The organism is Paraburkholderia aspalathi, from assembly GCF_900116445.1.
Taxonomy (GTDB): domain Bacteria; phylum Pseudomonadota; class Gammaproteobacteria; order Burkholderiales; family Burkholderiaceae; genus Paraburkholderia; species Paraburkholderia aspalathi.
This window is the reverse complement of record NZ_FPBH01000007.1, coordinates 57672-115342: the sequence shown is the minus strand read 5'-3', so window position 1 is coordinate 115342 and position 57671 is coordinate 57672. Positions and strand designations below refer to the sequence as shown.

General features: G+C 61.0%; 50 protein-coding genes (2 of these 50 cut by a window edge). 25 read left to right on the top strand and 25 right to left on the bottom strand.

The annotated features are described in order from the left end of the window. The 4 genes from otnI to BM438_RS13595 all read left to right on the top strand — a co-directional run. Positions 1-786: the 3' portion of a 2-oxo-tetronate isomerase gene (otnI, locus tag BM438_RS13610; RefSeq protein WP_093634764.1), read on the top strand. It extends 3 nt beyond the left edge of the window; 786 of the gene's 789 nt are visible here — the last part of the coding sequence; the start codon falls outside the window, past its left edge; the stop codon is at positions 784-786. A 41-nt stretch (positions 787-827) separates the two neighbouring features. Next, positions 828-1808: a D-erythronate dehydrogenase gene (gene denD, locus BM438_RS13605; protein ID WP_093634763.1), complete on the top strand. Its 981-nt coding sequence runs from the start codon at positions 828-830 to the stop codon at positions 1806-1808. A 465-nt stretch (positions 1809-2273) separates the two neighbouring features. Then, on the top strand, positions 2274-3476 hold the full coding sequence (gene pcaF, locus BM438_RS13600) for a 3-oxoadipyl-CoA thiolase (protein ID WP_093634762.1): 1203 nt from the start codon (positions 2274-2276) through the stop codon (positions 3474-3476). Positions 3477-4031: 555 nt separating this feature from the next. After that, positions 4032-4604, top strand: a complete 573-nt coding sequence (locus tag BM438_RS13595; protein ID WP_093634761.1) for a hypothetical protein — start codon at positions 4032-4034, stop codon at positions 4602-4604. A 113-nt stretch (positions 4605-4717) separates the two neighbouring features. Here the strand turns inward: BM438_RS13595 and BM438_RS13590 are convergent, their stop codons facing one another. Both BM438_RS13590 and BM438_RS13585 read right to left on the bottom strand, forming a co-directional pair. Beyond that, on the bottom strand, positions 4718-5098 hold the full coding sequence (locus BM438_RS13590) for a DUF2917 domain-containing protein (protein WP_093634760.1): 381 nt from the start codon (positions 5096-5098) through the stop codon (positions 4718-4720). Positions 5099-5346: 248 nt separating this feature from the next. Next, a complete protein-coding gene (locus BM438_RS13585; protein WP_093634759.1) occupies positions 5347-6351 on the bottom strand; it encodes a DUF535 family protein in 1005 nt (334 codons plus the stop codon). Positions 6352-6629: 278 nt separating this feature from the next. On the opposite strand from BM438_RS13585, the gene BM438_RS13580 reads away from it, so the two are divergent. The 3 genes from BM438_RS13580 (at position 6630) to BM438_RS13570 (ending at position 9749) form a co-directional block, all read left to right on the top strand. Then, positions 6630-7334, top strand: a complete 705-nt coding sequence (locus BM438_RS13580) for a response regulator (protein ID WP_093634758.1) — start codon at positions 6630-6632, stop codon at positions 7332-7334. Between the two features lie 175 nt (positions 7335-7509). Continuing rightward, positions 7510-8295, top strand: coding sequence for an alpha/beta hydrolase (locus tag BM438_RS13575; protein ID WP_167378386.1), 786 nt, complete (start codon positions 7510-7512; stop codon positions 8293-8295). A 323-nt stretch (positions 8296-8618) separates the two neighbouring features. Continuing rightward, entirely contained in the window at positions 8619-9749 is a 1131-nt protein-coding gene (locus BM438_RS13570; RefSeq protein WP_093634756.1) for an ATP-binding protein, read from the top strand. A 29-nt stretch (positions 9750-9778) separates the two neighbouring features. On the opposite strand, the gene BM438_RS13565 is transcribed toward BM438_RS13570, so the two are convergent. After that, positions 9779-12097, bottom strand: coding sequence for a patatin-like phospholipase family protein (locus BM438_RS13565; RefSeq protein WP_234486854.1), 2319 nt, complete (start codon positions 12095-12097; stop codon positions 9779-9781). Positions 12098-12292: 195 nt separating this feature from the next. Continuing rightward, positions 12293-13759 (bottom strand): metallophosphoesterase family protein, encoded by a 1467-nt coding sequence (locus BM438_RS13560; protein ID WP_093634754.1) that lies wholly within the window; start codon positions 13757-13759, stop codon positions 12293-12295. A 354-nt stretch (positions 13760-14113) separates the two neighbouring features. On the opposite strand from BM438_RS13560, the gene BM438_RS45875 reads away from it, so the two are divergent. After that, entirely contained in the window at positions 14114-15076 is a 963-nt protein-coding gene (locus BM438_RS45875) for a hypothetical protein (protein WP_093634753.1), read from the top strand. Beyond that, positions 15073-15468, top strand: a complete 396-nt coding sequence (locus BM438_RS45870; protein WP_244179362.1) for a hypothetical protein — start codon at positions 15073-15075, stop codon at positions 15466-15468. The genes BM438_RS45875 and BM438_RS45870 overlap by 4 nt, the downstream gene beginning before the upstream one ends. Before the next feature lie 89 nt (positions 15469-15557). On the opposite strand, the gene BM438_RS13545 is transcribed toward BM438_RS45870, so the two are convergent. The 5 genes from BM438_RS13545 to uxuA all read right to left on the bottom strand — a co-directional run bounded on the left by BM438_RS13545 (position 15558) and on the right by uxuA (position 22126). Then, positions 15558-15950, bottom strand: a complete 393-nt coding sequence (locus tag BM438_RS13545; protein ID WP_234486853.1) for a 2-oxoglutarate dehydrogenase — start codon at positions 15948-15950, stop codon at positions 15558-15560. Between the two features lie 61 nt (positions 15951-16011). After that, positions 16012-17859: a S10 family serine carboxypeptidase-like protein gene (locus tag BM438_RS13540; RefSeq protein WP_093634752.1), complete on the bottom strand. Its 1848-nt coding sequence runs from the start codon at positions 17857-17859 to the stop codon at positions 16012-16014. Between the two features lie 469 nt (positions 17860-18328). Then, a complete protein-coding gene (locus BM438_RS13535; protein ID WP_093634751.1) occupies positions 18329-19546 on the bottom strand; it encodes a sensor histidine kinase in 1218 nt (405 codons plus the stop codon). A 138-nt stretch (positions 19547-19684) separates the two neighbouring features. Beyond that, complete coding sequence (locus BM438_RS13530; RefSeq protein WP_093634750.1) at positions 19685-21001, bottom strand: MFS transporter; 1317 nt, start codon at positions 20999-21001, stop codon at positions 19685-19687. Between the two features lie 84 nt (positions 21002-21085). Further along, on the bottom strand, positions 21086-22126 hold the full coding sequence (uxuA, locus tag BM438_RS13525; RefSeq protein ID WP_208620655.1) for a mannonate dehydratase: 1041 nt from the start codon (positions 22124-22126) through the stop codon (positions 21086-21088). Between the two features lie 275 nt (positions 22127-22401). Between uxuA and BM438_RS13520 the strand changes: the two genes are divergently transcribed. Both BM438_RS13520 and BM438_RS13515 read left to right on the top strand, forming a co-directional pair. After that, positions 22402-23133 (top strand): FadR/GntR family transcriptional regulator, encoded by a 732-nt coding sequence (locus BM438_RS13520; RefSeq protein WP_093634749.1) that lies wholly within the window; start codon positions 22402-22404, stop codon positions 23131-23133. 408 nt (positions 23134-23541) lie between these two features. Then, positions 23542-24702, top strand: coding sequence for a porin (locus BM438_RS13515; protein ID WP_093634748.1), 1161 nt, complete (start codon positions 23542-23544; stop codon positions 24700-24702). Positions 24703-24834: 132 nt separating this feature from the next. Here the strand turns inward: BM438_RS13515 and BM438_RS13510 are convergent, their stop codons facing one another. Beyond that, positions 24835-25728 (bottom strand): LysR family transcriptional regulator, encoded by an 894-nt coding sequence (locus BM438_RS13510; RefSeq protein ID WP_093634747.1) that lies wholly within the window; start codon positions 25726-25728, stop codon positions 24835-24837. Positions 25729-25834: 106 nt separating this feature from the next. Between BM438_RS13510 and BM438_RS13505 the strand changes: the two genes are divergently transcribed. Both BM438_RS13505 and BM438_RS13500 read left to right on the top strand, forming a co-directional pair. After that, positions 25835-26710, top strand: a complete 876-nt coding sequence (locus BM438_RS13505; protein WP_093634746.1) for an aldo/keto reductase family oxidoreductase — start codon at positions 25835-25837, stop codon at positions 26708-26710. 115 nt (positions 26711-26825) lie between these two features. Beyond that, positions 26826-27980, top strand: a complete 1155-nt coding sequence (locus tag BM438_RS13500; protein WP_093634745.1) for an acyltransferase family protein — start codon at positions 26826-26828, stop codon at positions 27978-27980. Positions 27981-28110: 130 nt separating this feature from the next. Here the strand turns inward: BM438_RS13500 and BM438_RS13495 are convergent, their stop codons facing one another. After that, complete coding sequence (locus BM438_RS13495) at positions 28111-29025, bottom strand: LysR family transcriptional regulator (protein WP_093634744.1); 915 nt, start codon at positions 29023-29025, stop codon at positions 28111-28113. A gap of 70 nt (positions 29026-29095) precedes the next feature. Between BM438_RS13495 and BM438_RS13490 the strand changes: the two genes are divergently transcribed. Further along, a complete protein-coding gene (locus BM438_RS13490) occupies positions 29096-29872 on the top strand; it encodes an NAD(P)H-dependent oxidoreductase (protein ID WP_093634743.1) in 777 nt (258 codons plus the stop codon). Between the two features lie 220 nt (positions 29873-30092). Next, positions 30093-30935 (top strand): alpha/beta hydrolase, encoded by an 843-nt coding sequence (locus tag BM438_RS13485; RefSeq protein WP_093634742.1) that lies wholly within the window; start codon positions 30093-30095, stop codon positions 30933-30935. Between the two features lie 23 nt (positions 30936-30958). Here the strand turns inward: BM438_RS13485 and BM438_RS13480 are convergent, their stop codons facing one another. The 5 genes from BM438_RS13480 to BM438_RS13460 form a co-directional block, all read right to left on the bottom strand. After that, positions 30959-31906 (bottom strand): alpha/beta hydrolase, encoded by a 948-nt coding sequence (locus BM438_RS13480; RefSeq protein WP_093634741.1) that lies wholly within the window; start codon positions 31904-31906, stop codon positions 30959-30961. Between the two features lie 2 nt (positions 31907-31908). Continuing rightward, complete coding sequence (locus tag BM438_RS13475) at positions 31909-32421, bottom strand: thioesterase family protein (RefSeq protein ID WP_093634740.1); 513 nt, start codon at positions 32419-32421, stop codon at positions 31909-31911. A gap of 97 nt (positions 32422-32518) precedes the next feature. Then, positions 32519-33484 (bottom strand): L-carnitine dehydrogenase, encoded by a 966-nt coding sequence (locus tag BM438_RS13470; RefSeq protein WP_093634739.1) that lies wholly within the window; start codon positions 33482-33484, stop codon positions 32519-32521. Between the two features lie 76 nt (positions 33485-33560). Further along, complete coding sequence (gene cdhC / locus BM438_RS13465; protein WP_093634738.1) at positions 33561-34490, bottom strand: 3-dehydrocarnitine:acetyl-CoA trimethylamine transferase CdhC; 930 nt, start codon at positions 34488-34490, stop codon at positions 33561-33563. Positions 34491-34561: 71 nt separating this feature from the next. Further along, positions 34562-35515 (bottom strand): choline ABC transporter substrate-binding protein, encoded by a 954-nt coding sequence (locus tag BM438_RS13460; protein WP_093634737.1) that lies wholly within the window; start codon positions 35513-35515, stop codon positions 34562-34564. Positions 35516-35865: 350 nt separating this feature from the next. Here BM438_RS13460 and BM438_RS13455 point away from each other — a divergent pair, with 350 nt between their 5' ends. Beyond that, complete coding sequence (locus tag BM438_RS13455; protein ID WP_244179361.1) at positions 35866-36882, top strand: GlxA family transcriptional regulator; 1017 nt, start codon at positions 35866-35868, stop codon at positions 36880-36882. Between the two features lie 216 nt (positions 36883-37098). After that, the gene (locus BM438_RS13450; protein ID WP_093634736.1) at positions 37099-37425 is read left to right on the top strand and encodes a DUF4148 domain-containing protein; all 327 of its coding nucleotides are present in this window, start codon (positions 37099-37101) and stop codon (positions 37423-37425) included. Positions 37426-37571: 146 nt separating this feature from the next. On the opposite strand, the gene BM438_RS13445 is transcribed toward BM438_RS13450, so the two are convergent. Continuing rightward, a complete protein-coding gene (locus BM438_RS13445; RefSeq protein WP_093634735.1) occupies positions 37572-38480 on the bottom strand; it encodes a LysR family transcriptional regulator in 909 nt (302 codons plus the stop codon). Positions 38481-38582: 102 nt separating this feature from the next. Here BM438_RS13445 and mdlC point away from each other — a divergent pair, with 102 nt between their 5' ends. The 4 genes from mdlC to BM438_RS13425 all read left to right on the top strand — a co-directional run bounded on the left by mdlC (position 38583) and on the right by BM438_RS13425 (position 44683). Continuing rightward, a complete protein-coding gene (mdlC, locus tag BM438_RS13440) occupies positions 38583-40202 on the top strand; it encodes a benzoylformate decarboxylase (RefSeq protein WP_093634734.1) in 1620 nt (539 codons plus the stop codon). A 54-nt stretch (positions 40203-40256) separates the two neighbouring features. Next, positions 40257-41708, top strand: coding sequence for an aldehyde dehydrogenase (locus BM438_RS13435; RefSeq protein ID WP_093634733.1), 1452 nt, complete (start codon positions 40257-40259; stop codon positions 41706-41708). A gap of 356 nt (positions 41709-42064) precedes the next feature. Next, on the top strand, positions 42065-43336 hold the full coding sequence (locus BM438_RS13430; protein ID WP_244179368.1) for an MFS transporter: 1272 nt from the start codon (positions 42065-42067) through the stop codon (positions 43334-43336). 210 nt (positions 43337-43546) lie between these two features. Beyond that, on the top strand, positions 43547-44683 hold the full coding sequence (locus BM438_RS13425; RefSeq protein WP_093634731.1) for a porin: 1137 nt from the start codon (positions 43547-43549) through the stop codon (positions 44681-44683). 47 nt (positions 44684-44730) lie between these two features. Here the strand turns inward: BM438_RS13425 and gabD are convergent, their stop codons facing one another. Next, positions 44731-46191 carry an NADP-dependent succinate-semialdehyde dehydrogenase gene (gene gabD / locus BM438_RS13420; protein ID WP_093634730.1) on the bottom strand — a complete coding sequence of 487 codons (1461 nt, stop codon included), beginning with the start codon at positions 46189-46191 and terminating at the stop codon, positions 44731-44733. Positions 46192-47064: 873 nt separating this feature from the next. Then, positions 47065-48348, bottom strand: a complete 1284-nt coding sequence (locus BM438_RS13410; protein WP_093634728.1) for a 4-aminobutyrate--2-oxoglutarate transaminase — start codon at positions 48346-48348, stop codon at positions 47065-47067. Positions 48349-48486: 138 nt separating this feature from the next. On the opposite strand from BM438_RS13410, the gene pdxR reads away from it, so the two are divergent. After that, positions 48487-50004 carry a MocR-like pyridoxine biosynthesis transcription factor PdxR gene (gene pdxR / locus BM438_RS13405; protein ID WP_093634727.1) on the top strand — a complete coding sequence of 506 codons (1518 nt, stop codon included), beginning with the start codon at positions 48487-48489 and terminating at the stop codon, positions 50002-50004. 31 nt (positions 50005-50035) lie between these two features. Here pdxR and BM438_RS13400 read toward each other — a convergent pair whose 3' ends face one another. The 6 genes from BM438_RS13400 to phnC all read right to left on the bottom strand — a co-directional run bounded on the left by BM438_RS13400 (position 50036) and on the right by phnC (position 55025). After that, the gene (locus BM438_RS13400) at positions 50036-50608 is read right to left on the bottom strand and encodes a PIN domain-containing protein (RefSeq protein WP_093634726.1); all 573 of its coding nucleotides are present in this window, start codon (positions 50606-50608) and stop codon (positions 50036-50038) included. Positions 50609-50611: 3 nt separating this feature from the next. After that, a complete protein-coding gene (locus BM438_RS13395; protein WP_093634911.1) occupies positions 50612-51070 on the bottom strand; it encodes a helix-turn-helix domain-containing protein in 459 nt (152 codons plus the stop codon). An 88-nt stretch (positions 51071-51158) separates the two neighbouring features. After that, on the bottom strand, positions 51159-51995 hold the full coding sequence (locus BM438_RS13390; protein ID WP_093634725.1) for a DMT family transporter: 837 nt from the start codon (positions 51993-51995) through the stop codon (positions 51159-51161). Positions 51996-52272: 277 nt separating this feature from the next. Then, the gene (phnE, locus tag BM438_RS13385) at positions 52273-53112 is read right to left on the bottom strand and encodes a phosphonate ABC transporter, permease protein PhnE (RefSeq protein ID WP_093634724.1); all 840 of its coding nucleotides are present in this window, start codon (positions 53110-53112) and stop codon (positions 52273-52275) included. Then, positions 53109-54086 (bottom strand): phosphonate ABC transporter substrate-binding protein, encoded by a 978-nt coding sequence (phnD, locus tag BM438_RS13380; protein ID WP_093634723.1) that lies wholly within the window; start codon positions 54084-54086, stop codon positions 53109-53111. Before phnD ends, phnE begins: the two co-directional genes overlap by 4 nt. 42 nt (positions 54087-54128) lie before the next feature. Next, entirely contained in the window at positions 54129-55025 is an 897-nt protein-coding gene (phnC, locus tag BM438_RS13375; protein WP_093634910.1) for a phosphonate ABC transporter ATP-binding protein, read from the bottom strand. 292 nt (positions 55026-55317) lie between these two features. Here phnC and BM438_RS13370 point away from each other — a divergent pair, with 292 nt between their 5' ends. The 3 genes from BM438_RS13370 to BM438_RS13360 all read left to right on the top strand — a co-directional run. Further along, positions 55318-56352 carry a M14 family zinc carboxypeptidase gene (locus BM438_RS13370; RefSeq protein WP_054043398.1) on the top strand — a complete coding sequence of 345 codons (1035 nt, stop codon included), beginning with the start codon at positions 55318-55320 and terminating at the stop codon, positions 56350-56352. Further along, a complete protein-coding gene (locus BM438_RS13365) occupies positions 56349-57125 on the top strand; it encodes an alpha/beta fold hydrolase (protein ID WP_093634722.1) in 777 nt (258 codons plus the stop codon). Before BM438_RS13370 ends, BM438_RS13365 begins: the two co-directional genes overlap by 4 nt. A gap of 145 nt (positions 57126-57270) precedes the next feature. Further along, on the top strand, positions 57271-57671 hold the 5' end (the start) of the coding sequence (locus BM438_RS13360) for an NAD-glutamate dehydrogenase (protein ID WP_093634721.1). 4441 nt of this gene lie beyond the right edge of the window; 401 of the gene's 4842 nt are visible here — the first part of the coding sequence; the start codon lies at positions 57271-57273; its stop codon lies off the right edge, out of view.

Genomic DNA, 57671 nt, shown 5'->3' with positions numbered 1-57671 from the left:
CCTCGCTTTGCTGCGAATTTGACCATGATGTACAACGAGCACGCCTTCCTCGACCGTTTCGCCGCCGCGGCTAAAGACGGCTTCAAGGCTATTGAGTTTCTGTTCCCCTACGATTTCCGTGCCGGGGAAATCAAGGCGCGGCTCGAAGCGAACGGCCTGACTCAGGCGCTCTTCAATGCGCCGCCCGGCGACTGGGCCGCGGGCGAACGCGGCATTGCTTCGCTGCCCGGGCGCGAAGACGAATTTCGCCGCAGCATCGAGGCCGCGCTCGATTACACGCGCGTGCTCGGCAATCGCAAACTGCATGTGATGGCCGGTTTGATCGGCGCAGATCAACCGCGGGCGAAGCATCGCGAGGTGTATCTGAAGAATCTCGCTTATGCCGCGAAGGCCGCGCAAGGGGACGGCATTACTGTCGTGATCGAGCCGATCAATACGCGCGATATACCGGGCTTCTTTCTGAACCGCCAGGATGATGCGCAGGCGATTTGCGCGGAAGTGGGTGCACCGAATCTCAAGGTGCAGTTCGATTGTTATCACTGCCAGATCGTCGAGGGCGACCTCGCGGTCAAGCTCAAACGCGATATGGCAGGTATCGGCCACATTCAGGTCGCCGGCGTGCCGGAACGTCATGAACCCAATATCGGCGAACTGAATTATCCCTACCTGTTCGATCTGATCGACACGCTAGGCTACGACGGCTACATCGGTTGCGAGTACCGCCCGCGGGCCGGCACGTCGGCTGGGCTCGATTGGCTTAAGCCGTATCTGAATGCCGCGCGCTAGCAAGCGACAGAGCAGCCGATCATGCAAGGACAAAGCACATCATGAAAGTACTGATTACCGGCGGTGCGGGTTTTCTCGGCCAGCGTCTCGCGCGCGAATTGTTGGCGCGCGGTTCACTGAAGGATGAGCACGGCAAGCCGCAAGCGATCACCGAACTGGTGCTGCTTGACGTGGTGCACGGAAGCGATTTCGGCGATGCGCGTGTACGCACGGAAGTGGGCGATATCGCCGAGCGCAGCGTGCTCGAGCGCGTGATCGACGACAGGACGTCGGCCATCTTCCATCTTGCCGCGATCGTGAGTGGGCAGGCCGAGGCGGATTTCGATCTCGGCATGCGCATCAATCTGGACGCGTCCCGTCTGCTGCTGGAAACGTGCCGGCAGCGTCGGCATGCGCCGCGTGTGGTGTTTACGAGTTCTGTGGCCGTGTACGGCGGCGATCTGCCCGCAGTCGTGCAGGACGACACCGCGCTGAATCCGCAATCGTCGTACGGTGCGCAGAAGGCGATCGCAGAGTTGTTGCTCAACGACTACACGCGGCGGGGTTTCGTCGACGGGCGGGTATTGCGCCTGCCCACGATTAGCGTGCGCCCGGGCAAGCCGAATGCGGCGGCCTCGTCGTTCGCGAGCGGCATCATTCGCGAGCCGCTGAACGGCGAAGCGGCGGTGTGCCCGGTAGCGGGCACGACGCGTTTGTGGCTGCTGTCGCCGCGCAAGGCCATAGAAAGCCTGATCGCCGGACTCGAAATCGATGCAGCTGCGCTCGGCAACCAGCGTGTGCTGAATCTGCCGGGGATTTCGGTGAGCGTCGACGAGATGGTGGCGGCGCTGCGCGAAGTAGCGGGAGAAGAGGCCGCGAAGCGGATCGTGTGGCAGCCGGATGCGCGGGTGGAGAAGATCGTCGGCAGCTGGCCGGGGCAGTGGGATCCCTCACGTGCCGAACGGCTCGGCTTGACCGGCGACCACAGCTTTGCCGATGTGATTCGCGGCTATATCGCCGACGAGGGTATTCAGATCCGCTGATAACGCGCGTGTTGAAGCTGCCATTTCAATCATGGCATCCCGGACAGCAGAACCGTCCAAAGCCTCATGCCGGCAGGCGTAAGAACACGCTTGCCGGCATGAGCGCGTCAATCTTCAGACCTTTTGACGGGTCACGGCTAAACGCCACCGGCCTGCAGATATTCCCTGGTCCGAGGCCGGCTTTGCTTGACATGGTTTCGGGCGCACGCCTATTATCGAGCCTAAGTTGTTCGATATATGACCTTGTGTTCGTATATAGAACAAATGGGCTGAGATCCTGAGCCCGTCGTTCATCATCCTGCGCTAAGCTGATCAGTCGCGACGGCTGCCATGTGACCGTTCCCGTTGCGTCAGCCGGGTCGATACCGCACGGTATCCAGCGCGCGTCACGCGCAAGCGGCCGGCGTCACGAACCGATATCCGCTAGCGGCGCAGCGCATGCAGCACATCAACTGGAGACATCACATGACCGAAGCATTCCTGTGCGACGCGATTCGCACCCCCATTGGCCGCTATGCGGGTTCGCTGTCGTCGGTTCGCGCCGACGATCTGGGCGCGGTGCCGCTCAAAGCGCTGATGGAGCGCAACATGGACGTCGACTGGAACGCGATTGACGACGTGATCTACGGCTGCGCGAACCAGGCCGGTGAAGACAACCGCAACGTCGCGCGCATGTCGTTGTTGCTGGCCGGTTTGCCGCAAGGCGTGCCGGGCTCCACGGTGAACCGCCTGTGCGGCTCGGGCATGGACGCCGTCGGCATTGCCGCACGCGCGATCAAGTCGGGCGAGGCTGCGTTGATGCTGGCCGGCGGCGTCGAAAGCATGAGCCGTGCGCCGTTCGTGATGGGCAAGGCCACCAGCGCGTTTTCGCGCCAGGCCGATATCTTCGACACGACGATCGGCTGGCGTTTCGTGAATCCGCTGATGAAGCAGATGTACGGCGTCGATTCGATGCCCGAGACCGGCGAAAACGTCGCGACTGATTACAAGATCAGCCGTGCCGATCAGGACGCGTTTGCGCTGCGCAGTCAGCAAAAAGCAGCACGCGCACAACGCGACGGCACGCTCGCGCAGGAAATCGTCGGCGTGACCATCGCGCAGAAGAAGGGTGATCCGATCACGGTGTTGCAAGACGAACACCCGCGCGAAACCAGCCTCGAAACGCTCGCCAAGCTCAAGGGCGTGGTGCGTCCGGACGGCACGGTCACGGCAGGCAACGCGTCGGGCGTGAACGACGGCGCGGCGGCTTTGCTGCTCGCGAATGAAGAGACCGCCAGGCGCTTCGGCCTCACGCCGCGTGCACGCGTGCTCGGTATCGCAACGGCAGGCGTCGCGCCGCGCGTGATGGGCATCGGCCCGGCGCCGGCCACGCAGAAGTTGCTGGCGCGTCTGAACATGACCATCGATCAATTCGACGTGATCGAACTGAACGAAGCGTTCGCGTCGCAAGGCCTCGCGGTGCTGCGCGCACTCGGCGTGGCCGACGACGACGCCCGTGTGAATCCGAACGGCGGCGCGATCGCGCTCGGCCACCCGCTCGGCATGAGCGGCGCGCGTCTGGTGACCACCGCGATGTATCAACTGCACCGCACGCAAGGCCGTTTTGCGCTGTGCACGATGTGTATCGGTGTCGGTCAAGGCATCGCGATCGCGATCGAACGTGTGTAACGGTTTGGCGTTTGCGCGGGGAAGTGCCGCAGCATCTTGCGTGTCGACGCTTCGCGTATAGCAGTCCCGTAGCCGCATAACGAACAGCCCCTTCGCTCAGGCGACGGGGCTGTTTTATTTTGCGCGGCGCGTGAATTCACAGGCTATTGAATTGATGTTTAATCGGTGTTAATGCAATTTCCTATTGCGTTGCAGCGAATGTCGTCGATAAAAGAATAATGAAACCATTGGGTCATCATGCTGTATGTATTTAATGCTTTATGCATGGCGAGTATTGTCGCCATATATAGATGATCTGGCAGGTTAAAGCAATGCTGTCAACTCGCTAGGTGCCGCTACGACGGCACGTTGTGGCATTTTGCAGCATGCCGCACGCTGATTTTAAAATCAGCAATATAAACGGCCGTAGCTTCTTGTAAGGCATGTACAATCGTTGCGCCGTACCCTTTTAGTAATTGTCACCCCGAAACTGTATGCATTCGTGGCGTTAATCGGCATCCTGCGGTTTCAGATCGCCGTCACGCCAGATCGAACAATTTCTCGAGGAGAGAGTAAATGAAGGCAGCGACGATTGGAGCAGCGTTGATGGTAGCGGCTTTCGCCGCGGCACAACCGGCATGGGCGCAAGATGCGATGGCCAGTGCCGCGCAGGGAATCGTCAGCGCAGTGCAACCGGTGCACGTGAAGGCGCAGATCGTCGGTATCGATCCGGGCACCCGCACGCTCACGCTCAAAGGGCCGGGCGGCAATGTGGTGGTCGTGCTGGTGAGCCAGGAAGTCGCGGGCTTCGATCAACTGAAGATCGGTGATCGGGTGGACGTGCTCTACAAGAATGCGTTGCTGGTGAAGGCAGACAAGGTCACCGGTCCGGACAAGGGCATTCGTGCGCGCGTCGATACCCAGGTGTATGCCCCGGCCTCGGGTGGATTTGCATCAGCGCGTCAGGTCGAAGTGCTCGCCACCGTGCAGAAGATCGATCACAAGAAGCGCCTCGTTACGCTGCGCGGCGCGTATCAGACACAAACGCTCCAAGTCGGACCGGACGTCGACCTGAAGGGCGTCAAGGTCGGCGATACGATTCACGCGGTATTCGTTTCGGCAGCGGCCGTGCAGGTGACGCCGCAATAGGTGGCACCACATCAGGTGGCGCAGTCAATGCCACGTCAGCAAACACCCCTCATTGCAGGGGTGTTTGCTTTTCTACGGCACGAAAGTACGAAGTTCGAATCGCGAGGGGCGTGCTATCGAGCCGCCGGTGGCCCGAGGCCCAACCATGCGAGCCGCCCCAGCCATCGCCTGATGAAACCGCGTTGGGCGGGCAGCGCGCAACTCAACGACACGCGCGCGGTGCGTTCGCTATCCGTGCTGAGCCACACGCGTTCGCCGCGTTGCAGCCGGAACTCGTTGCCGGGTTCGAGCCAATGATCGTAAGGCGAGCTGACGCGCGTGAGCCATAGGCGCGCGCCTTGAACACTGAGCGTGCTGTCGGCATCGACACGCCACGTCAGCGTCGCGCCTCGCACTACGGAAAAATGTACGACTACCTTCGGCAGACGCTCGTCCGGTTGATATCCAGACAGACTTGAGTCGTCGTCCATGCACTGCGGGCTTGCCTGATCCATCTTGCTCTCCGTCATCGAGCCGGCGGGCGGAGGCACCTACAAAACAAAAGGCCCCTTCCGTTACCGGCGGGGCCTTTGGGTCCTGTTTGCAGATTCAGACTGCTAACGCGCACATGCTCCCAAACGCCTGCCGATGATGGCATGCATTGTTCGGTTTTTAATCGCGACTGCGATGGAGGTGTGCGTCAACATGCGAATGAGTGTGCCGTTTTGCCGCACGTCTTGTCAATAAAAAAATCGCAATGGATTCAAGCGACAACGCGAGGCAGGCAGAGCCGGCTCGCTTTGCTTGCTGAGACGCTGACGCGGATTTGCGCGGCGAGTGCGCTTCGTAATGCGTAGCGCTTGCGACGGATGGCGCTGCCGGTATTGTCGCCCTGACGTTCAGCCAGATAACGTGCCGGCGGTGCGAGAACGAACCAGCCATTCCAGCGCGCGAGCGCCCCGCACTCGATCGACAGCCGATCGTAGTCCGCGGCCACGCGACGCTTTCTCAGGCAATAGCGCCAGTTTGCGTAGATGTGCGCCTGCTTCGAGACGATGAAGGTGCCGCCTGCATCGAGCGCCGCGGCGACACATTGCGCGAGGTAAATCACCAGCACTTTCGGTCGCAATCCATACCAACGCTTGGTGAGCGCGCGAAACAGCTCGCGGCCGTTGACCGAAGTGTCCGGACCCTGGACCGAGCCGATGCAAAGACGTGGCCGCCGCACTTTGCCGCCGAGATAGGCGAGGCTGAAGGTGCAGGAGACAATGCGCCGGTCCCGCGCATCGCGGATGCACAAGGTCCAGTCACCTTCCTTCTGAAACTGTTCGATCGACTCGAGCGACACGTGCCAGCGTTCGGCGCCTACCTCGAACGATGCGATCGGCGCCGAGCCGGCTGCGGCGATGCGCGCGGCGAGTTGCGGCACGCGCTGCTGGGTCAGCGCGTGATGATCGAGGCTCGCCGTGAGGCGTTCGCGCGGACTGAAGCGGGTATGGAGGAACGGCCGATGCATGCGTTCGAGCGCGGTGGGATGACGTCGCACCAGATCTTGCAAGGGTGAAATGGCGCAGCCTTTGAGCCATACTTGCGTCGAACGCCACGACATCAGCGAGCGCAGCCATAAGCGCAGGCGGCGCCAGCGATGAAACACGCTGGTGCCGGGATAGAGTGCATGAGCGGCTTGCTGAATGACCGCAAAGGACGCAGTGGCTCTCGCGAACCACGGCGAGCGGGCGCGAGCCCCCTGGTTGGAAACGGTCGTCATGGCAGATCCCTTGGCTATTTCAACGAGGCGATGCTAGTGGCAGGGATCGCGCTGCCGTGTCGAATTGCTTGAGTGTTTGTCGAGTTTTGTCGCGCATGTCGCATGATGTGCGGCGCATCCGCTATGCTGTGCGTCGAGCCGCCTCGTCCGGTTCGTTGCCGGCCGGGTCCGCGCCGTGCGGATGCGCGTGCTGAGCGGCGCCGTCGCTTGCTGGCCGTGCAGCGCTCCATACTGTTGCCCGCCGCTATTAAATGAGTTAGCCCTGAACGATTCGTCCCATGCCATTCCGGATCCTGCTTGTCGAAGACGATGACCGCTTGTCCGCGCTGGTCGCCGGTTATCTGCGCAAACACGAATACGAAGTCGAGACCGTGCTGCACGGTAACGACGCCGTGCCGGCGATTCTCAAACGCCGCCCGGACCTGGTGATTCTCGACGTGAACCTTCCCGGCAAGGATGGGTTCCAGATTTGCCGCGAGGCGCGCGAGCAATTCGACGGCGTGATCATCATGGTGACCGCACGCGACGAGCAATTCGACGAAGTGCTGGGCCTTGAATTCGGTGCGGACGACTACGTGCACAAGCCTGTCGAGCCACGTGTGCTGCTGGCGCGCATCAAGGCGCAGCTGCGCCGCGTGAGCGCACGCACGCCGGAGTCCGGCCGCCCGGAGAGCTATACCTTTGGCAAGTTCGAGATCAGCCGGGCCAGCCGCACGGTCAAGCTGCCGGACGGCAGCCTGCCCGATCTGACATCGGCCGAATTCGATTTGCTGTGGGCCTTGGTGAGTTGCGCGGGCGAGGTGGTGAGCCGTGACGAGCTGATGCGGCAACTGCGCGGCATCGAATTCGACGGCCTCGACCGCACGATCGACGGCGGCATTTCCAAGCTGCGCCGCAAGCTGCATGACGACGCCGGCACCCCGCAGCGCATTAAGACGATACGCGGCAAGGGCTACCAGTTCAGCAAATCGGCGTGGGATTGACGAGGCTTGCGACGGTTGCAGTTGAGTTGCAGCTCGACGGAGTCCGCACCAAGTTTCAATTGAGTAATACGTCGAAATATCGGCCGACAAAACTCCACAAACGCGGCATCAAATCGACAGTCACGCGAGACGGGGATGATTAGCATCGCAGCCTTGTGTAATGACAGGCTTATCGATGTCCGCTCGCGTTTCCCCACTTTCCCGCCATGCCGTGTTGATGATTCACGGCTTGGGCGGCACACGCCATGATTTCGGCGCGCTCGACCGCAAGTTCGAGCAGATCGGTTGCGACGTGCATTTGCCGTCGCTGCCGGGCCACGGTTCGAACCCTGACGCATTGAGCCGCGTGACGTTGAGCGACTACATGCAGTTGCTGAGCCGCACCTACCGCGAACTGGCTAAACGTTACGAGCGAGTCGACGTGGCGGGCATTTCGATGGGGGCCTTGCTTGCATTGATGTTGAGCGCGCGCGAGCGCATGACGACAGGGCGTCTGATTCTGCTTTCGCCGCCGCTATTCCTCGACGGCTGGGGCGGTTCACGCCTGCGTCCCTTGCGGTACCTGATGTATTGCGTGCCGGGCCTGCGCCGATTGATTCGCGTCCCGGAGGGCGAGCCGTTCGGCATCAAGAACGCGCGCATACGCAACCTGATCCGCCGTCATCTGCAGAAGGGGAGTGGTGTCCACTATCCGTATGTGCCGTTGGCGGCGATCGAGCAGGTTGACTGGATGCGCTTCGCGGTGAAGCGAGCCCTGAGCCGCGTGACATGCGAGACCCTGGTCATGCATTCGGAAGAAGACGAGGTGACGAGCATCCGTTCCGCGGAATTCGTGTGCGAACACCTGGGAAGCCGCGCCGTGACCTTGGTACGCTTGACCGACAGCTACCACATGATCACACTGGACAACGAACGAGACAGGGTAGCGGAGCAAACCTTGGCGTTCGTACAGAGGGCGTAAGCGGCGAGCGGAAGGGCAAAGCAAACCACCGACGTCGCACCGAAGAAACCAAGCTAAACTGCCGATTGGTTTTAAGAAGAACGCTTCGGCGCGCGCAGCGCCGCCGGAAGTATGACGCCCTTGTCACAAGCTTATGCACGGGCACGAACCCAGATTCCAGATGCACCACTACCCTGTGTGGGCTGCGGGACCCACTTAGCAGGGGCTTCTAGCCGCTTTCTTTGCTTATCTTTCTTTGCGGCGGCAAAGAAAGTAAGTGCCGCCCCGCACAGGGGCAACGCTAATAGACCACTAACGCATTAAAGAACGCGAAGAGAAAAAAAATGCCACCCCCAGCGGAGCAAAAAAAACTAACCCCCTACCGCTATGGAAAATGGCGCTGGCACCGTTTCCGCCGCTCATGGACGGACACCCGAGCAGACAGAATCCCGAGCTGGTCGAGGCTATACCTGCGCGTCTACACACGCCTACTGACACTGACAGTACTGGTGCTAGCAGCATCAATAGCAACCTTAGCCCTGACACTAAAAACCTCACCATCAATCTGGCAAACACTAACAACACCAAAAGCATCAATCCCAATCACATTGGCAACCCTACTGCTACCAGCAGTAACCGCCTACCGCTGGATGCGCCCAGTCTGGCTAGACCTGGTAATGGTCCGCGAACGCGCAATCGACTTCACAGGCGGCCGCTTCAACACCCGCGCCCGCGAATCGCACAGCGTCATAATCGGACCACTGGCCCGCACGTTAAACGCCCTGGCCGAACGCATGGAACGCCTGATCGCCGCGCAGCGCGAACTCACCAACGGCATCTCCCATGAATTGCGCACACCTTTGGCCCGCGTGCGCTTCGCGCTAGAAAACCTCCGCGAACCCGCATCCGCGGCTGAGTACAACAGCGCATTAGCGAGCATCGACCAGGACGTCACCGAGCTCGACGAGCTCATCGACATGAGCCTGACCTACGCGCGCCTCGAATACAGCTCCCTGCAATCGAACCTCGAATCCACCTTGCTAACGGCATGGTTCGACAGCCAGATCACCGACGCCACGCTGCTGTACGCGGACAAGCAACTCGTCCCGCAAGCAGACGTCGACGCATCGCTACGCGTGGTGATGGACAAGCGTCTCATGTCCTACGCAATGCGAAACTTGCTACGCAACGCCAGCAAATACGCCCATTCGCGGATCATGGTCGGATTGAGCGTCAAGCATGGCAACGTGGAAATCTACGTGGAAGACGATGGCGCAGGCGTGCCGCCCGACCAACGCGAACGCATTTTCAATGCCTTCGTGCGGCTCGATCGTCAGACTGGCGGCTACGGGTTGGGTCTCGCGATTACGCAACAGGTGCTGCGCGCCCACCATGGCCGGATCGCCGTGACCGATCCGTTGACGCTAGGCGGAGCACGCTTCGAAATGAGCTGGCCGCTGGGCACGGTGGCGTGAAACACAAAACACACCGTACCCGCGCAGCGTCAATAGGTATGCCCCAACTGGAAGTAAAAGTTATGACGGCCGCCCGGTGCGAACGCTACGCCCAGATAGATCGGTCCGAATGAACTGGTCATCGCGGTGAAGACCGTCACGCTGCGCTTCAGCGGCCCGCTGCCGAACTGCGAATCGCGGTTCCAGACGTTGCCGGCTTCAAGGCTCAGCCCCGCAAACAGACCGCGAATCGGCGACGCATTGAACGTGGCGAGCTGATTCATATAGGTGATCTGGCCGTACACCATCGAGTTGCCGGACAGTTGGTCGGCAGCATAGGCCGACAGATGCTGGAATCCACCCAGTGTGAAGCCGAACGGATTCGTCAGATTGGTGCCGCCGAAGTCGTTACCCGCTTCGATGCTTGCGTTGATGCTGTGCCGTCCATAACTCGCTGCAACAAGGCTTTTTCCGTATACCTCAGTGAAGCTGTCGCTGCCCGCGAACAACGAACGTTCCACGCGTAGTTCGCCGAAATAACCTTTGCGGGCAAACAGCGGATCGTCGAGCTGATCGATCACGAGACGTGCGCGCGCGCTAAGCTGCCGTCCGTAGATATCGGGGAACAGCAACGGCGAGTTGAACGCGTCCTCGAGCGGCAAGTTGTATTGCGGCGACGCGTAGCCATGAGCGTATGCCACGCCGATACGGAAGTCGCCGAGACGGGCGAGCGGTACGCCGAAGTCGACCCCGGCGCGCTCGGTTTGCAAGCTGTATTGCGTGATCTTGACGTTGCCGGAATCGTCGTAGAGATTGGCATAGCGGCGCTGAAACTCGAGATAAGGCGCCACGTAATAGCCAAAAGAACTCGACAGTGGTTGCCGCAGCTCCGCATGCAGGTCGATCAGATCGCTGCCAACGGTCCCGTCCACTCGCCCTTCGAGCCCTGACGACGTGAGCCACGGGCGGCGATAACCGAGATGCAGCCGGAAGCCGCCTTCATCTGTCGAGCTGCTCGACAAACCCAGCCCGAACAGCAGGAAATTCGGTCCCCACAGCTTCTGCTGCGCGGAAACAATGAGCGTGTGCGCGTCGCCGTCGTCGACGAGTTGCTGGCTCACGCTGTCGAAGTCACCCGCGGTGGTGAGCGCCAGCAAGTCCTTGTTGAGCGCGACCGGATCGTAGACATCGCCGGTTTTGACATGCAGTGCGGCGCGAATACGTGCCTCAGGTACGTAGCCCTGCGAGGCGATCTCGATCTGCGTGATCCGTACCGGATGCGCCGCGGGCACACCGTGCCGGGCGCGCCACGCGGCGTAGTCGGCGGGCGAAAGCGCCAGATGCTGAAGCTGCGGCATGGCCGCGCGCGTGGCAGCAGCACCGGCGGCGATGGCCTGGCTGGCGTTGGCAAAATCGGTGAAGCTCAGCGAGCCGAGCGCCGGTTCGATCAGGACGTCACCGGCCTGCAGCTGTTCACGTTGCCGCGCAACGTTCTGGTGAATCAGAATGCCGATCATCTGCTGCATCACGTCGGCGGGCGAAGCCAGCGCATCCAGCGGTCGCAGCGGCGAGCCGATATCGACCGCGATCACGACTTTCGCACCCATGTCGCGCGCCGTTTCGATCGGCAGATTGCTGACGATGCCGCCGTCCACCAGCGTGCGCCCGTCGATATCGGCCGGAGCGAACAGGCCGGGCAACGCCATGCTGGCGCGAATCGCTTGCGGCAGCGAACCGCGATCGAGCACCACCTTCTGGCCGGTGCGCAGATCGGTTGCGATCGCGCGATAGGGGATCGGCAGCCGGTCGAACGAAACGTTGCCCGGCACGGCGGACGTCCAGTCCTGCAGCAGCGCCTGCAAACGATTGCCCTGCACGAGCCCCACCGGCAAGCGGAAGCCATTGGTGCCGAAGCCAAGCGAAAGGCTGTTCACATACAGCCGCTCGTCTTCACGGCGCGACTGCGGCAGGTCGGCACGGTCGGTGACGTCGAACGCGATGTCCGCGAGATTGATGCCCGCGAGGCGGTTTTGCATGTCCTGCGCCGTCATACCGCTCGCATACAGGCCGCCGACCACGGAGCCCATGCTGGTGGCGGCGATGCAATCGACCGGGATGCGGTTTTCCTCGAGCACCTTCAGTACGCCGAGGTGGGCATAGCCGCGCGCGCCGCCGCCCGACAGCACGAGGCCGACGGAGGGGCGGCCGGCTGGCCCGGCTTCGGCGCTGCACGCGGATTCGGCTGCGAAAGCGGGGCGTGCGACGGCGGCGACCCCACACGCCAGCAACGCCACGGTGCAGTGAAAACGAAGAACGATGGGCCGGCGCCGCGTGTGCGCCGCCGTTTTTAGAAATTGTTCGCTCGCCAACGCTCGACTCATCTGTTTTGATGCCGGAAGAAAACCGAGAGATTACATGGTTTTGCCCCGGTAAAAACAGGTGATTTTGTGCAAACGCGCGTTTGCGGAAAAACGTAGTCGTGATGCTTTTTATCCGGCATCGCGGCGGAATACGTGTTGCGGCCACGAGCGCGGTCCCTGAAACACGTCCCTCGTTCTTCGCCGCTAGCGGCGCAGCAAAGCTCGCACGGCCCGGGCAGCCATCGGACGCCCCAAATCGGATGCGACGAAATGAGCCACTTTGCGCTCGGCGAGGTTGATCGTCACGTAGTCGTTCGGCGCTTTCGTGTTGAGGCCGTCGGACGCCGAGTGATACTCGATACGCAACTGCGTCGCGGTCACGACCACGCGCAGATAGCCGTAGTTGGTGTCGTCATAGTTTTCCAGCACGACCTGATCGGTAGTGGCTGAAGCCGCCTGCATGATTTGCGGCGCACGGATGGCGGGCGCACCTTGTGCAGCGAGCTTGACTAAACCGTGTCCGCCATTACCGCACACGAGGTAGGGAATCTGCGTGCCGTCCGCATTTCGCGTGCGCGTGAAGCGTTGATAATTGTGTGCATGGCCGGACAGAAATGCATGCGGCCACACACCGTTGGCTTCGCACACCTTGTCGATCTGCGCCAGCATATCGACGCTCGATCCGTGTCCGCCCGCGCTGTACGGCGGATGGTGATCCGCGATCAGCAGGGCGCCAGTGAACTGCTCGGCCTTGACGCGCTTGAGCGCGGCGTCGAGAAAATCGAGCTGAGTACTCCCGATCTTCGGGTCTGAAATCACACCGGGATCTTCGAGCGTGTTGCTGTAAATCACCAGCACGCGCACGAACGGCGCCTCGAGCGTGAAGAAGACGCCGGGCTGGATTTGCGCGGTGCGCGACAAGCCACCGGCTTCGGGCGTAACGGCGAACGTCTCCGCACAAAAATTTCGCAGGAACGCAGTGAGACTCGCGGCGTGCGCTTCCGGCGAGACCATTCCGTCATGATTGCCGGCGCAGGCGAGGATCGGCGCCGGGTAGTCCCGATACGGTTCGTAAAACTGATCGTAATAGTACTGGCTCTCGCCGAAGCTATAGACGACGTCGCCGAGCAACAAGGCGAACTGCGGCACCTCACTGGCGTTGGCTTCGTTGAAATCGGCGGTCAATTTGTCGGCCACTTCGTTCTGCGTCGCCGGGCCTTTCGTATTGCCGCAATCTCCCAGCGCATGAAACACCAATTGTCCGGCGGCTGTGATCCTGTCGATGGCGGTTGCGTTGCCGCCCATGACCTCGGCCAGCGTGAGCTGAGGCTCCACGCCGCCTCGTGGTGCGGGAAACGGCAACGGAAACAGTTTGTGCTCTGCATTGAGCTTGTCGATTTCCTTATAGGCCGCATCGTCCGATGGATGAGGCACACGAAACACCGTCGGGTCCGCGGTCGGCTGAGGCTGTGCGAACACGGGCTTGTCCAGCATCCGCGGACGGAGCGCCGTCGCGCCGACGCTCGCCGCGGGCTGGTTCGAACTGCTGGCGAGCGCAGTAGCCTTTCTGCCGGATGCAGCAGCCTTGCTGGGCGACTTTCGTTTGCCTTCTGCTTTCGCCGTGCTTTCTTTTGCCTTGGCCTGGGATTTCGACTCGCGTTTTGCCGACATGAGCGCCTCTTGAGGAAGAGTAAGCGGGGGATTGCGCAAGCGGCTTTCGCCGTTGTGTTCATCGAACCCTACGACATGTGTATTTCGGAAAAGTGTCGCGGCGCTGTCGAAACTGGCCTGCTGAAGCGCTTGGTCCCACGCGCGGGACGGGCGGAGTCTGCCCCTGAAACAATTTATGTCAGCTTATGTCGCGGCGCCTCCGAATCGCCCGGAAAGCCTTGCCCAGCGGGCCTCTGTCGTGGTGAAACAGGGTGACATATCTTCGCTGCTGATTAAATCCAGGCGTCCTTCTATAGTCCGTTTGTCGCCACGCAGCAGTGCGCAGAAGTGGCCCGAAATCAAGAAGGACATACCGTGAAAAACTGTTCGTTCGTCGTCGCAGCTACCGCCGCTTCTCCTGCCTCCGTGACGCCCGCCGCTTCCGTACGTGGCGCGCTGCGCAAGCTCGCGCTCACCGCAACCGTTACCGTGCTGGCGTTCAGCAGCGCTTCAGTTTTCGCCTGGTCGCAGCACGGCACCGCCTACACGTCGCGTGGCACCTATAACGGCGCGCGTTACGGCTCGTGTGGCGGCGGTAGCTGTTCGCATGCTGGCGGCGTGGCCGGCCCCTACGGTGGCGTGGCGACCAACACGGGCACGGTGACCCGCAACGCGCCGGGCCAGTTCTCGAATTCGGGCACCGCGACGGGGCGCTACGGCAACCAGGTCCAGCACGCCGGCGACACCAACTGTGCGGGCGGCACGTGTTCCCACACCGGCACCCTCACCGGACCCGACGGTAAAACAGCCACGACCTCAGGCGATGTGACCAAAACCGCGCCCGGCCAGTATTCGTCGTCCGGGTCGGTCACGGGCTCGAACGGCAACACGGTCAACCACTCGGCATCGACCAACTGCGCGGGCGCGTCGTGCTCACGTTCCGGCACGGTGACCGGGTCTGATGGCGGAACCGTCAATCATTCCGGCACGGCGACGCGTGTAGCACCGGGCGTCGTGACAACGTCGACGAGCGCGACGGGCACGCATGGCAACACCGTGACGACGAGCGGAACGGTCACGACTACCGGCGTCGTCACGACGGGCAGCACGACGGTCGTGGTTGCACCGAAACCGGTTGTTGTCGTACCGCCTCCGGTCGTTGTTCCGCCGCCGGTTGTGTATGTGCCGCCTCCTCCGGTTGTCTACGTTCCGCCGCCCCCGCCGCCGGCTGTGTATGTCGCGCCGCGTGTTGTCTATGTGGCTCCTGCGCCGCGCCCTGTCGTGTGGGTGCCGGGGCACTGGGTGGGGAATGTCTGGGTGCCGGCGCACTGGTCATGAGTAAAAACGTGCGAGTGAGAACCGGCGATGAGGCCGGCCGGATCGGTCCGCAGTGGATGAGCGAGGAGGGAAGTGCTCGGACGCTGCGGCCACGTTTCAACGCGATACGCACACGGACGCTATGCAAGGTCGGTGCGTTGGCAACGATGATCGTTGCAACGGGGATAGCGATTGCAGTCGGTGAGGGCATCGCAAGCACTGAAACGCCTGCTGTGCACCGAGCGATTGAACCTGAACAGGACTGTTCGGCGAAATATGCAGCGTTGCTTGACCTCGCCGAACTGGCGAGACGTGATGGCAAGTCGTCCGAAGTTGTGATGCGAGGACTGAGCGACCGCGGCGGCGCAATGGGCGACTGTTTGCCGACTGGCGGGAACGCCGGGGCGAGATAAACGAAACGCGCGAATGGCCGAAGCGGCCATTCGCGCATTGTCAAAAGCGGTCTTTTAGAAAAGGCATGCCTTTGACCAACGGTCGGTTGCTACCGGCCCTGCTGCTGCAGATACTGCCTGACATCGCTCATGGTCACACTTCCTTTGTGGCTCGTGTCGATCTGATCGAAGTGCTTGGCGACATAGCCGAGCCCCGCGGTCTGAGCCTGCGTTTTCGTGACCGCGGCGCCATTGCTGAGAGCCGTGTTCGCCCCCAGTCGCGCTTCAAGCCGCTGCTGGGCTTCCTGCTGCAGCGCCGTGCCGGTCGTCGGCGTGACGGGAGCAGCACGGTTTTGAGGAAAGAACGGACCGTCGACCCCCCTGGCCCCGTTTGGCGGCGTCGCCGGCGCTACCGCTTGCGGCGGTAACGCATGCGCGCTGCCAACAAAGCAGCAGAGGGCGATCAACGGGGAGACACGCCGCAACATATCGATAAGGGACATGATGACTCGCATTGATTGAGTGAATAGAGTATCGCGAACGAGGCACATCGCGTCAGTTCAGTCAGGGTGCCGTGACTTGCGCCGTGGCAGTAGCGGTCGGCTGACTGGCTGGGCTCTCGTCGCGCCACGGCGGCGGCAGCGTCCAGAGGGCGAGCGCATCCGGAAGCGGCGTGCCGCGGTAGAAGCGCACCAGATCCCGTTTCATCAGCGGGCGGGCGACGTCATCCAGATAGATCATATGCCCGCCCTGGAAGAAGTTGACCTGCAAGTCGGGATTCAGACCGGGTACCGTCTGCAGCCGTGCCAGTTGCTTCTCGGTATTGAAGAACGGTGTGGCCAGATCGTGAAAGCCGTTTTCCGAGAGTACCCTGAGCTGCGGATTGAGCGTCAACGCGCCCAGCAGATCCGGGATCGTATCGGGCAAGGGCTTTCCGTCATGCGAGAAATCCCACACGTTGATGATGTTGTCGTTCAGCGGCAAATAGGTTGCGTTCGGCGCTGTGTAGCCGAGGTAGTCAGGCATCTGCGTCGCCAGAGCCGTGGTGAACGGCTGGGAGATCAGGATGTCGGACGGGTCCCCGTCGTTTTGCAGACGCGGATCCGAGTTCGGCAATGACACGCGTCCGTCGTACCGGCCGATCGTCGTGCCTGGTATGAGGCTCGTCGAGAACGGGTTGGCGCCGAAGTAGCCTTGTAGCGCCTGCAGGGTCAAACTGGATGGCAAGGCCCACGACTGAAGCGTTTTCGCATTGGGGAACACCGGCGTGCCCAGAGCGTCCGGTATACCGAGCTGACTGAGCACCCACGACTGCGAGTACCGCCTGAACTTGTTGTATTCGTTCGTGACGAACAGGCTTGCCTGGTATGCGTACAGGTCCTGATTGAGCGGCGCCGGCGACACCTGGTTGTAGTAAGCCGCTACTTCCGCGTAACCGGGGAAATAGCCCGCCAGCGTATCCGTATCCAATGCCAGCGCGCTCGTCGAGTTCGTGATTGCAACGGCCTCGATCGCATCCGCGAAATAGTTCAGGATTGCAGACTGAAGGACGATGCCGGTCAGATGCACGCCGGCCGATTCGAGCGCCAATGCGAGCATGTCGGTGCGCGGTGTGCCATACGACTCGCCGTACAGATAAATCGGCGAGCTGCTGCGACTGTTGACCGTCAGATAGCGCTGGATAAAGTCGCGCATGATGTTGACGTCCGCGTCGGTCGTCCAGTACTTCTGGTTCGTATTCGGCAGAATCGCCTCGGACAGACCGGTTCCGGGCGGGTCGATGAAGACCATGTCTGTGGTGTCGATCAGGCTCTCCTTATTGTCGACGAGCGGATAATTCGGCCAGTTCCCGAACACCGGGTCAGGCGTGGCAACCCGCGTCGGCGCGAACGATCCGAGCCGCAACCAGATGGAAGAGGACCCGGGGCCACCGTTGTAGACGAACGTGACAGGCCGCGGCGCGCCGTTCGTACTCGGCACGGTGTACGCGACATAGGACATCGTCGCTTCGGGGTTGCCGCTCGAATCGGTGGCGGTCAAATGGCCGGTCGTGGTGGTGTAGTTGATCGGCGTTCTGCCTTGGGTCCACTGGTAGTGCATGACCGCAGCTTTCTCGGACGCCTGAGCCGGCGCGAGGCCATCTGTGGCATTGCCCGAATAGGCGACCGGGTCGATATAGGTTTGATTGGCCGTTGGCGATTGCGACTGCGCGGCGGCCTGTGCGGTGAGCTGCTGATTCGCTGCAGTCTGCTGCATGCTCACAGCCGTGCCGGAGGACGAACCGCCGTCCCCTCCGCCGCATCCGCCGAGAAGCAGGATCGCGACTGTTAATGTGCCCAGGCTCGTTCCCAGGCCCGGCAGCCTGTTTTGGCGATGTTGGCTATTGCCGGAAAGACGCTCGTCACGTTTCATCTCTATCCTTGGTGGTGGGTTCAGATACCGTTTCACAAAGGCCGCTATCGCCGATGAAAATATATCGGAGTTCGAAATATTAGTGATGCATCGTCGGCATGCAGCGGTGAGACCAACTTACTTCAAAGCGCATAGATTCAGATCTCTATGCAGTATGCGTAGAATAACTAAATATCTGGATTGGATATTCCGGTTCTTTTCGGGGCATTTTTCCGCAATCGAATATTCGTATATTGGCGGCAGATGAAAAATAGGTGACGCCACCGGCCTTTGTCAAGGATGTACCGGATTTCCGTAATTGCAACTTCGGGAAATTGTGCTTGAAGTCGCGCAGGGCCCGGCCGGTCGGGGCGTGATGCGTGTGTGAGTTAATCGATTATTTATTACGAAGTTAAATGTGTTTGTTTGTTAATCGTAATAATTAAAATGTACTGATCATCCGGTTTGGGTGCCGGATGCCGACAGGTAGTTATTCGGCTTCGGTGAGCACGAGCGGGAACCGGATTTCGAACGTCGTTCCAACGCCTTCGTGTGACGCAAAATCAATCTGGCCGTTTAGCACGCGGCAGAGCTCCTTGACGATCGCAAGACCGAGACCCGTGCCGGGAATATCGTCGCCTGCAGCGCGCTCGAATTCGTCAAAAACGCGGTTCGCGTCCGCAGGGGCGATGCCCACGCCAGTATCCGACACGCGAATCGACCAGTGCTCCGCATCGGCCATGGCGAAGGCAAGTTGGATCTCGCCGGACTTCGTGTACTTCGTCGCGTTGGAGAGCAGATTGACCGCAATCTGCTTAAGCTTGAGACGACTGGACGTGACTACGGATAGCGCCGGATCGAACGCTGCATGTAGCTTAAGTCCTTTGGCTTCGATGGCCGGGCGCGAGGAGGCGACGAGCTCATCGTAAAGCGCATGCAGATCCACTGGCTCGAATGTGTTCGGCGTGCCGTCGCCGAGCACGACGGAGTACTCGACCATCTGGTCAACGAGTTGCTTCATATCCGCAGCTTGCCGGTTGGCCAGCGTCAGTGCTATGTCGGCCTTTGAAGGCGCCCGTTCGATCAGTTGCAGCGCAACCGAAAACGCGTTCAGAAAATTGCGCAGATCGTGAACCACGCTGCGGGTGATCTGCATGCGCGACTCGTAAAGATCTCCGACCAGCCGCTGCTTGAGGGTCAGTTCGTGATTGGCGCGCTCGAGCCTGCCGGTGTACTCATCGATCTTGCGGTCCCGCTCGCTGACCACCTCCTTGATCGATGTGAGCGTCACCATGCTGAGCGTTTCCGCGATTAGGCGCCGCGCCCGTCCTTCATGGCGGCGTGTGAACGTACTGTCCTGCTCGGCGAATTCTTCCAGCGCGTCAGCGAGCACCTGATGGAACAGATCGAGCTCGCGCACGAGTTCCTCGATCCGGTAGCCCTGACGCCAGCGGACCAGGCCGTGTTTTCTCGCATCGCGTTCGATCGCCGGCTCGACGCGTTCGAGATCTTCGACGTCGAGCGCAAGGCATAGTCCTTCGAGAATTTCCGGCAGGTGATCGGCGAGTTGTTGGTAGGTGAGCTTGTCCGCTTCGACGAGGTCGACATCGCCGAAAACGGTTTTCATCCATTGCGCGGTCAGGCGCGTCCGCTGCTCGCGAACGAAATCGGCAAATTTGCGCAGCGGGGTAACGCGTGTTTCGGTCATAGTCGGTGCATCGGGGGTGAAGGTCCTAACAGAAGTTTCTGCCCCATTATGGCCGCAATTGCTGATTGTGGAACATGCTCTTGCGTAAGCCAGGCCAGATGAACACCAGGTTCAACCCGGCGGTCCCGATGTAGTTGTTCACGCGGCTTCATGTCCGGCAATCTTTGCCGTTCGCGTGCGGGGGAGTAAAGGCAAGGGCTCGACCTTACCGACAATGAACAGATATGACAGGGCGCCGACCACGCATAGCGAGCCCGCAACCATCAGCGGAATCACAAACGAACCCTTTGTGATCGCCAGCATGACCCCGGTAAATGTGGTGATAAAAATCCCGGCGAGATTCCCTGCAAAGTTCTGAATGCCGCCGAGCGACGCCACATGAGCGGGTGTCGGCGCCACTTCGCCAACCAGGGTCCATACATTAGCGCCGGCGAACGACAAGCTGGCGTAGGCAAGCGCGAACAGTGCGAGGCATGCCCACGTGCTCTGAACCAATACCGACAACGCAATCGACGACGAGAGAAGCATGCCGATCACAAGGCATGTCTTGCGAGCCGCGGTTGCGCTCCATCCGCGCTTGAACAGACTGTCCGACACGAGGCCGCCAAGCCAGCCGCCAGGAATGGCCAGCAGCGCCGGCAGCATACCCCACGTGCCGAGTGACGCGAGCGAGAATCCACGTGACTGCAGCAGATAACTCGGGAACCACGTGATGAAAAAATAAATCGCGAAGTTGAGACAGAAGAGCCCGATCATCATGCCCCACACCGTGCGGTAGCGAAACAGATCGAGCCACGACACCGTGCCGGCGTTCTCGTCTGACGTAACGGCTGCGGCAGGGGCGGCGCGCTGTGCCAGCAAAGCGTCGACGGCCTCAGGTGCAATCGCTCTGTAGCGCTCCGGGTCGCGATAGATGAACCACCAGGCGAGCGCCCACACAACGCCGAGGCCCCCCGTGATCACGAACGAGCCACGCCAGCCGACAAGGGATATCAACCACGCAACCAGGGGCAGCGAGAGCGCTGAGCCCACGCGGGAGCCGCTATCGAAGATGCTGCTCGCAAGCCCGCGCTCGCTGCGCGGAAACCAGTTGAACGCAACCTTGGCGAACGACGGAATCGCCGCGGCTTCGCCGACGCCGAGCATCAGTCGCACGCCCACGAGTTGCGCGAGACCGCGAGCCGCGCCGGTCGCGATCGTGAAGGCTGACCACCAGCCGACCGCCAGCGCCAGACTCACGCGCACACCGACCTTGTCGATGAACCAGCCGGCCGGCAGTTGCAGGAACGCGTAGGTCCAGAAGAACGCGCTGAGCACGAGCCCCATGCCGACCGCGTCCAGACCCAACTCCGCGCGAATGCTCGGCGCGGCGATCGCCAGGTTGGCCCGATCGACGAAGTTGATGACGTTGGCGAGGAAACACATGAAGATCATGGTCCATCGGATGCGTGGCATGGGAGTCTCCGTTTTTTATAGCGTTATGGCGGCGCCGGCTGGCAGGGCGCCGGCGCCTTTGGTCTGGATCGTTTTATTCGGGCTTCAGGAAAGCTTGTCCATCGCTTCCCACAAGCCGTTGATATACACGGCACCGAGCGCGCGGTCGTACAAGCCATAGCCAGGCTTGCCAGTTTCGCCCCAGATCATGCGGCCATGGTCCGGGCGGAAATAGCCTGTGAATCCGGTGTCGTGATACGCCTTCACGATCGCGGCGATATCCAGCGAGCCGCAGCTAGACAGGTGGGCCGATTCTTCGAAATCGCCCTCGGGCGTGATCTTCACATTGCGAATGTGCGCGAAGTGGATGCGCCCCATGCCGCCGAATTCGCGCACGAGTGCTTCCACGTTGTTCTGCGGTCCGGCGCCGAGCGAACCGGAGCAAAGGGTGAGGCCGTTCGCCGGCGAGTCCACGATCCCTACGATGCGCGCGAGGTCGTCACGGTTCTTCACGATACGGGGCAATCCGAAGATAGGGCGCGGCGGGTCGTCCGGATGAATGGCCATTTTCATGCCGCATTCTTCGGCGACGGGAATGATCGCTTTCAGGAAATATTCCAGATGCTGCCAAAGCCTTGTTTCGTCGACTTCGCGGTACTCGGCGAGCAGCGCTTTCAATTGTTCGGGCTTGTAGCTCGAATCCCAGCCGGGTAGCGCAATGCCATTGTTCGGATCGATCTCGTCGATTTCCTTCGTGCTGAACGCGAGGCATGTCGAACCGTCTTCGAGCGTTTTCGACAGTTCCGTGCGGGTCCAGTCGAACACCGGCATGAAGTTGTAGCAGATGACCTTGATGCCCGCCGCCGCGAGGTTCCGGATGGTCTGCTGATAGTTGGCGATGAGACGGTCACGGCCCGGCTTGCCGAGCTTGATGTCTTCATGCACGGGCACCGATTCGACAACTTCGAACCGAAGCCCGGCCGCTTCGATCGTCGACTTCAGCGCGGCGATCCTGTGCGCGGGCCACACTTCGCCCACTGGCTCGTCGTAGATGGCGGACACGATATCCGTCATGCCGGGAATCTGGCGAATGTACTGCAGCGTGACGGGATCGGACTCGCCGTACCACCGGAAAGACATCTTCACGATTTCACTCCTTGGATTGATTGCACCAGCCTTGCCGGCTCGGGAGGGAACGCGTTGTCCGGTCTCCCGATTCAGGCGGATTATGATTGGTTGACCAATTTGAGGCGATAGTGGTTTACCAGTCTATTTCCGTGCTGAGCCTTGTCCCTGCGTGATGAGCGGGCGGTTGGCGTTGATTTCAACGAAGGGAAAGCTGCTGGCGGACGAAAGTGGTGTACCATTTTTTGCGCGAGGGCCACAGATGGCGCCTCGCTATGCCTATCCACGAGCACTTGATGACCGATTTCTCCACCCAGCCATTCGCCCACAGACAGGACGCAGAAGCCACGGACCGCTCGTACATCGGCCTCGCGAAACAGATCCACGCGTTGATCGCGGCGTCTGGAGAGTTCGAAGCGGGTTCGAGATTGCCCTCGGAGCGCACCCTGGCCGACAAATTCGGCGTGAGCCGCACGCAGGTTCGCGAGGCGATCATCGCGCTGGAGGTGCAAGGTGTGGTCGAAGTGCGCGGCGGGTCGGGCATCTATGTGTCGGCAGGCATCGGCGCCAAGCCAGTGACCTTCGAGCTGCCACGCGGCCCCGGCCCGATCGAAACGCTGCGTGCGCGTGCGTTAATCGAATCCGAAGTGGCGGCGCTCGCGGCAACCGAGCGCAAGGACAGCGACCTCGACCGTATCTTCTCCGCGCTCACCACAATGCGCGAGCAGATGCATGACAAGCAGGCTAACGACGCGGCTGATCGTCAGTTTCATATGCGCATTGCCGAAGCGACCGGCAATGCGGTCCTGTTGCATATGGTCACCGCGATGTGGGACTGTGCGCGAAGCGATCCGCTGTGGGCCAAGATCGAGGAACACTTTCATACGCCGGCGATGCGGGCGGCGTCACAGGAAGATCATCAGCGTATCTTCGCTGCCATCATGGGCCGCGATCCAGTTGCAGCGCGAGAGGCAATGCAGTCGCATCTGTCCCGCGTGGTGGGGGAGTTTACTCAAGCGTGGCGATAAGGATGCGCGCCTTTTACGCTTGACATGGCGCGTTGTCTGAACGTGCCATTTACGTGTTCTTTTTCCACCACGACACTTTTATTTTTGACGCGGAATTTATTTTCACCGTCATATGATTGCACTGTTCATTTTCGGCAGAGGCTCGCAAGATACGCCTGCGTAATTCAATTGAAAACGATGTTGTAGTCAGCACGCGCTACCCACACGTTATTAAATGCGCCACACGCAATAATCAATAAACAATATCGGATGTTTTCGCAATTCTCATGGTATCGGCCATGCGAATGCGTTGCCTATCCGTTGCCCATGCGTTCGTAGATCCTGTTGGCGGCCAACGCGCTCGCCAATGGGAATCGAACGCACACAATTAATTACGTTCAACATCGCTCAATCACGGAGCCAACAGTTATGAAAAAGTCTTTACTCGTGGTCGCGCTTTCGGGCGCCTTTGCTATTTCGGCGCATGCGCAAAGCAGCGTGACGCTCTATGGCCTCATTGATGCAGGATTGGTCTACACGAACAATCAGGGTGGGCATAGCAACTGGCAGGAAGTGAGCAGCTCGACGCAAAACACGGTCTTCGGTCTCAAGGGTTCGGAAGATCTCGGTGGCGGCTTGCATGCGGTCTTCAAGCTGGAGCAGGGATTCCTTTTGAATAACGGAGCCCAGGCTTTCTCCGGTGATGGTTTCGGCTCTCAGGCGTGGGTCGGTCTGCAAAGCGATCCATACGGCACGGTGACGTTCGGCCGCCAGTTTGACGTGATGAACGACCTGGTCGGTCCGCTCACGGCGGAGTTCAACACGTGGGGCGGCAACATGGCTGCGCATCCGTTCGAAAACGACAATCTTGCCGCCAATTCGGTCGTTTTCAACAACACGGTCAAGTACACGAGCCCGACGGTCCGCGGCGTCACATTCGAAACGATGTATGCCTTCAGCAATAAGGCCGGCAGCTTCGCGAACAACCGCTCATACGGCTTCGGTGTGTCCTATGCGCAAGGGCCCGTCAATCTTGCTGCCGGCTACCTGCAATTGAATAACGCGGGCAGCGCGGGCGGCGCCGCTACCACGGGCGACACCAGCGCGAACTTCCTTGCACAGCGCCAGCGTATCTGGTCGCTTGGCGGCAACTACACGTTCGGACCGGCTACCGTAGGCCTCGTCTGGAGCCATACGCAGATGGACAACGCGTCGGGCGTCTTCTCGTTCGGAACCGGCACTTACCTCGGTGCGAACGACGCTTCCGCCGGAACCCTGAGCGGCTCGCTGCGCCTCGACAACTATGAAGCGAACGTCAAGTACGCGCTCACGCCTGCGTTGACTTTATCGGGCGCGTATACCTACACGCATGGCGCTTATAACGGCTCGTCGCCGGGATGGAATACGGGGATGCTTCAGGCCGACTATTCGATCAGCAAGCGCACCGACTTCTATCTTGAAGGCGTCTATCAGAACGTGCACGGCGCACCGGCCGATTCCGTGCTCTCGCATGCCATGATCAACACGCTCTCGCCTTCTTCGACGAATACGCAGGTAGCTGTTACGGTGGGGATGCGTCACGCATTCTGATCGGCCTCGCGTCACGCGATCCGTTACGACGGATGCCTGCACTTTGGCAGGTATCCGTCGACACTGACGGTTTCATGCGTGCGATGGTCTGCACGGGTTCTTAACGGCTGAACCGCAGTTAAAAGGCTCACGCTAATCACCGGCCTTCAGGAAATCGACAAATGCGCGCAACGGTGCCGGCAAATGACGCCGGCCCGGATAGTACAGAAACGGCCCAGAAAAGCGCTGCCACCACGGCTCCAGAATCGGCTCCAATGCCCCGCTATCGAGATGCGGGCGCAGCATGTCCTCGAACAGGTGAATCACCCCCACGCCGGCGACAGCGGCACTGACTGCGAGGTCGATTGCAGCGCCGGGTCTGACGAGAAGCGGTCCCGACGGATTCAGTTGCACCACCTCGCCGTCACGCTCGAAATACCAGGTCGGCGTAGCGCCGCCGGCAAACTGGCCACGCAAGCACGCATGAGCCAGCAGGTCGCGCGGATGCTCGGGTCTGCCATGCGTGTCGAGATAGCCGGGCGTCGCGGCGGTAGCGAAGCGCTGCACACGTGGACCGATCGGCATCGCGATCATGTCCTGCTCGAGCCGCTCGTCGTAGCGAATGCCCGCGTCGCAACCGATCGACAGCACATCGACGAAGCCATCCTCCACCACCACCTCCACGCGTATGTCGGGATAGGCCTTCAGGAACTGGGGAATGACGGTCGGCAACACGATGCGTGCGGCGCTCGACGGCACGTTGAGTTTGAGCGTGCCGCTCGGCTTGTCCCTGAACCGGTTCAGGACATCCAGCGCGGCTTCCATCTCGCTGAACAATGGCGTCAGCTTTTCGATCAGACGTAATCCGGCTTCGGTCGGGGCTACGCTGCGCGTGGTTCGGTTGAGCAGGCGCATACCCAGCTTCGACTCGAGACGGCGCACGGCAATGCTTAGGCTGGAGGCGGAGACGCCGCTGGTGCGCGCGGCGTCACGAAAGCCGCCGGCGCGCGCGACCGAGACGAAGGCGGCAAGATCGTTGAATTCCATGGCCATTGTTCAAAATGTTTAACAACCTGTGCAATTTAGGCCTGGTTATCGAACAATGCAATCCTCGTCATACTGCCGCTCAACCTCTCACCTCAAGGAGCGCCCTATGTCGAACTTCACCTCCGCGGACACATTCCCGCTGGCTGGCCACCCCGTGCAACGCATGGGCTATGGCGCTATGCAGCTGGCCGGCGCCGGCGTATTCGGACCGCCGAAAGATCGCGACGCGGCGATCGCCGTGCTGCGCGAAGCGGTGGCATCGGGCGTCAATCACATCGATACGAGCGACTTCTACGGCCCTCACATCACCAACCAGCTGATTCGCGGAGCACTGCATCCGTATCCGGATGACCTCGTGATCGTCACCAAGGTTGGCGCGGTTCGTGGCAGCGATGGTTCGTGGTTGCCGGCGCTCGAGCCGGAAGATATCGAGCGTGGCATTCACGACAACCTTCGCAATCTTGGTCTCAATGCACTCGACGTCGTCAATATGCGAATCATGGGCGACGTGCATGCCCCCTCCGAAGGCTCGATTGAAAAGCAGGTCGTGGCGCTTGCCGAACTTCAACAGCGAGGGCTGGTTCGCCATATCGGCCTGAGCAATGCAACCGCGACTCAGGTTGCCGAGGCACAGGGCATCGCGGAGATCGTCTGCGTACAGAATCACTACAACCTGGTTCACCGTGAAGACGATGCGCTGGTCGACGAACTGGCAGCGAAAGGCATCGCCTACGTACCGTTCTTCCCGCTTGGCGGATTCACGCCGATCCAGTCGTCAGCGCTTTCCACGATCGCGCAAAAGATCCGCGCGACGCCGATGCAGGTGGCGCTCGCCTGGCTCCTGCATCGCGCGCCCAACATCTTGCTGATTCCGGGTACTTCGTCGGTAGGGCATCTGCGGGAAAACATGCAGGCAGCACACTTGAAATTGACTGACGAGGTGCGCGCTGAGCTGGACGCAATTGGCGAATCGCTCAGGTAATTCGCGCCAAACTACCCAAACGTTCCGCCATCACAGCAGGAATTGCCGCATGGCGTGCAGGTTTTGCCGGATTGCGATGGTAGATTGAGCCCCGCGTAATCAGGAGGCGATACTGATGGCGGTGAGCTCGAACCAGTCCGGCGGTGCGTTTCCCGCGTTGACCAGTATCCGGTTCATGGCCGCATTTGCGGTTGTCATCTCGCACTACTCAGAAAATCAACTCCTGCCGTTGCCGGCCTCCGTCTTTAACTTCCTGGACGGGGGCCGTTCTGCTGTGTCGCTGTTCTTCGTCCTTTCCGGTTTTATCCTCACCTTCACCTATCGCGACAAACTCGTCCACGGAAGCGTTCGTACTTTTTACGAGGCACGTATCGCACGGATCTATCCGGTGATCCTGCTCGGCCTTCTGATGTGCGTTCCAGTGGTGATCTACCTTGTGCATGCTGGCGATGCTTCGCTGATGCTGAAGTGGTATGCCCTCAAGGGTGCAATCTACCCGGCGTTGGCCATTAGCCTGATTTGCCAGCTGCTTCTACTCAATGCATGGTTTCCTTTTTCGGCCATCAATCAACCCTGGAACGGACCGTCAGACAGCGTCTCTTGCGAGGCATTCTTTTATCTGCTGTTCCCGTTTCTGGTGCGCAGGATGGCCGGGTTGAAGCCTGCACGGCTCGCATTTTTTTGCATTGCGTTGTGGCTCACCACTGGAGTGTGGATCGCGCTGCTGGATGCCTATATGCCGGTCTCACGCAGCGGCGCGATGATTTACGCCATGCCGGTGACGCGGCTCGCGGAGTTCGTCATGGGCATCTGTTCGGCTCTTTTCTATCAACGCCTGCAGGCAGGCGCCGGATCGCAGCATGTCCGGGGGAAGGCGCTTGTGGCACTGGCTCTGACGGGGCTCGTGGGACTGAGCGTATGGCGGCCTGTGTCACCTTCGTTCTTCCTCGACGCTCCGTTTTTTGCTGCACTGATACTGGGCCTCGCGCTACTGGAGCGGCCTGTTGTGGGCATATTGAGCTGGCGGCCTCTGGTGCGGTTAGGCGAGGCGAGCTATTCGCTTTATCTCACGCACATGCCCATCGCGCTCTGGTCGTTGATGATCGGATTCGGACGATCGAATGGATGGATAGTGATCGTCTTTAGCGTGCTGGTAAGCCTGCTCTGCTTCAAATTCTACGAAGAGCCCATGCGCAAGCGCATCAAGGCACGCTTTGCGGATATGACGACGCGGGTTCCCAATGGCGAACCGGGACAGTCCGTGATTTGATTTGAATAGCTTTGTTGCGAAGGCCACGCCATCGTGTATACGGGATTGAACGGCGGTCGATTCAAGCCGCGCGATTTTCAGCCGCTCATTGCGTTGGCGCCGACCTGTGCTTCGGCGCATACACAGGCGTTCAAGTCGCCACCGCGTCCACAATGCATTCCCGCAACCATTGGTGCGCCGGATCTCGATGGGAGCGCTCGTGCCAGAGCATCGCCATTTCATATCCTGGCACTTCAACCGGTGCCTCGACGACCCTGAGCGCGCCATTGCCGCGCACCAATCGCGCCGGCACCATCGCCACGAGGTCAGTGCTCGCGAGGACTGACATCACGAACAGGAAGTGCGGAACCGAAAGCACAACCCTGCGCGTGAGACCCACCTCAGCCAGTGCTTCGTCCGTGACGCCGCTAAACCCGCCACCATCCGGCGACACGATCACGTGCTCCAGTTTGCAGAACTGGGCAAGCGTTGGCCGGCGTTTCAGGCGCGGGTGATCCGCGCGGCCTGCCAGCACATACCGCTCCTTGAAAAGCAATCGCCCGCGCAATTCGGGCGGCGCGCCTTCGCTGGTATGAAACGCCAGATCGATGTCTCCCTGTTCCGCCTGCTTCGCGATGCGTGGCGGAGCAGCTTCCACGATCGCGAGCCGCGTGCCGGGCGCGGCCGCGCGCAAGCTGGAAAGGACGGGCAGCAGGATCGTCGATTCGGCATAGTCGGTCGCGGCAACGCGCCATGTATGACTCGCTTCGGCTGGATTAAACGGGCTGGCTGGCGATACCGCGTGCTCAAGTGCGTCGAGCGCCTGGCGCAAAGGTTCGCGCAATTCTTCGGCTCTCGCGGTGGGGCGCATGCCTCGGGGACCCGGCAGCAACAACGGGTCGCCAAAGATATCCCGCAGCTTGGCAAGATGCACGCTCACCGAGGGCTGAGAGAAGTTCAGGCGTTCGGCTGCGCGGGTCACATTGTGCTCCGACAACAGGACATCGAGTGTTACCAGCAGGTTGAGATCCAGCCGTCTGAGATTATTCATAGCAATACCTGACATATTGGTTATTCATTTCCAATATACCGGCAAGAGACCTATCGTGGTGCTTTCTTGCAATGGAGGTCAGGTCATGAATGTTCTTCTCGTCTATGCACATCCGGAACCCAGGTCATTGAACGGATCCCTTAAGGACTTTTCGGTCAAGCGTCTCGAGGATGCCGGACACGTCGTCCAGGTATCCGATCTGTATGCGATGAACTGGAAAGCATCGCTCGATGCAAACGACAGCCTGGACAGGCAACCGGGTGCGCGCTTCGATCCCTCTCTCGATTCGAAGCGTGCTTTCAAGGACGGACGGCAAAGCCAGGACATCGCACTCGAACAGGAGAAGTTGAAGTGGGCGGATGCAGTGATTTTGCAGTTTCCGCTGTGGTGGTTCTCGATGCCTGCGATCCTGAAAGGCTGGGTGGAACGTGTCTATGCATATGGCTTCGCGTATGGCGTCGGGGAGCACTCCGACGCGCGCTGGGGCGACCGTTACGGGGAAGGCAACATGGCAGGCAAGCGGGCGATGCTGGTCGTGACAACAGGTGGCTGGGAATCACATTACAGCCCGCGTGGTATCAACGGTCCGATCGACGATGTGTTGTTCCCCATCCAGCACGGCATTCTGTATTACCCCGGTTTCGACGTGTTGCCACCGTTCGTGATCCATCGCACAAGCCGGATCGATGAAGCACGCTTTTCTGAAGTGCAAGACGCGCTTGGGCACCGTCTCGATGATCTCTGGAAGACTGCACCGATACCGTTTCGCCCGCAGAACGCCGGTGCCTATGACATCCCGGCGCTTACATTGCGACCTGACGTTGCTACGGATGAGGTCGGCTTTTCAGCGCACATTGAATAGATGCGTTGCGTTCCCCACATTCGTGAGCAGGGTGTAATTGTTAAATAGACGTTCGGTTTGGGCCGTTCCAGCTCGCCCGGAATGGCGCCAAGCTGACGGGACCGTATGCTTCGTTGAAATTTGGTTGTAAGTCGCCGTTGTTAGAGTCATTGACAGAATTTTGCCGCTAGATGCCAGACAGTGTTCTTTGGACACATAGAAAGGGGGAGAGCGACAAACCATGAAAATGAATCGTGCGTTCTGGCTCATTCTGACGCTGCTTTTCACGAACCCGGTCTGGGCGTTCCAGTCCAGGATCGTCACCATTCCCAGCGCGGCCATGCATAAGTCGCTCGAGGCGACGGTGGTGCTGCCTGACCAATACACGCACGGCAAGGCGGCCGATCGCTTTCCCGTCGTCTATTTGCTGCACGGTTCAGGTGGCGACTACACCGACTGGACCACGAATTCGCACATCGGCAAACTGGCCGACCGCTACCACGTGATCCTCGTCATGCCCGACGGCGGTCATGAGAGCTGGTATATCGATAGTCCTGTCGATCCGCGCAGCCGTTACGAAACTTATGTAGGCACAGAAGTCGTCGGATATATCGACACGCATTTCCGCACGATTGCGACGCGTGAGGCGCGCGCGATTACGGGCTTGAGCATGGGCGGTTTCGGGGCGCTGCATATCGCACTAGACCGGCCGGACGAATTCGGCGCCGCGGGAAGTATTAGCGGAGCGGTCGATCCGCGCGGGTGCGAGGATGAGCCCGGGATCGATCAGGTGTTTGGGGATCCGACTCGCCACGCCGACTTCTGGAACAACGAGGCGATTGTCGAGAACGCGCGTAATTTCGGAAATGCGCATATTGCGCTGACGATCGATTGCGGAGTGAACGATTCGCTTGTTCAGTCGAACCGGATGCTGCATGCGCGGCTTGTCGAGTTGGGCGTGCCGCATGATTACGCGGAGCGGCCTGGTGGCCATACGTGGAAGTATTGGTCGAATGCGGTGCAATACCAGGTGCTGTTCTTTGCCAGTTCATTCAAGCGGAGTGGCGCAGCGGCACAGGCCTGAAGACCTGCAGGGCTTGTGAGCCATCACCGCACGTTTGAATGCTCGATTAGGAACTGGCAGACAGTGCGATGCATTGCCTTTACGCCGGGACTCGATTCGAGCGCACGCCAGCACCCGTGCACGAGTCCGGCTCCAATCCACAACCGGGCCTGCCCGCCAGCTGCATTAACGCGTTCCACAAACACCGTCGCGTCGTCCCGCAACGGATCGTGTTCAGCCGCTAAGGCAAGTGCCGGCGGGAGTCGGTCGAAGCGTGCCGCATCGAGCGGTATCGTCCACGCAGGATAGGGCGGCCGTTCGCCCCAATACAGATCGCGAAACGCATGGACGTTGGCAAGCGTGAGCATCGGCGCGTGTGCTTCGCTTTCGCGCGCGGGCATTTGCGGGTCGGTGCCGAGCATTGGATAGACCAGCGCAAGTCCGCGTACGCCTTGAATTCCGTCATCACGCAAGCGCATCGCGACGCTGGCAGCGAGCGTGGCGCCGGCACTGTCACCCGCCAACTGCAGTGCGCCACGTGAGAGCGAATCGAACGGCAACTGGCCGGCCAGTGCGGCGAGCGTAATCTCCAGACAATCGTCATGAGCTGCCGGAGCGCGGTGTTCGGGAGCCAGCCGGTAATCGACCGCAATCACATCGAGTCCGGTATCCGCGGCAATTCGTGCGGTTACGATCTGGTGACTATCCAACGAGCCGAGCACAAAGCCGCCACCGTGAAAGTACAACACGGTGCCGACGGGTGTCCCGCTCGCCTTTCTACGATTCCGATAAAGCCGCAGGTTGATTGGATGGCCGGCGCTTGCGCGAAACACAGCGTCTTCGGTTGTCACATCGGCTGGCAAAGGCGGCGTGAGCGCCGCCGCGTAGTGTTCGTAAATCGCCCGCTGTTCGCTCGGTGGCAATGAAGTCGAATGCCCTGCATAGATGGCAGCGGTCCGTTCGATGAACGCGGCGATCTCCGGTTCAAGCATGCTCACTCCTCGCGACCAATACGCGGCGCCTTGACCGGCAAGCCGATCACGCGGCCTGCAAACCTGGCCGCCGGCAACATAGTATGCGCTTCTGCCAACGCCCGCACGCGCGCCTCGACATCCGGGTCGAAGGCGATAGCGCGCGGTCCACCCGTATCCACATGCAACAGCATCTGTTCGCCTGCGGCCACCGGTTCAACGCCATCGTCAGCGAACATTTCGAGGTACAGATGCAGCCGCTTTGCATCATGCCCAAGCACGCGCATATCGACGCGAACTTGCACACCCTCCTTGATTTCATGCAGGTAGTTGATATGCGCTTCGAGCGTATAGATCGAGCGGCCGCGTTCCTTGCGCACCGAATCGGGCAGCCCGATCACATCAATCAACGCATCAGTCGCGAAGCTGAAAATCAGCATGTAGAACGCGTCGCGCAAATGGCCGTTGTAGTCGACCCACTCGGCGCGCACGACGTCGCGATAGCAGGGCAGAGAAGCGTGGTGCGGCGTTGGCATATGCAATCGTTTCCTTTATCCCTATGAAGTGCTGGCCGCAGCGATTTTATGCCGACGATGCACCCCGGCAGAGCGGGGCGTCTTTCGACACACAGTATCACTCTGCGGCAAGGATGCCGTGCCGTGCTTTGGCTTCTCCAATCGCCGCCAGCACGCTCGTAATGCAATCGTCCCGATAGCGTTCGAGTTGCTTGATCGAGCGCGCCCCGACCTGTTCAGACGTTCCGTCCACCACCCGGTCGATCAATTCGTCAGTAAGCTGCGGCGCTACCAGTTTAGTCCAAGGCAGTTCCAATGCGGGGCCAAACTGCTGCATGAAGTGGCGCATGCCAGCGTCGCCGCCCGCCAGGGTATAGGTCAGAAACGTGCCCATGAACGACCAGCGGATGCCCGCGCCGAAGCGGATCGCATCGTCGATTTCGCCCGTGGTCGCCACGCCTTCGTTGACCAGATGGAGCGCCTCGCGCCACAGCGCTTCGAGCAAACGGTCGGCGATAAAGCCGGGTACTTCCTTGCGCACGAGAAGCGGGCGCATCGACAGCGAACGATAAATCTGCATCGCAGCGTCGATGGTGGCCGGTGCGGTACGTTCGCCGCCGAGCACTTCGACGAGCGGCAGCAGATACACCGGGTTGAACGGGTGCCCGACAATGCAACGCTGTGGATTCACCGCCCGCGCATAGAAATCGCTCGGCAGCAGGCCGGAAGTGGATGAGGCGATGATCGCATCCGGCTTCGCCGCACGGCTGATCTGCTCGTGCAAGGCGAGCTTCAATTCTTCGCGTTCGGGCGCGCTTTCCTGAATGAAGTCCGCCTGTTCGACGCAGGCTTCAATCGTATCGACGAAACGCAACCTGTCGGGCGTTGCGCCCTCGGCGAGGCCGACGCGCTCCAGGGCCGGCCACGCGTTCGCGATGTTCTCACGCAATTGTTTCTCCGCGCCGGGAGCAGGGTCCCACGCGACGACATCAAGGCCGTGCGCGAGCGCGCGCGCTACCCAGCCGCTGCCGATCACGCCCGCGCCGATTGCCGAAAATGTCTTGATATCGACGATCACTGCCATTGCTGATGTTTCCTTTGCCTATGAGTTCTCTGGTTCCCCGCGCGCTATATGAAGCACAACGGGTAACGCGACATCTTCACGCGTACTGTCCCGCCGTGCGCCGCTCCAACTGCCGCTCGCCACGTGCTGGCAGGCCGAGCTTGCGACGGCCTTCCGCAGGTGTCAGCGCGCGACCGCCGAGCCGTTCGATGATCTCGACCGCGCGTTGCACCAGCGTGCCGTTCGTTGCAGGCACACCTTTGTCGAGCCAGATGTTGTCTTCGAGGCCGACACGCACGTGGCCGCCGAGGAGCATCGCCTGCGCGACCATCGGCATCTGCATGCGGCCGATGCCGAAGCCGGCCCATTGCGCGCCAGGTGGAAGGCTGTCCGCCATCGCTTTCATCGTGGTGGTATCGGCGGGCGCGCCCCATGGAATGCCGAGGCAGATCTGAAACAGCGGCGGTGCGTCGAGCAAGCCTTCCTTGAGCAATTGCTTCGCGAACCAAAGATGCCCGGTATCGAAGATCTCCAGCTCCGGCTTTACGCCGAGCTCCTGAATACGTTGCGCGCCGGCCCGCAATTGCGCGGGCGTCGACACGTAGATGTAGTCGCCGTCGCCGAAATTGAGCGTGCCGCAATCGAGCGTGCAGATTTCCGGCAGCAGTTCCTCGACGTGCGCGAGCCGCGTCAAGCCGCCGACGAGGTCGGTTCCCGCGCCAAAGCGCATCGGATCTTCGCCGGGACCGATCTCGAGATCGCCGCCCATGCCCGCCGTCAGATTGATGATTACGTCGGTGCCCGACGAACGGATCCGGTCGACAACCTCGCGATACAACTGCGGATCGCGGCTGCCGCGACCGGTTTTCGGATCGCGCACATGGCAGTGTGCGACAGTGGCGCCGGCCTTCGCGGCTTCGATAGCGGCTTCGGCGATCTGTTTCGGCGTGACGGGGATGGCCGGATGCTTGCCGACCGTATCGCCCGCGCCGGTGACCGCGCAGGTCACGATGACTTCATGATTCATGCGTGCTAGTTCCTGTGGATTGAAATGCGCGACTGGATGGATGCAGGACGGACAGCGTCCAAGCGGCCCAGTCAAAGCCCGAGATAGGCCTTCACCGCCGGCAAACCGTCTTTCCCGTCATACGTCTTCACGCCTGCGAGCCACGCATCCAGTACTTGCGGGTTCTTCTTCAAATACGCTTTGGCGGCATCGGCAGGTTTCTCCTTGTTCATCACCGACTGCATCACCACGTTCTCCAGTTGCGTCGAAAAGCGCAGATTGCTCACGAGCTTGCCCGCATTCGGGCAGCGCGTTAGAAAGTCGGGGGACGTCAGCGTATAAACGCGTGCTTCGCCATCGTTCGGACCGAATACGCCGTCGCTGCCGGTGAGGTATTTCATGTCGATCTGGATATTCATCGGATGCGGCTCCCAGCCGAGGAACACCACCCATTTCTTCGCGCGAATGGCGCGATCCACGGAAACCAGCATGCCCGCTTCACTCGATTCGATCAGCTTGAAATCGCCGAGGCCGAACTGATTGCTGGCGATCATTTTCTGAATCGCCGCGTTCGCGCTGCTGCCGGGTTCGATGCCATAGATCTTGCCGTCGAGCTGATCGCGATGTTTGGCGATGTCGGCGAACGTCTTCAGGCCGGCGTCGTATTCGTAGCTCGGTACGGCGAAGGTCGCTTTAGCGCCAGTCAGGTTGGGCGGTTGCAGCACCTGAATCGATTTCGAATCGATGAACGGCATAATCGCTTTCTCCTGCACGGGCCACCAGTAGCCGAGCGACACATCGAGCTGTTTGCTCTTCAGGCCCGCGAACGAAATCGGCACCGAAGCGACGGTCGTCACAGGCTGATAGCCGAGTCCCTCGAATACGGTCGAGGCGAGCGCCGTGGTCGACGTGATGTCGGTCCAGCCGATGTCGGCAAAATGCACCGCGCGGCAGGTGGAGGGATCCTGTGCAAGTACCGGCGACGCAGCGACGACGGCCGCCAGACAGACAAGATGGGCAAGCAAGGCTTTGACGCGTAACTTCATGACGTTCCCCCTTCGGACACGTTGAACTGCGTGTTACGAAATGGCCGCGGCGAGAAAAACCGAGCGGCCCCCGGACCTGCGCGATACGGCTCGAGCCATGCTTGAGCTGCACGAGTGACGTTACGTTAATGCCCCATATTCTCGTCAAAGCGACCGCCAGCGACCCGTTCTTGCTCCCACGCGACAACGAGGGAAAACCAGCACCATTCGTCATTGCGGCGCAGCATCGATTCACCGCGCTGAATTTTGGTGCGCCTTGCCGGCTTGGGCGCTGCTTGCTACGCTCGCCCGGAACCCCGCGTTCGCTTGCGGTTTGTGTCCCTCTGTTTCCCTGATCGAGTTTGCGCACGATGCCCGAAGATATGTCGTTCCTGCTGCTGCCCGGCTTTTCGGCGATCGGCTTCATGTCGGCGGTCGAGCCTTTGCGCGTGGCGAACCGCTTTCGCGGCGATCTCTACCGCTGGCGCATTCTGAGTCTCGACGGCGCGCCGGTCGCGGCCAGCAACGGTATATCGATCAATGCAGAAGCGGCAATCGCCGATGTCCACGAGGCGCAGACGGTATTCGTCGTGGCGGGCTTCGAGCCGCTCGCCTGCTATACGCGCGTACTTGGCGATTGTCTGAAGCGGCTCGAGCGCGTCGGCGCGACGCTCGGTGGCATCGACACGGGCAGCTTCATCCTTGCGGAGGCCGCGCTCCTGAGCGGCTCGGACAGCGTGACGGTGCACTGGGAAGCGCTGTCGGCGTTCAGCGAGCGCTATCCCTCACTGAACGCAAGCCAGGAACTGTTCGAAATCGGCGCGCGGCGCATCACCTGTGCGGGCGGCACGGCGTCGATCGATATGATGCTCGACCTGATCGGCCGCAAACACGGCGCAGCATTGGCCTCGGCGGTGTCGGAACAGTTCGTCGTGAGCCGGATCCGGCAGCGTTCGGATCATCAGCGGATGGAAATTGCGGCGCGTTACGGCGTGCACAACCGCAAGCTGATTCAGGTGATCGGCGCAATGGAACAGCATATGGAAGAACCGCTGACGCCCGACCAACTCGCCGAGGAAATCAGCGTGACACGGCGGCAACTGGAGCGGCTGTTTTGCGCGTCGCTGAAGGACACGCCGACGCATTTCTATCAGCAACTGCGTCTCACCCGTGCGCGCGAGTTGCTGCAGCAGACCGACATGTCGATCACCTCGATTTGTGTCGCGTGCGGATTCGAGTCGCCCTCGCATTTTTCGCGGACATATCGTGCGCGGTTCGGCGTGAGTCCGAGAAGCGACCGGCAGGTGACGGGCGGCAGAAATGGCAGCACGGTGTTGTCAGCAAGCCCGGCAACCCTGGCATCGGCTCCCGTATTGTTGGAAAGCTGAGTTCGTTGCGCGCGAGACCTCAAACATTGGGAGCCCGATTTGCTGGCTTGACGATCCTTATTTCAACAAGTGTTCAAGCAATTGTGCCGTTTCTAGCAACAGTGAATTCGTTTATTAGGGGTTTACCCTATATCTGCTGCCTCCTAGACTGTCGTCACTGGCTGCAAACAAACAGGTTTGCAGCGCCGCAAAAAACAATCTCTGGAGGTAGTCATCATGAAATCGCTGATCGAAGCTGTTGTTATCGCTGCTCTCATTACTGCGCCGCTCGCTGCTTTTGCTCAATCCAATCAGCCGGTAACCCGCGCTCAAGTGCGTGCGGAGCTGGTGCAACTGGAAAAGGCAGGGTACAACCCGGCTTTGTCGAATGCGGATGACTACCCGGCAAACATTCAGGCTGCTGAAGCCCGCGTCGCTGCACAAAACGGCGTCGCCCAAGCCAGCGGTTATGGAACGGCAACGAACGGCTCGTCGCAAGCAGGCAGCCGCACCGAAACGACGTCGAGCTCGTATTCGGCTCCGGTTGTCTACGTCGGTCATTAATAGGCGGTGGCGCGAGCAGTAGTCTCGCGCCTGCCTGATTGACTGCGATACACAGCGGCCCCGCTTTCACATTCAAGTGAAAGCGGGGCCGCTGTGCTATTGAGCGTTAAACGACGCCGTCGGCGCTCGTGGCCTCATGTGAGCCGTTACCCCTGAGTTGCAGTCAACTGCCTGAGTTGCTCCAACAGCTTCACTGCCGGACTCGGCAAAATCCCCTGACGGCGTCGAAACGCCGTCAACGTACGGCGCGCGACGAGACCCGGAATCGGCAGCGTATCGAACACGCCAGCCGCGCTTTCGGTGTCGTACATCGGCGTCGCCATCCAGCTTAGAAATCCCGCACGCGTCACCAGGCTTTTCAGCACCGTGATCGAGCGCGTCTCGACGGCAATCTGCGGCATGCCGAGCCCATGCTCGGCAAACACGTGCTGCATATGCTCGAACGGACCCGTCCCGCGCGGCGGCACGCACCACTGCTGATCGAGCGTGTCGGCAAGCGATAAATCCGTTTTGTTTCGCAGCGGATGATCGAGCGCCGCGACCACATAGCTCGTGTCTTCCCATCTGCAATCGGCAATCGCCGTAATCTCATCCGTGTCGGGCACCGCCATGCTGAGCGCGAGATCGATCTCGTGTTTCATCAGACTGTCGGCAAGCCGGTCCCATACCCCCTCCATGATCTCGACACGCAGATTCGGCCAGCGTGCGAGCACGCCGCTTACCGCGAGCGGCAGCACGAGCGTCGCGATGCTCGCCACCGCGCCGACGCGAATCGTCCCTTTCGCGAGGCCGCGCATCGCGTCGATTTCCTCGCGGGCGTGATCGGCTTCGCGCTGCAGCAGCGTGGCGTGAGGCAGCAGCGCGCTGCCGATCGCAGTAAGCTGCATACCCTTCGAGTGCCGTTCGAACAGCGGTGCGCCGACCTGATCCTCGAGCCGCTTGATGGTGCGGCTCAGCGCGGGCTGCGTGACGTGCAGCACTTCCGCGGCACGGCCCAGGCTGCCGCTCGCGACGATGGTTGCAAACGCGTGCAATTGCTGAAGATTGAAAGTCATGCGCAAAAGTAATGCCTTTTCTCAAAAAAGGCAATTTTCAATCAACCTTGAGCTTCCGATAATGAGCCTTCAAGAAACGGCGCTTATCACTAGGAGACATGGATGACCAGCAACGCGCCCCGTTCAGACGCATCGGGATCTTCTCAACACGCATCGTTCACCGTGCGCCACGCTGTCATCGATCTCATGCGGCGCCTCGGCATGACTTCGGTGTTCGCCAATCCGGGGTCGACGGAATTGCCGCTGTTCCGCGATTTCCCGCAAGATTTCCGTTATGTGCTGGGTTTGCAGGAAGCCGTCGTGGTCGGCATGGCCGACGGTTACGCGCAGGCCACCCGCAACGCTTCGTTCGTCAATCTGCATTCCGCGGCGGGCGTGGGCAATGCGATGGGCAACATCTTCACCGCGTTCCGCAATCGCACGCCGATCGTGATTACCGCCGGGCAGCAGGCCCGCTCGATTCTGCCGTTCGACCCGTTCCTCGCGTCGACGCAAGCCACCGAATTGCCGAAGCCGTACGTCAAATGGAGCATCGAACCGGCCCGCGCCGAAGACGTGCCGCTGGCGATCGCGCGCGCCTATCACGTGGCGATGCAGGAGCCGCGCGGGCCGGTGCTGGTGTCGATTCCCGTCGACGATTGGGACCGCGCCGCGGAGCCGGTGCCGGCACGCGTAGTCAGTACTGAGACGCGGCCTGAGCCGTTCGTGCTGGCGCAGATTGGCGCGTCGCTCGATGCCTGTGAACGGCCGGCTTTCGTGGTGGGCGGCGCTGTCGACCGCGCCGGCGGCTGGGACGAAGTCGTGCGTCTTGCCGAACGCCACAACGCCCGCGTGTTCGTCGCGCCGATGACAGGTCGCTGCGCGTTCCCCGAAGACCACCGCCTGTTCGCCGGTTTCTTGCCGGCCATGCGCGAGAAGATCGTCGAGTTGCTCGGCGGCCATGATCTGATCTTCGTGATCGGCGCACCAGCCTTCACGTATCACGTCGAAGGTCACGGCCCACATCTGCCGGCCGGCGCAACGCTGTGTCAGTTGATCGACGATCCGGCCATTGCGGCTTGGGCGCCAACCGGCACGGCGGTGGTCGGCAATATTCGCCTCGGCGTGGCCGATCTACTGACACGGCCCGCGCCGAGGACGCGCCCGTTGCCCGCACTACGCACCGTATCGCCGCGCGCAGAGCCGTCTTCGTTGATGTCGGTGGCGTTCGCATTGCAGACCCTCGCCGAGGTGCGCCATGCGGACGACATCGTGGTCGAGGAGGCGCCGAGCTCGCGCCCGGTGATGCAGAACTATCTGCCGTTTACGCGCAGCGGCACCTTCTACACGATGGATAGCGGCGGCCTGGGTTATGGCATGCCGGCTGCTGTCGGCGTGGCGTTGGCGAAGCCCGGCACGCGCGTGATCGGCCTGATCGGCGACGGCTCCAGCATGTATTCGATCCAGGCCATCTATAGCGCCGTGCAGATGAAACTGCCGATCACATTCGTGATCCTGAACAATTTCCGCTATGCCGCGTTGCAGGACTTTGCGCCGGAATTCGGTTTCGGTCCAAGCGATCCGGTGCAAGGCACCGATCTGCCGGGGCTCGACTTCGTGGCGCTTGCTGCAGGCATGGGTTGCCAGGGCATACGCGTGACCGACGCCGAACGCCTGCATGACGTGCTGCGCGACGCGTTGGCGTCACCCGGACCGATGCTGGTCGAAGTCGTCGTGGCTTGACATTAAGCGAGCGCCGCGCCCGCATTCATAAAACTTTCCGCAGGAGACAGGACGATGCAGAGTATTTCGATGCTGATCAACGGCGCAGCCGTGCAAGCGAGTAACGGCGCCACCTTCGAGCGCCGCAATCCGCTCGACGGCGAAGTCGCGACGCGTGCTCCCGCGGCGACGGTTGCCGACGCAGTAGCCGCTGCCGATGCCGCGGCAGCGGCGTTTCCGGCATGGTCCGCGCTGGGGCCGAGCGAGCGCCGCGCGCTGCTAATGAAGGCCGCGCATGCGCTGGAAGCGCGCAGCGAGGCGTTCGCCGCGGTGATGGCAGCGGAGACTGGCGCGTCGGCAATGTGGGCGGGGTTCAATGTGCATCTCGCCGCCGGCGGATTGATGGAAGCGGCGGCGCTCACTACGCAGATCGGTGGCGAGTTGATCCCGTCCGACGTGCCCGGCAGCCTCGCGATGGGCGTGCGCCAGCCGGCCGGCGTCGTGCTGGGCATCGCGCCGTGGAACGCACCGGTGATCCTCGCCGTGCGTGCGATCGCGTTGCCGCTCGCATGTGGCAATACAGTCGTGCTGAAGGGTTCGGAAGTCTGCCCCGGCACGCACGGACTGATTATCGAAGTGCTGCAGGAAGCGGGCTTGCCGAAGGGCGTGGTGAACTTCGTCACCAACGCTCCGGCCGATGCAAGCGCGGTCGTCGAGGCACTGATCGCTCATCCGAAGGTCCGGCGTGTCAATTTCACCGGCTCCACACATGTGGGCAAGATCATCGCGGCGACGTGTGCGCGCTATCTGAAGCCGTCGGTACTTGAACTCGGCGGAAAGGCGCCGTTGATCGTGCTCGACGATGCGGATCTCGATGCAGCCGTCAACGCCGCTGCATTCGGCGCGTTCGCCAACTCGGGGCAGATCTGCATGTCGACGGAACGGATCATCGTCGACGAAAAGATCGCTGATCAGTTCGTTGCAAAGCTCGCGCAGAAAGCGCGCGGCCTGTCGCTTAGCGACCCACGCAAAGGGCCGGTCGTGTTGGGATCGGTCGTCGACATGAGCACGGTGGAACGCTGTAACGCGCTGATCGACGATGCCCTGGCCAAAGGCGCCACGCTCGTCTGCGGCGGCAAGGCGGAGAGCACGTTGATGCCCGCCACGCTGCTCGACCACGTCACGCCCGCCATGCACATTTATGGCGATGAATCGTTCGGACCTGTGAAGGGCATCGTGCGAGTCAACGGCGAAGACGAAGCCGTGGCCTGTGCGAACGACAACGAGTATGGGCTTTCGTCGGCGGTGTTCAGCCGCGATATCGCGCGCGCGATGAACGTCGCGCGGCGCATCGAATCGGGCATCTGCCATGTCAACGGGCCGACCGTTCACGACGAAGCGCAAATGCCGTTCGGCGGCGTGAAGGGTAGCGGCTTTGGACGCTTCGGTGGGCAGGCGGGGATCGCAGAGTTTACGGATCTGCGCTGGATTACGGTGCAGACCACGCCGCGTCATTACCCGTTCTGAAGGGTGGAGTGCCGTTGAAGTCGCTGCGTATCGCTGCGCGCAATTTCTTCGCAGCGGTACTCAGTGTCGTGAAAGCCATGCATACATGTCATGGCTTTTGCGCGAAACGGCAATGTTGGAAGTCATTCACTCGCTCACATACTGACTAAAAAAACGTGACCTCAAAAGCGCGGCGCTCAGATCGCGCGCCCAAACCAGGAGACAGCTTCATGACCAGTTATGTACCGCCGGCCGGCTCGGCCAGTGCGGCAACCGGCGAGGCCAATGCGCCACTTGCCGGCCATCAGGCGGGAGTCGAGGAGGGGCGCCATGCCGTCGATATCGGCCGCACGCTCGACGAAGGCCCTTACACCACGATGCAGAAGATCGTGGTGTTTCTCGCGGCCTTGTCGATCGTTCTGGACGGCTTCGATAGTCAGTTGATCGGCTTTGCGATTCCGGTGCTTATCAAGGAGTGGGGCGTCACGCGCGCGGCTTTTGCACCAGTGGTCGCGGCCGGCTTGATCGGCATGGGCATCGGCAGCGCGTGCGCCGGGCTGCTCGCCGATCGCTTCGGCCGCCGCTGGGCGGTGATCGGTAGCGTGCTGGTATTCGGCGCCGCCACTTGCGGCATCAGCTTTGCGCCCGACATCGTGACGATTGCCGTGCTGCGCTTTATCGCCGGCCTCGGCATTGGTGGCGCGTTGCCGAGCTCGACGACCATGACCGCGGAGTTCACGCCGGCTCGCCGCCGCACCTTGGCGGTCACCGCGACGATCGTCTGCGTGCCGCTCGGCGGCATGGTGGCGGGATTGTTCGCGCATGAAATTCTGCCGACGTACGGATGGCGCGGCTTGTTCATGATCGGAGGTGTGCTGCCTCTCGCGCTCAGCGTGTTGCTGTTCTTCACATTGCCCGAATCGCCGCGCTTTCTCGCCCGGCAGCCGCAGCGCTGGCCGGAACTCAAACGCCTGCTTGGCCGGATGTCGCGTCCGGTGGCCAGCGGTTGCGTGTTTACCGACTCGCGCGAACAGGCTGTTGAAAAACACACGGGCTTTACCGCGTTGTTCCGCGAGGGCCTGGCGCTTGATACGGTGGCGATCTGGTGCGCGTTCTGCCTATGCCTGCTGGCCGTCTATAGCGCCTTCAGCTGGCTGCCCACGATGCTGAGCACGCAGGGTCTGTCGGTGTCGGTAGCGGGGTCGGGACTCACCGCGTACAACCTCGGCGGTGTGGTCGGCGCGCTGTTGTGCGCGGTGGTGATCGCCCGTACCGGTTCGCGCTGGCCGTTGATTCTCTGCAGCGCGGGGGGCGCGGCGAGCGCGCTGCTGTTGCTTGGTGTGAACATCTCCGACCACACCGGTTTGCTGATTTTCGGTCTTGGCGTGCACGGCCTGTTTGTCAACGCGGTGCAGTCGACGATGTTTGCGTTGTGCGCTTATGTCTATCCGACCCGTGTGCGCGCAACCGGTACCGCATCGGCGCTCGCGTTCGGCCGGCTCGGCGCGATTGCCAGCGCGTTTGCGGGTGCGGTGGTGATTACGGCTGGCGGCGCGTCGTCATACCTGTGGATGCTCGGAATCGCGATGGTGATCGTGATGGTCGCGCTGATGGTGGTCAAACGCCATATTCCGAAGCCGGGCGGTTGAGGGACGCAATGTCCTGAATCGCGGCGATCCGGTGTGGCACGCGGATCGCCGCTATCTGAAGCAGTCAATCTTTGGCGTATCGGACGGCTTGCATAGCGGTCGGTATTGTCACGTCTGTCATTAGTATCGCTACATAAAAACGCTGCGTGCGGACCGCATACGGATTGGTGTGCGTTCACACAAAGCACTGGTCCAGGAGACTCGGAGAAAATGAAATACAAACTCGCTTTGGGCAGTATGTTGCTCGGTATCAGCGCTTCGTCGTTCGCACAGAGCAGCGTGACGTTGTACGGGATCATCGACACCGGCATCGAATTCGTGACGCATGCGAACGCTGCGGGCGATAGCGTTGTACGGATGCCGGGCATCACGGGCGAATTTCCGTCGCGCTGGGGGATTCGCGGCAAGGAGGGATTGGGTGGCGGGTTGTCCGCGGTCTTCGTACTGGAAAGCGGCTTTAACACCAAAGCCGGCACGCTCAACCAGGGTGGCCGTATGTTTGGGCGGCAGGCCTTTGTGGGTCTCGAGAGTCCTTACGGTACGTTAACTTTCGGCCGCCAGTACACGATGACCTATTGGGCGATACTCGATTCCGATCTGCTCGGCCCTGACATTTATGGCGGTACGGGATCGTTCGATCAGTACATGCCGAGTGCGCGCAGCGACAACACGATTGCGTATAAGGGGACGTTCTCGGGCTTTACGTTCGGTGCGACCTATTCGTTCGGCCGCGATTCGGCGGGTACTGGCAATTCGCCGGGGCAGGGCACCTGTGTGGGGTCGATCCCGGGCAGTTCGCAGAGTTGCCGCGAATGGTCGACGATGCTGCGTTATGACATGAACGGCTACGGCGTGGCGGGCGCCTACGACGAACAACGCGGCGGCCCGGGCGCGGCCGCGAATCTGTACGACGGCACGGCACCTTTTGCGCTGACACAATCCGGCGACAAGGACGTGCGAATGCAATTGAACGGCTACGGACACATCGGGCCAGTAAAACTCGGGGCGGGTTGGCTTGGCCGTCACGTCGAGACGGTGTCCCCGGCGTTGCCGGATGTGCGCTCGAATCTGTACTACGTCACGGCAGCGTATAACGTGACGCCTGCCTTCATTCTCGATGGCGGCGTGTACCGCATCATCAATCGCGCAGACGATACTCGGGGCACTATCGCCGCGCTACGCACCACGTATCTGTTGTCGAAGCGTTCCGCGGTTTACCTGCAGGGTGCGTATCTGTTCAATAGCCCGCATGCCGCTTATACGGTGAGCCAGGGCGGCGGAGGCACGACGCCGGCGCCGGGTATCGGTCAACTCGGCGTGATGGCCGGCATTCGCCATTCGTTCTGAGCGATTAAAAAGGCCACGTCAGATAATCCGACGTGGCCTTCGTTGCTTTAGATACCGCCGACACACATGTACTTGATGACGACGTAGTCGTCGATACCATAGTGCGAGCCTTCGCGGCCGAGACCGGATTGCTTTACGCCACCGAACGGCGCGACTTCGTTCGAAATCAGACCGGTGTTGATACCCACCATGCCGTATTCGAGCGCTTCAGCGACACGCCAGACGCGGCCGATATCGCGACTATAGAAGTACGACGCGAGGCCGAATTCCGTATCGTTGGCGAGGCGGATCACTTCTTCATCCGATGAGAAGCGGAACAGCGGCGCGAGCGGGCCGAAGGTTTCGTCGCGAGCGACCTTCATGGCCGGCGTGACATCCGCGAGCACGGTCGGCTCGAAGAAACCATGACCGAGCGCATGGCGCTTGCCGCCGGTGACGATGCGTGCGCCTTTGGCGAGGGCGTCTTCGATATGCGATTCGACCTTGAGCACGGCGGCTTCGTTGATCAGCGGACCTTGCGTGACGCCGTCTTCGGTGCCGCGGCCGACCTTGAGTTGTTCGACGGCAACGCGCAGTTTTTCGGCGAATGCGTCGTAGACCTTATCGTGCACGTAGAAGCGATTCGTGCAGACGCAGGTCTGTCCGCTATTACGATATTTCGACGCGATGGCGCCTGCGACAGCCGCATCCAAATCCGCGTCTTCAAAGACGATGAACGGTGCATTGCCGCCGAGTTCGAGCGACACTTTCTTGACCGTCGGCGCGCACTGCGCCATCAGCAGACGGCCGACCGGCGTCGAACCGGTGAACGACAATTTGCGCACGATCGGATTGCCGGTCATTTCCGCGCCGATGGCTTTCGGCTCGCCGGTGACGACGTTGAACACACCGCGCGGCACACCGGCGCGTTCGGCCAGCACGGCTAGGGCGAGGGCGGAGAGCGGCGTGGCTTCGGCCGGTTTGACGATGATCGGGCAGCCGGCGGCGAGCGCCGGGCCTACCTTACGCGTGATCATGGCTGCCGGGAAATTCCACGGCGTGATGGCTGCGCAGACACCGATCGGTTCTTTCGTCACGACGATGCGTTTATCGTTTGCCGGCGTGGGGATGGTGTCGCCGTTGACGCGTTTGCCTTCTTCGGCGAACCATTCCAGGAACGAGGCGGCGTAGAGGATTTCGCCTTTGGCTTCGGCGAGGGGTTTGCCTTGTTCGGTGGTGAGGATCGTTGCCAGATCGTCGGCGTTTTCCAGCATGAGGTCATGCCATTTACGCAGGATCGTGGCGCGTTGTTTGGCGGTGGTGGCTCGCCATGCTGGCCAGGCGGCGTTGGCCGTGTCGATTGCACGGCGGGTTTCGGTTGTGCCCATGCGGGGCACTGTGGCGATTGTTTCGCCTGTGGCGGGGTTTTTTACTTCGAACGTCGTGGCGTCGTCGGCGGATTGCCATTCGCCTGAGATGTAGGCTTTTGTTTTTAGGAGAGAGGGGTCTTTTAGGACTAGCGTCGGCATTTTGGGTTTGTTCCTGGGTTTTAGATGTGGGGTTTTTGCCTGCGCGGCGCTTTTGGCCGTGTTCCTGGGGCTTTGGCCTTTCCTTGTTCTGGCTTTCGTGCCTTTCCTTGTTTTGTTAGTGGTCTATTAGCGTTCCCCCTGTGCGGGGGGGCACCTACTTTTCTTTGCCGCCGCAAAGAAAAGTAGGCAAAAGAAAGCGGCTAGAAGCCCCTGCTAAGTGGGTCCCGCAGCTCATGCAGGGTAGTGGTGCATCTGGAATCTGTGTTCGTGCCGCTGCATAGGCTTGTGACAAGGGCGTCATACTTCCGGCGGCGCTACGCGCGCCGAAGAGCCGCTCATAAAACCGATCGCTGCGTTTTCGCGCTCACGCCACGCTCGCCACGGTGGCGCGGCGTGTATCACCGCGACCGCTTCGGCGCATCGCCGAGGCGAAGCCGATGGCCCCCACAAACCTCAACCGAAGCCGGCGGTTTCCCATGCAGACCCGTCCGCGACGCACGCAGTGCGGAGTGGGAGCTGATGACACCTTTGTCACTAACGCGGAATGTGCGAGAACACGGATTCCAGATGTACCACTACCCTTGGCAAACTACGGTTCCCACTTAGCATTAGCGGTTTGAGCCGCTTTCTTTTGCCTACTTTTCTTTGCGGCGGCAAAGAAAAGTAGGTGCCGCCCCGCACAGGGGCAACGCTAATAGACCACTAACAATTCAAGGAAAGGCACGAAAGCCAGAACAAGGAAAGGCACCAAAGCCAGAACAAGGAAAGGCAACGCCCTAAGAACACTAACAACAAGCGTCACAAAGGCAAAAAAAGCAAAGCCCACGCGGCACGCGTCCACACACCCCGCGCGCCGCGCAGGCAAAAAAACCATCAAACAGCTACAGCAACACTCTCCTTAAGCACCGCTTCAAGAATCCCCATAGCCTCATCAAAAACGGAGTCTTGAATAGTAAGCGGGAACAGGAACCGAACAACGTTCGAATAAACACCACAAACCAGCAGCAACAACCCGCGCTCCAGCGCCCGAGCCTGCACGCGCTTGGTGAACTCCGCATCCGGCTCCGTGCCACCTGCCTTGCAGAACTCAACAGCAACCATCCCGCCCGGACCACGCACATCGGCGATCTGCGGAACTTCGCTCTGCAGCGCGATCAGCTTCGCCTTGACACGATCGCCCAGAACCGTAGCCCGCTCGCAGAGCTTCTCTTCATCGATGATATCGAGCACAGCATGCGCGGAAGCAACCGCCAGCGGGTTACCCGCATACGTGCCACCCAGACCGCCAGGCGCCGCCGCATCCATCAAATCAGCACGCCCAACCACGCCCGACAACGGCATGCCGCCCGCCAGGCTCTTGGCCATCGTCATCAGATCAGGCACCACGTCATAGTGATGCATCGCAAACAACTTGCCGGTACGGGCAAAACCCGTTTGCACTTCGTCGGCAATCAGCAAGATGCCATGCTCGTTGCACAGCTTGCGCAGCGCGCGCACGAACTCGGCCGGCGCCGGGTAGAAACCGCCTTCGCCCTGAACCGGTTCGAAAATAATCGCCGCGACGCGTTTCGGATCGATGTCGGCCTTGAACAGAAATTCGATCGCCTTCAGCGAATCGGCCGTCGTCACGCCGTGCAGCGGATTCGGGAACGGGGCGTGGAACACGTCCGCCGGGAACGGACCAAAGCCGATCTTGTACGGCGCAACCTTGCCGGTCAGCGCCATGCCCATCATCGTGCGGCCATGGAACCCGCCGGTGAACGCGATCACGCCCGGACGGCCGGTCGCGGCACGCGCGATCTTGATCGCGTTTTCGACGGCTTCGGCGCCCGTCGTGAAGAAAGCAGTCTTCTTCGGATAGTCGCCCGGGGCGCGCGCGTTGATCTTCTCAGCCAGTTCGACGTACGACGCGTACGGCACGATCTGATACGCGGTGTGCGTGAAATGATCGAGCTGGTCGCGGATCGCGGCCAGAATCTTCGGGTGACGGTGGCCGGTGTTGCACACCGCAATGCCCGCGGCGAAATCGATGAAACGGCGGCCTTCGACGTCCCACAGCTCAGCGTTCTCCGCGCGCTCGGCGTAGAAATCGCACATCACGCCGACGCCACGGGGCGTGGCGGCGTCTTTGCGGCTTTTCAGGTCAGCATTCTTCATGGTTATCTCCTTCGCTCCTCGGTTTTTGCGGGGGGGCCGCTAACGGACGCCGCACGCTCAGCGCAGCACATGCAGCGACTATAATGAGATTTGGCTCTTAACTTCAGAGCCATTTCAATAAAAATGTAGGAGCCAATCATGCGCGCGAGCGTTTTGTCCGACTGGCTGGCGCAGCGCCTTGACCGTGGTAACGGCCAGCCGATCTATCGTCAGCTGCATCGGCTGTTGCAGCAAGCGATTCTGTCGCGTGAATTGCCGGCGGGCAGTAGGGTGCCGTCGTCGCGTCTATTAGCGCAGGAATTGGGCATCGGCCGCAATACCGTCACGCAGGTGTACGAGCAGTTGGTGCTCGAAGGCTATGTGAATTCGGCAACCGGCCGCGGCACGTTCGTCGCCGAAAGCGCGCCGGACGAGATCGTTGGCGTGCCCGACGCCGAGGCGCTGGCCGCGCCGCTCGAGTCGTTGCCTTTGCCGCTGCCTTTGCAGGGCAGCCGCGCGTTGTCCACGCGTGGCACGAGGCTCATCTCGGGGGCAGGCGTCTCGAAGCGGCAATGGGGCGCGTTCATGCCCGGCGTGCCGGATGTCACGAAGTTTCCCGCGCGCGTGTGGAGCCGCCTGCACAACAAGTATTGGCGCCGGCCGCGCCCGGACCTGCTGACCTACGCGCCGGGCGGCGGGCTGGCTTCTTTGCGGCACGCGTTGGCGGACTACTTGCGGACGTCGCGCTCGGTGCGTTGTACGCCCGAGCAGATCATTGTCACGACCGGGATCCACCAGTCGGTCGACCTGGCGGTGCGCCTGCTATCCGATCCGGGCGACGTGATCTGGACCGAAGACCCTTGCTATTGGGGCGTGCGCAGCGTGCTGCACGTGTCCGGCCTGCAATCGCGACCGATCGCCGTCGACGAAGAAGGCATCAATCCCTCCGCCGACGATCTCGCGCAGCCGCCGAAGCTGATGCTCGTCACGCCGTCGCATCAATATCCGCTGGGCATGGTGATGAGCCTCGCGCGGCGCCGCATGCTGCTCGAGTACGCGCGGCAGAATCAGTGCTGGATCATTGAAGACGACTACGACAGCGAATACCGCTACGGCAGCCGGCCGCTCGCATCGTTGCAAGGTCTGGATAGATCCGGGCAGGTGATTTACGTGGGCAGCTTCGGCAAGACGCTCTTTCCGGGCTTGCGCATCGGCTACCTGGTCGTCCCCGAAGCGCTGGCCGAGAGCTTTGCGACCGCGAGCGCGGAGTTGTATCGGGAAGGGCAGTTGTTGCAGCAGGCGATGCTCGCGGAGTTCATCGCGGAAGGGCATTTCACGTCGCATATCCGCAAGATGCGCACGCTCTACGGGCAGCGTCGTCAGACCCTGCTGGACGTTGCAGCGCAGCGTTATGGCGATGCGCTGCCGGCCGTGGGCGGCGATGCCGGTTTACACCTGGTGATGCAATTTCCAGAGGGCAGTAACGACCGCGCGGTGGCTATGGCGGCACTGGAGCGCAATATCGTCGTACGGCCGTTGTCGGGGTATTACGCGCAGCCGTCGCTGGCACCTTCGGGTTTGTTGATTGGCTACGCATGTGTGCCGGACGAGGAGATCGCGCCGGCGTTCAATACGCTGGCTGAGGCGATTGACACGACGCTTGTGCAGTTTGCGTGAGCGTGGACTTGAGGGCGGGCGGGGGCGCTTTTCAGATAGCGATGCTGTAGGGGCGGACCATTGAAACGGTTTGAGTGAGGCCCAGGCCGGCAAGCGTGTCGAGGTATTCTTCGACGGACTTGGGCGGATTTTTCAACGACTTTCTGTGTTCAGCCATCGCTTCGAGAACCTTGGCTTGGTTCAGGTCGAAGAGATCAGCAATGAAGTCATCAGGATGCTGAGCGGCCACGTTGAATGTGCTCAAGGCCTCGACTGGAAAATCCTTCAGGTTGAACGTGACGATGAGTTCCGCGCCGCAATGCACGGCGGCGGCGACCACATGTGCATCACCAGGATCCGGCAAATCGATGGCCGGCATCAGATGCTCATAGTTGTCGACCAAGGCATCCCGCACATGCGCGTCCATCAGGTCGCGGACGCGATGGATCTTGACGGGGTCGAGGTCAGGACGGTTTGCAATCAGATTGCGGGTCCACTCGTCATGAATGGCCGGCGTCCAGCGCGCACGATAGAGGTCGGTTAGCGCGAGACGCATCAACAGATTTCGTAATGGTTGGGAGTACAGAACGCAAGCGTCGTAGATCGCGGTGAAATGTGACGACATCGACTATTCCAAACCCATTTCCTGTGACAACGCCGCGAGTTCGTCCAGGGCCTTGCGCCGATCCGTATCGATTCGATCCTTATACGCCATCACGTCTTCATAACGCACTCGCCGATGCGTATTGACCTTCCGGAAAGGGATTTCTTTCTTCTCCAGCAACTGGACGAAGTATGGCCGCGACACGTTAAGCAGATCGGCCGCTTCCTGCGTAGTCAATTCGGCGTGAATAGGGATGATCGACACGGCGTTGCCCTGGCCGATTTCCGCAAGGACGTCGACAATAAGACGCACAACCGACGTCGGCAACTCCACGCTGCGCGTTTCGCCCTTGCTGTCCTTGAAGTCGAACTGTTGCGTTTCGGCGCGGCTTGAAAGCACGACAGACAGATTCCGGCCGGAGACACGGGCGAGCTCAGCCTCTTGCGCTGACGGTAGCGGCGTAGGGTGGATCGAGGTGTTCATGGCGCGGTTCCTTTCGAATTCGGTATTGTAAATCGAAATATTCGAAATCGCAATAAACGAAACGGGCATGAGCAGATGCGGCAGTCCCTCAAATCCGAATCAACACAGCCCCCAGCGTAACCAGCGCGCAGGCCAGGATCCGCCGCGTGGTGAGCTTCTCCCTCATAAACAGCCAGCCGATCAGCACCGCGAAGATTGAACTGAGCTCACGCAGCGCGGAGACCATCGCAATTGGCAGATAGCGGTAGGCCTCGATGATCAGGCAATAGGCGGTGAGTGCGAGCACACCGGACGCGATGCCCTTGAGCACCACCGTGCGGCCGATGAACAACCCCTTCGCGCCGCCGCGCCAATGCCACGCAAGCAGAAACTGCGGGACATTCCAGATCAGATAGATCCACATGATGTAACTCAGGCCGTTGCCCGCCACGCGCGCGCCGATTCCGTCGACGACCGAATACGTGGCGATAAAGAAGCCCGTCAGTAGCGCGAACGGCACGCTTTCGCCGGAAAACTGCATGCCGCGGCGGAACGCGAGTGAGACGATGCCGAGCGACACTAGCGCCACGCCGATGGCCGCCAACGGCTTGAGCGATTCATGCGCGAAGACCAGCGCGCCGACGAATACGAGCATCGGCGAAAGACCGCGCGCGATCGGATAGATTTGCCCGAAATCGCCGCTCTTATAAGCGCGGATCAGTGCCAGCAGGTAGCCGAATTCGAGTACGACCGACGCGAAGATATAAGGCCACGCCTCAGGTGCAGGCAAAGGAAGCACGATCACGCCGACCGCGCTGACAGCGACATACGGAATCGCCATCATGCCAAGCAGCCATACGCGGTCTTCGGATAGATGCAGAAACGCGTTCCAGGTAGCGTGAAGCAGCGCGGAGAGCAGCACCAGCAAGACGACAAAGGTGTCCATCAGAAACCAGGGAGAGGAGAAAGAAGGCCAGCGCGCCGGCTGCAAGCACGTGATTATTCCAGCAGAACGCCGGAATGGAGAGGTGGACGACTAAAGTGAAGGGGCTTTGTGTGGCAAAGGCGGGTAATTTATGGCGCCGGGAGCCCGCCGCTCAACTCTGGCGCAACGCTTGTACTCTGGCGCACTTACACATCGGCACGCCGTGTCGAAGCGGCCTGAACGAGGGTTGGCGAAGCGCGTGTTGCCAACCCCCTGGCATTCAGGAATCGTGAAGCGGTCACGTCACGCGTTCGCGCAGCCACGCGGACGCCAGATCGATCACCGTCACGACCACGATCACCATGATCATCACCGCGGCCGTCTGCGCATAATTGAACGAGCGGATCGCCTCGTACAGCACCACGCCGATCCCGCCCGCGCCGACCATGCCGACCACCATCGCCGAGCGCACGTTCGATTCAAAGCGATATAGCGCGTACGAGATCCACAACGGCAGCACTTGCGGCAGCACACCGTAGATGATTTCGTCGAGACTGGTCGCGCCGGTAGCGCGCACGCCTTCGGCCGGACGCGGATCGATTGCCTCGACCGCTTCGGCGAAGAGCTTGGCGAGCACGCCGGTGGTATGCACCCACAACGCCAGCACGCCGGCGAACGGACCGAGTCCCACGGCCACGATGAACAACATCGCGAAGACCATTTCATTGATCGCGCGGCACGCGTCCATCATGCGGCGCATCGGCTGCACGACCCACATCGGCGCCATGTTGTGCGCGGACATCAGCCCACACGGCACAGCGCACACTAGCGAGAGGGCCGTGCCCCACACCGCCACCGACAGCGTCACATACATCTCGTGCAGATAGCTGCGCCATTCGGTGAAGTCCGGCGGGAAGAAGTCCTTGGCGAACTGGCCCATGTTGCCGGAGTCGGAGAGCAGGTCGAGCGGTCGCATATCGGCGCCGTGCCAGGCGCCACCCAACACGGCGAGCACGGCGATCCAACCGATGAGCGACAGCCAGCTGCGCTTGCCCGCAGCGGGGGCGGCGCGCGCCGCCTGCGCGGCGAGCGCTTCGCTCGCACGCGTGGGCGACGTGATCAGATCAACAGTGTTCATTGCTTGGCTACGGCGGTGTTGAGTGCGCTCAGCTTGGCGTCGAGTGCGGCCAGTTGGGTCTTGCGGTCGTCGTCGGAAAGATGCGTGTCGCTCTCGATCTTCTGCTTCTGCTGGAACAGCGCGACCTGGCGAATCGGCAGCAACTGCTCATCCGACGATGCCGCGAAGCCGGCGTAGCCCGTGATGGCAGCCATCACCTGTTTTTCATGCGGATCGGTCTTGCCGTAGTTCACGAAGAAGTTGCGGATCTTGTCCTTGGTGGCTTGCGGCAGATCCTTGCGCCATACCAGCGGGTCCGACGGAATCAGCGGCGACGTCCACAACACGCGCACTTGCGCAAACTTGTCCGGATGCTGCTTCTTCAGCGTGTCGAGCATCTCGGTGTTGTTGGTCGCGATGTCGATCTTGTTGTTCACCACAGCCAGCAGATTCGCTTCGTGGCTCGACGGCAGCACGGCCTTGAACGAGGTGTTGACCGGCGTCTTGTGCTGGGCGAACAGGTAATAGCCGGGGATCAGCGTGCCCGAGGTGGAGTTCGGATCGCCGAAACCGAGTGTGACGTCCTTCGTGTTCTTGAACACGTCGTCGAGCGTCTTGAAGCGGCTGTTCACGTTGGTGATCAGCACCGACTTGTAACCGGCGTCGCCGTTCAGATACAGGACTTTCGCGAACACTTCGCCTTGCGAGCGATCCACCGCTTCGATCGCCGACGCATTGCCGAAATAACCGACCTGTACCTTGTTAAAGCGCATGCCTTCGATGATGCCGGCGTAGTCGGTCGCGAAGAACGCTTTGACGTTCAGGCCGGTTTGCTTGTTCATGTCGTCGATCAGCGGCTCCCAGCGCTGTTTCAGCACGGAGGAGGAGTCGGTCGAGATGATGCCGAGATTGATGTCCTCGGCTTGTGCGGTGGCGACGCAGGCAAATGCGGCCGCGCCGACGGTCAGCGTAATCAATGAACGCAGGAATTTCATCGCTTTGAGGTCCGGTTGAGTGAACAGAATGAGTGGGCGCGCTCAGTTCGAGTGCGCCGGATTGAGAGCGAATGCGTAACGCGTCGAGGTGGATTCGGTGTCCTGCGCCGGTGCGTTGCTGTCCACCTGATTGGCCGCGCCATCTGCGGTGGCCTCCTCGAGCAGTTCACGCGCATCGTCGCCGTAGAGTTTCTTGAGCAGGGCAGGGCTCAGCGCGGCGGAGGGACCGTCGTAGACCACCTTGCCGCGACGCAGTGCAACGGTGCGCGGGCAGTACTGCATCGCAATGTCGACCTGATGCAGCGACACCAGTACGGTCAGTTGATGGTCGACGTTGAGGGTGCGCAGCATTTCCATCACGCGGCGCGACGATTCGGGATCGAGTGAGGCGATTGGTTCGTCGGCGAGCACGATGCGCGCGCGTTGCACCAGCGCCCGCGCCAATGCCGCGCGTTGCTGCTGGCCGCCGGAGAGGTTGGCGGCGCGCTCGCGCGCGTGGTCGCCGATGCCGACTTCATTGAGCGCGGCCATCGACAACGCCCGCTCCGCAGCTGGAAATCGCCCGCTCAAACGGCGCCACAATGGCAGCCGCGCGAGCGCGCCGATCAGCACGTTGCTCTCCACGGAAAGCCGGTTCACCAGATTGAATTGCTGGAACACGAAACCGATATCACGGCGAATGCTGCGCACTTCGCGCACAATGCGGCCGTTTTGCTGGATCGGCCGGCCGAGAATTGCGATCTGAGACGGTTGCGCGTCCGAGGCCGTGAAGCCCGCGATATGCCGCAGCAGTGTCGACTTGCCCGAGCCCGAGGCGCCAATCAACGCCACCATTTCACCCGGCTCGACACGCAGATCGATTTCGTCCAGCGCCTTGCGACCGTTGCCGAACGTCTTGCTCAACCGTTCGATACGAATTGCTTCCCGAATTGCTTCCATGAGCACCCCTTCATGCATCCGGCCATTGCCGGCATGTGTGGGGCTCATTCTAGGAAGCGTCTGTGACGGTTGAGTGAAGGCATCGCAACGTCTAGACGACTATATCTATATGTGTCTTTTTTGAGTCGCCAGGAAGACAGGCAGAAGTCATTCATTCGAATGGAAAATGACACCCGCATGACATGATTTGCATTGGGCGGGGCGGGCTGCGCATGATCACCTGCAGCCAGGCTATATTGCGTCATTCGGTGTGCCGTCCCCAATAACCTTGCAGTTCCTTTTCGACGTCGTCATGCAGCCTTTGAGCTTTCTGCCCGACAGTTTTGCGGAGTACGAAGATCTCAAGACGATCCTCGACCAGGGCAGCGCCAGCTTCGAGATCCGCACAGTCTGCGAGACGACGGTGCGGGGCCGGCACTTCGCCGTTCACACCGCGAGCATCGGTTCAACCGATCCGCTCGCGCCGGCAATCGGTTTTTTTGGCGGCATTCACGGACTCGAACGGATCGGCTCGCAACTCGTGCTCGACTACATGCGCGCGCTGCTCGCCCGGCTGGAATGGGACGAACTGCTGGTGCGGCAGTTGCAATCGATTCGTCTGATCTTTATGCCGATCGTCAATCCGGGCGGCATGTGGGCGGCCACGCGGGCCAATCCCAATGGAGTCGATCTGATGCGCAATGCGCCGCAGAACGCCGACGAACGCGTGCCGCTGCTGGCCGGCGGTCAACGCGTGGGCGCGTGGCTGCCGTGGTATCGCGGCCGGCAAGGCGAGCCGATGGAGCCCGAGGCCGCGGCGCTCCTGCGGGTGGTCGAAACCGACATGGCCGCGCGGCCTCTGAGCATTGCGCTCGACTGCCACTCGGGGTACGGCTGGCGCGACAGCATCTGGTTTCCCTACGCGCGCACGCGCAAGCTGATGCCGCATCTGCCGGAAATGTACGTGCTGAAAACCATGTTCGAGCGCGCGCATCCGCATCATGGCTACGCGTTCGAGCCGCAGAGCCACCAGTATCTGTTGCATGGCGATCTGTGGGACTTCGCGTACGACCGTACGCCGCCGCCCAACGTCTTCCTGCCGATGACGCTCGAACTCGGTTCGTGGCTGTGGATCAAGAAGAACCCGCGTCAACTGTTTTCGCGCCAGGGCATGTTCAATCCGGTCAAAGCGCATCGCACCGCGCGCGTGCTGCGGCGTCATGCGAATTTGCTCGATTTTCTCGCGCGCGCAGCGTTCTCGTCGCAACGCTGGCTGCCGCAAGGCAATCGTCGCGAGGAACTGCTGCAAAGCGCGATCGATCACTGGACCACGCCGGAAGCGCCATGAGCACTTGGATTCTGTTGCGTGGACTGACGCGCGAAACACGCCACTGGGGTCGTTTGCCAGGCTTGCTGAGCGAAGCGACCGGCACGGATCGCCTGTTGCTGCTCGATCTGCCCGGCAATGGCGAGTTCGTACGCTTGCGCGCGCCGGCCACCGTCGAAGATATGGTGGGCTTCGTGCGGATTGCTGCATTGCAAACGGGCGCGGCAGGTCCCTATCGCGTGCTGGCGATGTCGCTCGGCGGCATGGTGGCGACCGACTGGGCGCAACGGCATCCCGGCGAGATCGAGCGGCTCGTGTTGATCAATACCAGCATGAGGCCGTTCAGCCGCATGCACGAGCGCTTGCGTCCATCAGCATGGCCTGGCCTGCTGGGCGTCGCAGCACACTGGCGCGATGCAACGCGCGCGGAAAGCGGTATTCATCGGCTGACGTGCAACAACGTCGAAACGCTGGGCGCCGATCTCGATGCATGGAGCGAAATTCGCCGCAGCGCGCCGGTGAGCCGCGGCAATGCGTTGCGGCAGCTTTGGGCCGCCGCGCGCTTTAGTGCGGCTGCGGCGAAACCGCATTGCCCGTTGCTGATTCTCTCTTCACGCGCCGATAAACTGGTCAATCCGGTGTGTTCGGCCAAACTCGCCGCAGCGTGGGGCGCAACGCATCGCGAGCATCAATGGGCCGGTCACGACCTGCCGCACGATGATCCGGGCTGGGCCAGCGAACAGGTCCAGGCATGGCTGAGGCAGGAGGCTGGCGAATTGAAGGCCGCGCTTTAAACGGAGGCCGCACGTTCTCCGGCAGCGGGTATAACCTAAGTGAGCTCGCGCATCGATTTCCAGGTGGCAGGCGCATAATCCTCGTTCAGACGATGCATGCGAATCAAGCGATACTCGCTATTGCCGCCCGCCGGGGGAGTTGATCATGCAAGCAAAGAATGAAGAAGCCGTCACGCACCTGCTGAACGATGTCTTTGAATTTGCGCGTGGACGATTGCCGGAGCCAACCTTCAAAGTCGTCGAGCCTTTCCTGCGGCACTACTACGATTTCGTCGACGCCGACGATCTTCAAAGCCGCTCCATCGCTGATCTTTACGGCGCAGCGCTTGCCCATTGGCAAACCGCGCAGCGCTTCGTGCCAGGCAGCGAACGGCTGCGTGTCTACAACCCGATACTCGAACAGCATGGCTGGCATTCCGATCACACCGTGATCGAGATCGTCAACGACGATATGCCGTTCCTGGTCGATTCGGTATCGATGGCGGTCAATCGCCTCGGGCTCGCACTGCATTCAGTCGTGCATCCGGTGTTCCGCATCTGGCGCGG

Coding starts and splice junctions, on each gene's coding strand:
- BM438_RS13505 (WP_093634746.1), top strand. CDS start 25,835: ATGTCGAACTTCACCTCCGCGGACACATTCCCGCTGGCTGGCCACCCC.
- BM438_RS13390 (WP_093634725.1), bottom strand. CDS start 51,995: ATGGACACCTTTGTCGTCTTGCTGGTGCTGCTCTCCGCGCTGCTTCAC.
- pdxR (WP_093634727.1), top strand. CDS start 48,487: ATGCGCGCGAGCGTTTTGTCCGACTGGCTGGCGCAGCGCCTTGACCGT.
- BM438_RS13515 (WP_093634748.1), top strand. CDS start 23,542: ATGAAAAAGTCTTTACTCGTGGTCGCGCTTTCGGGCGCCTTTGCTATT.
- BM438_RS13485 (WP_093634742.1), top strand. CDS start 30,093: ATGAAAATGAATCGTGCGTTCTGGCTCATTCTGACGCTGCTTTTCACG.
- pcaF (WP_093634762.1), top strand. CDS start 2,274: ATGACCGAAGCATTCCTGTGCGACGCGATTCGCACCCCCATTGGCCGC.
- BM438_RS13535 (WP_093634751.1), bottom strand. CDS start 19,546: ATGACCGAAACACGCGTTACCCCGCTGCGCAAATTTGCCGATTTCGTT.
- BM438_RS13470 (WP_093634739.1), bottom strand. CDS start 33,484: ATGGCAGTGATCGTCGATATCAAGACATTTTCGGCAATCGGCGCGGGC.
- BM438_RS13425 (WP_093634731.1), top strand. CDS start 43,547: ATGAAATACAAACTCGCTTTGGGCAGTATGTTGCTCGGTATCAGCGCT.
- BM438_RS13445 (WP_093634735.1), bottom strand. CDS start 38,480: ATGACTTTCAATCTTCAGCAATTGCACGCGTTTGCAACCATCGTCGCG.
- mdlC (WP_093634734.1), top strand. CDS start 38,583: ATGACCAGCAACGCGCCCCGTTCAGACGCATCGGGATCTTCTCAACAC.
- BM438_RS13495 (WP_093634744.1), bottom strand. CDS start 29,025: ATGTCAGGTATTGCTATGAATAATCTCAGACGGCTGGATCTCAACCTG.
- phnC (WP_093634910.1), bottom strand. CDS start 55,025: ATGGAAGCAATTCGGGAAGCAATTCGTATCGAACGGTTGAGCAAGACG.
- BM438_RS13585 (WP_093634759.1), bottom strand. CDS start 6,351: ATGACGACCGTTTCCAACCAGGGGGCTCGCGCCCGCTCGCCGTGGTTC.
- BM438_RS13475 (WP_093634740.1), bottom strand. CDS start 32,421: ATGCCAACGCCGCACCACGCTTCTCTGCCCTGCTATCGCGACGTCGTG.
- BM438_RS13575 (WP_167378386.1), top strand. CDS start 7,510: ATGTCCGCTCGCGTTTCCCCACTTTCCCGCCATGCCGTGTTGATGATT.
- BM438_RS13590 (WP_093634760.1), bottom strand. CDS start 5,098: ATGGATCAGGCAAGCCCGCAGTGCATGGACGACGACTCAAGTCTGTCT.
- gabD (WP_093634730.1), bottom strand. CDS start 46,191: ATGCCGACGCTAGTCCTAAAAGACCCCTCTCTCCTAAAAACAAAAGCC.
- BM438_RS13460 (WP_093634737.1), bottom strand. CDS start 35,515: ATGAAGTTACGCGTCAAAGCCTTGCTTGCCCATCTTGTCTGTCTGGCG.
- BM438_RS13570 (WP_093634756.1), top strand. CDS start 8,619: ATGCCACCCCCAGCGGAGCAAAAAAAACTAACCCCCTACCGCTATGGA.
- BM438_RS13540 (WP_093634752.1), bottom strand. CDS start 17,859: ATGAAACGTGACGAGCGTCTTTCCGGCAATAGCCAACATCGCCAAAAC.
- phnE (WP_093634724.1), bottom strand. CDS start 53,112: ATGAACACTGTTGATCTGATCACGTCGCCCACGCGTGCGAGCGAAGCG.
- BM438_RS13430 (WP_244179368.1), top strand. CDS start 42,065: ATGCAGAAGATCGTGGTGTTTCTCGCGGCCTTGTCGATCGTTCTGGAC.
- BM438_RS13370 (WP_054043398.1), top strand. CDS start 55,318: ATGCAGCCTTTGAGCTTTCTGCCCGACAGTTTTGCGGAGTACGAAGAT.
- BM438_RS13490 (WP_093634743.1), top strand. CDS start 29,096: ATGAATGTTCTTCTCGTCTATGCACATCCGGAACCCAGGTCATTGAAC.
- BM438_RS13435 (WP_093634733.1), top strand. CDS start 40,257: ATGCAGAGTATTTCGATGCTGATCAACGGCGCAGCCGTGCAAGCGAGT.
- BM438_RS13395 (WP_093634911.1), bottom strand. CDS start 51,070: ATGAACACCTCGATCCACCCTACGCCGCTACCGTCAGCGCAAGAGGCT.
- phnD (WP_093634723.1), bottom strand. CDS start 54,086: ATGAAATTCCTGCGTTCATTGATTACGCTGACCGTCGGCGCGGCCGCA.
- BM438_RS13545 (WP_234486853.1), bottom strand. CDS start 15,950: ATGTCCCTTATCGATATGTTGCGGCGTGTCTCCCCGTTGATCGCCCTC.
- BM438_RS13530 (WP_093634750.1), bottom strand. CDS start 21,001: ATGCCACGCATCCGATGGACCATGATCTTCATGTGTTTCCTCGCCAAC.
- BM438_RS13410 (WP_093634728.1), bottom strand. CDS start 48,348: ATGAAGAATGCTGACCTGAAAAGCCGCAAAGACGCCGCCACGCCCCGT.
- BM438_RS13595 (WP_093634761.1), top strand. CDS start 4,032: ATGAAGGCAGCGACGATTGGAGCAGCGTTGATGGTAGCGGCTTTCGCC.
- BM438_RS13365 (WP_093634722.1), top strand. CDS start 56,349: ATGAGCACTTGGATTCTGTTGCGTGGACTGACGCGCGAAACACGCCAC.
- BM438_RS13450 (WP_093634736.1), top strand. CDS start 37,099: ATGAAATCGCTGATCGAAGCTGTTGTTATCGCTGCTCTCATTACTGCG.
- BM438_RS13455 (WP_244179361.1), top strand. CDS start 35,866: ATGCCCGAAGATATGTCGTTCCTGCTGCTGCCCGGCTTTTCGGCGATC.
- denD (WP_093634763.1), top strand. CDS start 828: ATGAAAGTACTGATTACCGGCGGTGCGGGTTTTCTCGGCCAGCGTCTC.
- BM438_RS13510 (WP_093634747.1), bottom strand. CDS start 25,728: ATGGAATTCAACGATCTTGCCGCCTTCGTCTCGGTCGCGCGCGCCGGC.
- BM438_RS13500 (WP_093634745.1), top strand. CDS start 26,826: ATGGCGGTGAGCTCGAACCAGTCCGGCGGTGCGTTTCCCGCGTTGACC.
- BM438_RS13480 (WP_093634741.1), bottom strand. CDS start 31,906: ATGCTTGAACCGGAGATCGCCGCGTTCATCGAACGGACCGCTGCCATC.
- BM438_RS13520 (WP_093634749.1), top strand. CDS start 22,402: ATGACCGATTTCTCCACCCAGCCATTCGCCCACAGACAGGACGCAGAA.
- BM438_RS13580 (WP_093634758.1), top strand. CDS start 6,630: ATGCCATTCCGGATCCTGCTTGTCGAAGACGATGACCGCTTGTCCGCG.
- cdhC (WP_093634738.1), bottom strand. CDS start 34,490: ATGAATCATGAAGTCATCGTGACCTGCGCGGTCACCGGCGCGGGCGAT.
- BM438_RS45870 (WP_244179362.1), top strand. CDS start 15,073: ATGAGTAAAAACGTGCGAGTGAGAACCGGCGATGAGGCCGGCCGGATC.
- BM438_RS13400 (WP_093634726.1), bottom strand. CDS start 50,608: ATGTCGTCACATTTCACCGCGATCTACGACGCTTGCGTTCTGTACTCC.
- BM438_RS13560 (WP_093634754.1), bottom strand. CDS start 13,759: ATGTCGGCAAAACGCGAGTCGAAATCCCAGGCCAAGGCAAAAGAAAGC.